The following is a 54848-nucleotide window of genomic DNA, read 5'->3' as shown; positions in this document are numbered from 1 at the left end:
AGCATGAGCGGCATCCGGTAGCGGGCCGCGCGCACCACGGATTCCGGGCTGCCGCCGACGGCGATCCACGCGTTCAGCCCGTGCTCGGTCTTGGGGTAGACGTGCTGGTCGACCAGCGGCGGACGCAGCCCACCGGACCACGTCACCGGCCCCTCGGGCAGCAGCGCGGCGAACAGGTCGAGCTTCTCGCTGAACAGCTGCTCGTACCGGGCGAGATCGAGGCCGAACAGCGGGAACGACTCGGTGAACGACCCACGGCCCAGCACGACCTCGGCCCGCCCGTTCGACAGGGCGTCGATGGTGGCGAAGCGCTGGAAGACGCGGATGGGGTCATCACTCGAGAGGACCGTGACCGCCGAGCCCAGCGTGATGCGCTCGGTGCGGGTGGCGATGCCGGCCAGCAGGACGTCCGGGGCGGAGACGGCGAAGTCGGGGCGGTGGTGCTCGCCGATGCCGAACGCGTCGACCCCCACCTGGTCGGCCAGGACGGCCTGCTCCACGACGTCGCGCAGGACCTGCGCGTGGTGGACGGGCCGACCGCCGCGGTCGACGGTGACGTCGCCGAAGGTGTCGAGACCGAAGGCGACATCCTGGGTGGAGGGGTCACCGTGGGTGGCGTCGTGGGTGGAGGGCGACGACGACGAGGTGGGCGTCGCGGGGTCGTGTGCGGAGGCTGACGAGTTCATGCGGTCATCATAGTTGATCCGTCATCTACATGGCGGGGTGTGCCGCCCGGGCGCGGGAGGCGCGGACGTACCGGGCGATCATCCGGTCCATCACCCCGGGCGCGAGTCGCTGCAGCCGCCACGTGGCCCGGGCGCGGGCGGGCTCGATCACGAGAGCACGGTTGCGGGCGACGCCGTCGAGCACGCTCGCCGCCAGCCGGTCCGGGTCCAGCGGACGCCGCACCCCCTGGCCGTCGAGGTAGAAGTGCCGACCGTCGAAGCCGTCGAGTTCACCCTTGTCGAGGATCGCGGTGTCCACGGCCGCCGGGCACACCACGGTCACGCCGACCCCGTGACCGGCGGCCTCGGCGCGCAGGGACAGCCCGAGCCCGACGACCGCGTGCTTGGTCATCGCGTAGCTGGTGATGAGCCCCGCCGGGCACAACCCGCCCATCGACGCGGTGAGCACGATCGCCCCGGCCCCGCGGTCGATCATGTGCGGGTACGCGGCGTGCACGCAGTGGACCACCCCACGGACGTTGACGTCGATGATCGCGTTCCACTGCTTCAGGGTGAGCTTGTCGGTGTCGCCACCCCAGGTGATGCCGGCGTTGGCGAACATCAGGTCCAGCCCGCCCCGGGTGGAGACCACCTCCTCGACGAGGGCGGCCACCGCGGCGGCATCGGTGACGTCGAGGTGCGCCGGTTCGGCACTCCCCGCCCCTGCCGACCCGGCGCCGGGGCCGGACCTCGTCGTCGTCACCTCCTCGGCGACCCGACGCGCGGCGGCGAGGTCGATGTCCGCCACCACCACGTGCGCACCGGCCGCCACGAGGGCGCGGCAGAGGGCCGCGCCGATCCCGGACCCGCCGCCGGTGACGACGGCCGACGCCCCGGCCAGCCGCGGGCCGCGGAGGGCGGTCACCGACCTGGGCGCGGTCACGAGAAAGCCCTGGTCGCCAGCCCGAGCACGTCCGGGTAGCGGCGCAGCTGGGCGCCACCGTCGATCGCCAGGTCCTCCCCCGTCATCCAGTCCGCTGCGGCGAGGTGGAGCACGGCGCTTGCGACGTCCTCGGCTGTCCCCCGGTGGGCGATCGCGGAGTTCTCGGCGTACTCCTCGGCCAGGCCGGGGATCTGCAGGACGGGCTCGGTGAGCGGGGTGACGAGGAAGCCCGGCGAGACGGTGTTGACCCGCACCCCGCGCTCGCCCAGCTCGAGGGCCGCGACCTGGGCGAGCATCACCAGGCCCGCCTTGGCGGCACAGTAGGCCGCCATCCCCCGGCCGGGCTGCCGCGCGTTGAGGGAGGCGATCGCGACCATGGACCCGCCGTCCCGGACCGCCCGGCCGCCGTGCTTGAACACCAGGAACGCGCCGGTCAGACACACATCGACGACCCGGCGGAACTCCGCGGCGTCGTGGTCCGTCACCAGGCCCAGCGTGCTGACGCCGGCGGTCGTGACCACCAGATCCGGGGCGGTCCCGGCGAACAGCGCCTCGACCGCCGCCTCGTCGGTCACGTCGACGGCGCACGCCCGGTGCGCCGGGCCGAGTTCGGCGGCGCGGGCGGCGGCCGCCTCGGCGTCGAGGTCCCCGATCGTGACCTGCCACCCCCCGGCGGCGAGAGCGCGGGCGGTGGCCCACCCGATCCCCGACGCCCCGCCCACCACGACGGCGGAGCGGCCGCGGGCGGCCACTTCGGAACCGTCCGAGGAACTGTCGCGGTCAGGGGTGGGGACGTGTGTGCGATCCGGGTCCACGGGGCCTCCAGTAGGGTTGACGGCCGGCCTCGACGGGGTGGTCCGCCGGGCCGGAGGAAGCTGTTGACGACCGTCAACACGGGCCATAGTGTGATCCGCGCCATAGCTTTCTTGTCGGCGAGTCTGCCTCGCCGAGGGATCCGCCGAAGGGGTTCGCATGACATCGACCTGCACAATCGCCGTGATCGGCGCGGGCATCAGCGGCCTGACGACGCTGAAGATGCTCCGCGACTACGGGATTGACGCGGTGTGCTTCGAGGCGTCGGACCGGATCGGCGGGAACTGGGCGTTCGACAACCCCAACGGCAACTCGAGTGCCTACCGCTCGCTGCACATCGACACGTCCAAGCACCAGCTGAGCTTCCGGGACTTCCCGATGCCGGAGGAGTTCCCGGACTTCCCCCACCACAGCCAGATCAAGCAGTACCTGGACGACTACGCCGAGGCGTTCGGCCTGCTGCCGGCGATCGAGTTCGAGACGCGGGTCGAGCATGCCGAGCGCCTGCCGGACGGCGGGTGGGAACTGACCACGTCGCGCACCGGGTCGGCCGCACAGGCCGGGGCCGGCGGCACGGGCGGGTCCGGCGAGACCGAGACGCTCCACTTCGACGGGCTCGTGGTGGGCAACGGGCACCACTGGGACCCGCGCTTCGCCGATTTCCCCGGCGAGTTCACCGGGGAGATGATCCACTCCCACGCCTACGTCGACCCGTGGGATCCGCTGCACCTCATGGACAAGAAGATCCTCGTGGTGGGCCTCGGCAACAGCGCCGCGGACATCGTGGTGGAACTGTCGTCCAAGGTCATGCGCAACGAGGTGACGCTGTCCACCCGGTCGGGTGCGTGGATCGTGCCCAAGTACATCGCCGGCAAGCCGGCCGACAAGTACTTCGCGACCTTCCCCTACATCCCGTACTCCTGGCAGCGCAAGGCCATCCAGGCGATGCAGCCGATGTCGGCCGGCCGGCCGGAGGAGTACGGCCTGCCGACCCCCAACCACAAGTTCTTCGAGGCCCACCCCACGCAGTCCGTCGAACTGCCGCTGCGGCTGGGGTCCGGGGACGTCGTCGCCAAGGGGGACATCGCCCGACTGGACGGCCGGATCGTGCACTTCGAGGACGGGACCAGCGGCGAGTTCGACGTGATCATCCAGGCCACCGGGTACAACACCACGTTCCCGTTCTTCGACCGGGAGTTCCTCAGCGCCGACGCCCACAACCACGTCCCGCTCTACAAGCGGATGTTCACCCCGGGCATCGAGGACCTCGCCTTTGTCGGCTTCGCCCAGTCCACCCCGACCCTGTTCCCGTTCGTCGAGGCGCAGGCCCGCCTGGTGGCGGCGTGGGCGGCCGGGCTGTACCGCACCCCGCCGGTGGCGGAGATGGAGCGGGTGATCGTGGAGGACGAGAAGAAGTACATCGGCCACATGCTCGACACACCCCGCCACCAGCAGCAGGTCGACTACTTCCTCTACGAACGCGACCTGCGCACCCGGGAGATCCCCCACGGCCTCGAGCGCGCCCGCGAGCGCGGCGCCGCCCTCCGTGCCCGGGTGACGGCATGACGCCGGCCGCCCCCTCGGCGACCACCTCCCCGCGCGGCGACCGGCGCCGCGAGGCCCTGCTCGCCGCGCTCGACGACCGGCTGCGCACCACGGCACTGGACGACATCTCGGTGGCCGACCTCACCGTCTCCGCGGGGATCACCAGGTCCGCGTTCTACTTCTACTTCGACTCCAAGGCTGCCGCCGTGGGCGTCCTGCTCGCCGCCGTGCAGGACGAGGCCCTGGCCGCGGTCGAGACGATCGTGGGCGGCGAGGGAGACTTCCGCACGCGCGTGGCCGGGGCCCTCGAGAAGCTCACCGATCGCGTGTTGGAGAACGCCCACATCTACCGGGCCCTGCTCACCGCCCGCAGCAAGCACGAACAGACCCGCGCGCTGTGGAACGAGGGTCGCCGGACGCTGGCCGCCCCGATCGCCGAGTTCCTGCGCACCGAGCGGCTGGCCGGTCGGGCGCCGGACGGCGTGGATCCCGAGGCACTCGCGGTGGGGCTGATCCACATCAACGAGACCGTGCTCGAGCAGCTGGCCTACGACACCGACGGCCCCCGCGAGCCGCTGCTCACCGTCGCCACCGACATGTGGGTCCGCTCGGTGTACGGCCGACCCGACCCCGCGGTGGACGCCGCGGCAGACCCAGGGAGAACCGCATGACCAGCCCCGTCGACATCGTCTTCCGGTCCGGATCGGGGCCGGACGCCGCCGAGTGTCGCGGCTGGTTCCTGCCCGCCGCCGGCGGGGCGGAGAGCGCCGGTGACGCCGCCCGGGCCAGCGAGGCGGGCAGCCCCTGCGTGGTGCTGGCCCACGGGCTGGGCGGTACCGCGGACTCCGGCCTCATGCCGTTCGCGGAGGCGTTCGCGGCCGCCGGGTACGCCGCGCTCGCCTTCGATTACCGAGGCTTCGGGCGCTCCGACGGCCAGCCCCGCCAGGTCGTCTCCCCCGCCCGCCAGCAGGACGACTACCGGGCCGCCATCGCCGCCGCGGCCGCCCAACCCGGCGTCGACCCGACGCGCATCGTGCTGTGGGGCTGCTCCCTCGCGGGCGGTCACGTCCTGGAGGTGGCCCGGGGCCGCGACGACATCGCGGCCGTCATCTCCATGATCCCCCTGGTCGACGGGCGGGCCGCCGCACTGGCCGCGGCCCGCCAGCACACGCCCGCCTCGCTCCTGCGGGCGACGGGGACCGCGATCGCCGCCAAGGCCGTGGCGGCGACGGGACGCCCCGAACCGCTGCTCCCCTTGGTCGGCCCGCCCGGGTCGGCCGCACTGTTGTCCCTGGACGGGTACGAGGAGGCCTACACCTCGGTCGCCGGGCCGACCTGGCGGAACGAGGTGGGCGCCTCCATCGGCACCGAGCTGGGCTCGTTCCGGCCCGGCCGGCACGCGGAAGACCTCGTCGTCGTCCCCGTGCTGGTCCAGATCGCCGACCTCGACCGCAGCGCCCCACCGCACGCCGCCGCGACGGCCGCCTTCGCCGCGCGCGCCGAGGTCCGGCACTACCCGGGCGACCACTTCGACCTCTTCGCCGGCCGGCCGTGCCACGACCGGGCCGTCGAGCACGCGCTGCACTTCCTCGAGAGGCACGTGGGCTGACCTGCGGCGACACGTGCGTCGGCGGTGTCGGCGCACGGTCCCACGGGCGACTTTCCCGGGGTTGTTGACATGTCATAGAGGTCGGCCTATATTGGGTGACACAACAGTTAACTGCTTGGCCCCGCCGGCCGGGCAACCCCACCCGAAGGAGTCACCATGACCGCCAACCTCACCGACCTCACGGGCACCTGGACCCTCGACGACACCCACACCCGCCTGGGCTTCGTCACCCGCCACGCGATGATCACCAAGGTCCGCGGCTCGTTCAACGACTTCACGGGCACCGTCACCGTGCCCGCCGAGGGCATCGAGGGCGCCACCGCCCAGGTCACCATCAACGCCTCCTCGATCGACACCCGCAACGCCGATCGCGACGGCCACCTCAAGTCCAACGACTTCTTCGACATGGAGACGTACCCGGAGATCACGTTCACCTCCACGAAGATCGCCGCCAACGGCTCGGGCGGCGTGGACGTGACCGGCGACCTCACCATTAAGGGCACCACCAAGTCCGTGACCATCCCGTTCGAGTACGAGGGCACCGCCACCGACCCGTTCGGCAACCAGCGCGCCGGCTTCGAGGGCACCACGGTGATCAACCGCAGCGACTTCGACCTCACCTGGAACGCGACGCTCGAGACCGGCGGCGTGCTGGTCTCCGAGAAGGTCACCCTGGAGATCGAGGTCTCGGCGATCAAGAGCGCCTGACCACTCGCTCGCCACGGCTGGCGGCCCCGCCACCGCCCGGCCCCGCCCCACATAGTGCACGCTCGCCCCGGCAATTGCCGGGGCGAGCGTTCCGTCTCTGGGGCGGGGCCGGGACCGGACCGGGCGGGGCAGGGCCGGGGCTGGGCGCGCCGGGCAGAGCCGGGGCCGGAGACCCTAGGAGACGACGGCGAGGACCGCGGTGTGAGAACCGTCCGCGTCCTGCCAGGTCGCGCTGAGCGTGCCCGGCGAGCCGATGAGCGGGCGGTCGGCCTCCGCGTCGTTCTCCTCGGACACGATCCGGATGACGTGCAGAACCGCGTCGGAGCCCTGGGTGATCCCGTCGCCACCGCCGCGGATGTTGACCGGCGACGGCGTGATCGTGCCGTCCTCGACCTGCAGATGGTCGGCCGCGGCGTCGCGGTGGCTGATCACCCGGCGGACCTCGGCGACGTAGACCGGATCAGCGGAGGCGTCGTAGACCCAGCGGCGGCCGAGTACCGAGTGCTCCATCTCGCCGACCAGCGCGTCACCGGAGTCGTCGAGCTCGGACCCGCGGTAGGTCACGGGCACGTGGAAGGTGCGGGCACCGTCGGTGAGGAGGAACGACTCCATCCCGACCTCGCCGGCGGGATCGACGAACCGGTAGGCGGTCACCTGCTCGAGGCCCTCCGGGTCGCCGTCGAACCACTCCTGGTGGCGGACCCAGGCCCGGAGCAGGTCCAACTTGCCCGGGTCGAGGACGGCGTCATAGATCTCGGCGGTTCCACTCATGCGCTAAGACTCCCCGAATTCGCCCGGTCCGGCAAACGCGAACCGGGGCTGATGGGTGTATGAAGAAGAATTCGCGGGAGCGTCGTTCCCGCTGCGTAAGTGGGCAGACCACCCGACCGCGCCGACCGTACCGTGATGCGGATCACAGCCAGTCCGCGGGGGTGGCCGTTACGGTTACCGCCGTATCGCCGGGGAGATCCCCCCGGATCCCGATGGAAAGGTGTGACCCCCATGAAGAAGACCATCGCCGTGATCGGTTCCGCTGCCGCCCTGTCGTTCGCCGGTGCCGGCCTCGCCGCCGCCCAGAGCGACCTGCCCGGACTCGACGGGTCCGAGGGCATTCCCGGTTCCAGCGAGGTCGAGGGCGTCGAGGGCGTCGAGAACGCGGAGGAGGTGTCCGCCGTGGCCCAGCAGCTCTGCGGCACCATCTCCGCCTACGACTTCCTCGGCTCCGTGGGCGGCTTCGCCCAGGGCCTGGCGGGCGAGGACTGTGAGGCCAACGCCGACGCGGCGATCGCCGCAGCGTCGTCCGGCGACATCTCCGGTGCGATCGACATCCTCCGCGGAATCGAAGCCGACGTCCCGGTCGAAGACGGCGAAAACGACGACGATGAAACCATCGTCGACCCGGTTGACGACTGATCCGACCCCGGCGCCCACCACAGCGCCCACCCGGCCCCGGCTCCCTTTCAAGGGGGTCGGGGCCGAGTCGTGTCCTACGGCTGGTCTACCGGCTCGTCCACTGCGGTGACCAGCGCGCTCAGCGTCTCGGGGTCGATGTGCCCCGGCTGCGTCTCGGTCATGAACTCCACGATGATCCGCTCGACGGCCGCCGGGTCCTCGACGTGCGGGTAGTGGCCGGTCCGCTCGACGATCGCCAGGCGACTACCGGGGATCGCCTCGTGGGTGGCGTGCCCGTGGGACATGGGGATGATCGGGTCGCGGTCGCCCCAGATCAACTGGAACGGCAACTGCCCGGCCAGGTGCAGTCGGTTGGCCGCCGACACCGCCTGACCGCGGTTGTCCACGACCGCGCGCAGCGTCTTGAAGAACGTCCTGCGGTGACCGGGTCTACTGAGCGAGTCGTACGACATCCAGGACTCGGTGATCGCGTCGGCCCGGATGCCCAGGCCGGAGAAGAAGCGCCCCACCGAGTTCCCGGCGTTCACGAAGACCGGGGCGGCGCCGATCGTCAGCAGGAGTTCAGCGCCGGGGACGGCCAGCATCCGGAGGATCCAGTTGACCTCCTTGCCCAGGCCGCCGCTGCCGATCAGGACGATCCGCTCGCAGTACTCGGGGTATTGGTAGACGAACTGCATGGCGACGCCGCCGCCGAGCGATTGCCCGATGACCGTGCATCGCTTGATGCCCTTGACCACCAGCAGGTCGCGCAGGGCGGAGGCCATCGCGCCGAGCGAGTAGTCGTCGAAGTCGAGTGAACTCTCCCCGTGACCGGGCAGGTCCGGGGCGATGACGTGGAAGTGGGCGTCCAGGCGCGGGATGAGTTCGCGCCAGGTGGTCGAGCTGCCGGCCATGCCGTGGATGAGCAGGATCGTCGGCTTGCCCTCGCCGGCACCCGCCTCGCGGTAGGCCAGCTCTCGTCCGTGAAGTGTCGCGGTCTGCATAGTGATTCCCCCTCGGGGACGGCCTCCCGCGCCGTATCTCGTCGCAGGGAGCACCTACCGTCATTGTGCGCCCCGCGGGGACGTTCACGCAGTTCCCCGTGTCACATCTGGGCCGAAAACTTCCGGATCAGCCGCCGGTGACGATGCCTGAACAGCGCACCGACCACCATCCGCACCACCGGTCCCGGCAGCACCGTCCGGGGTTCGGCCCGCAGGGTGTCGGTCACCCGGGTCGAGCCGTCGGGCAGGTCGTCGAGCTCCCGGCGGTGCTCCCACACGCGGCACGACCCCAGGCTCGAGCGCTCCTGGAAGTAGCGCGGCGCCTCCATCCCGGAGAGCACCAGGTCGTCGAACTCGACCGGGACGATCCCCGCCAGCAGGATCCACGCCCGCCCCGCCGGGCGACCGAGCGGGAGGTCCGCGATCGTCGCCCCCCGCAGCGACGCCGGGAACCGCATCGTCAGCAGCGGGCCGAACTCGTCCGCGACGCCCTCGGCCGTGACGACCCGCGCCCACACCCGTTCCCGGGCCGCGGGTACGACGCTCGAGCGCACGACCTCCACGGCACGCGCCCGACCAGCGGCCCGCCCGTCACCGCGGCGCATGGTCCGGGGTTCTCGTGGCCGGTTCGGCGGGATCGGTCTCGTCGTCGTCGCGGTGGAGGCGCCCCTCGTCGTCGTCACCGGTGGGGTGAGCCTCGCTGTCGGGCCCGGACACCTCGTCGCGCCCGGGCACCAGGCCCGGCCCGAGGTTCTCGCCGCCGCCAGCCAAACCACCGCCGTCCGGGCCGCCCCGGGCCGCGCTGCCGCCGTCCGCGCCGCCCCGGGCCGCGAGGTGGCGCACGACGGTGTTGGCCATCGCCGTGACCGGCACCGCGAACAGCGCGCCCACGACACCGAACAGGTACGTCCCGGCCGTGACCACGAGGATCACCGCCAGCGGGTGCAGCGCCACGGCGTGGCCCATCAGCAGTGGCTGGAGCACGTGCGACTCGACCTGGTGGACGACCACGACGATCGCCAGCATCGCGACCGCGATCGCCGGCCCCCGCTCGACCAGCGCCAGGACCGTGGGGATCACCCCGGCGACGAGGGTGCCGACGATGGGCACGAACGACGCGAGGAACACCACCACGACGATGGGGATCACGAACGGCACCCGCAGCAGCAGCGCGCCCAGGCCGACGCCCGCGGCGTTGATCGCGGCCACGGTGAGTTGCGTGCGCGTGTACGCACCGAGGCTGCCCCAGCCCCGGCGGAACGCGGTGTCGACGTGCTCGCGGCTCGCCCGCGGCAGCCACCGGACGAAGAACTCCCAAAGTTTCTCGCCGTGGTAGAGGAAGAAGAACAGCGACACCAGGCAGATGAGCACGCCCGCCACGGCGTCCACGGCCGTGTGTCCGAACTGGACCGCGCCGGCCGCGACCGCCTCGGAGTTCGACTCGATCCAGGTGCGGGCCTGGACGACGGCCTCCTGCAGTCGGTCCGCGGTGAGGTGCAGCGGACCGTCCTCGAGCCACCGCAGGGCGGCGTCGGTGCCGGAGGAGATCTGGTCACGCATGCGGGGCACGCCGGTCGCGAGCTGGGTGGTAACCGCCGCGAGCGCGGCGAGGATGACCGCGAGGACCCCGACGACGACGACGAGGGCCGCGGCCGCCCGCGGGACCCGCTCCGGGATGCGGTCCACCATCGGGCGGAGCATGGCCGCGAGCAGGACCGCGATCGCCAGGGGCGCGATGATCACCGACAGCCGACCGACCGCCTGCCCGACGAGCCACCCGCCGCCCGCGATGAGCAGCAGGCACGCCGACCAGCCCGCCGCCAGCACGACCGGGTACGGCAGGTGCGCACGGTCGAAGGGGGTGGCGGTCGGCGAGCCCTGGGTCATGACCTCGATGTTAAAGCCATTTCAAGACTTCTCAGGTCACATCACGGGGCGAGGTCGGTCCAGCCCACGAAGCCACTCGGATCGTGGCGGCCCAGCACGCCGTGTTCGAACATGCCCCAGCCCTCCGCGCCGTCACACGTGGCCCGGGCGATGTGATCGATGGTCTGGTACGGCATGAACGCCTGCACGTCGGGATCCGCGAGGTCGTAGGCCGTGGACAGGCTCCAGCCGCGCCCCTTCCACTGGCCGTGCTGCCAGTCCGGGTCGCCCACGTATCCGGATCCCATGCTCAGTGGGATGTAGCCGAGGGTCTCCACCCCCACCACCACCGGCTCGCCGGTGGGCGTGGTGAGGTGGATCCGCGCGGTCTCGGGGTGCCGGGTACCGCTGCGGTAGTCGATCTCCACGCGCGGCCAGCCCAGCTGCTCGACCCGGCCGTCCTTCCACGTGCGGGTGGCGTGGCTCAGGGTGCGGTGACCGTCCGGGCTCTCCTGCATGATGATCATCAGCGCGTAGTCGTCGAACCGCAGCGGGACGTACGTCCACCAGTGGCCCTCACGCGGCTCGTCGGCCGAGCGACCCTTGGGCTCCGGGTCGCCGCTGGGACGAATGCCCCAGGAGCGGTCGCGGCTGCCCATCCACACGTCGGGATCCACGGTGAAGTCGGTGCCCTCGGCGGTGAGCGTGCCGGACCAGCTGCCCACCTGGGCGAAGCGTGTCGCATCGAGGATCAGCCGGGGCCCGTCGAGCAGCATGTGCCGCTCCTCGAGGACCGCCTCGAACGAGCCGTGCCAGGTGAGGTCGAACGAGAGGTCCTCGTGCTCGCAGAGCAGGCGGACGGTCCGCAGCGGCTCGATCACCTCGACCCGGTACCCGCCCACGACCGAGTCGAGGGACCGCTCGTCGCTGGCGTCGGAGAAGCGGACCGAGCGTTGCCGGTCGCCCTGTCGGACGGTGGCGAAGGCGTCGATCACGCCGAGATTGGGGTACACCCCCAGTCCGGTGACGAGGTAGACGTCCCCGGTCCGGTCATGGGCGTTGAAGTAGTAGCGGTCGTAGAAGTTGCGGTCACTCGTGGCGACCTGCGCCATCGAGAGCGGGGACTGGTGGACCGGGTACTCGTCGAGGGGCGCGGGCTTGATCGTCATGGACTCTCCTGGGAGTGCTCTGGGCCGGTGGTACATGCCGGGGGGCGGCGGTGTGGGGCGGTGGGGTGGTGCGGTCGGTCCGCCCGGGTGTCAGTCGGCGATCATCCGCGCGAGCATGGCGTGGTGCAGGACGTACTCGTCCGGGTTCTCGTGCGCCTCGACCTCGCCGAAGTGGACGCGGCGGCGCTCGATCTGCGACATCACGATGCCGTGGCGCAGGGCGGCGTAGGTGCGGAAGAACTCCAGCTCGCGAACCGGTGACCCGGTGAGCTCCTCGTATCGGGCGACCACGGCGCCGTGGGGGAACAGGTCGGGCAGGCCGGGGAAGTCCCACTGCTCGGCGATCTCCTGGAACATGTCGTGGAAGAACAGGAACCAGCCCAGGTCGAGCTCCGGCGGGGCGAGGGTGGCCGACTCCCAGTCGAGCACGGCGGCGGGTTCGACCCCGTCGAACATGATGTTGCCGATCCTCGCGTCGCCCCAGCAGAGCACGTCCGGCGACAGCTCGGTGGGCCAGTTCTCCTCGATCCAGTCGAACGCCCGCTCCAGGACCGGGATCCGGAGACCGTCCTCCCGGCGGGTCCACTCGTAGTAGGCGCGCTCGTTCTCCACGTGGGCCCGGAGACTGTCGACGCCGGCGGCCGGCGCGGCGTCCCCGAGCGCGGTCCGTGGGTCCGGGATGCCGTGAACCCGGGCCAGCACCTCCACGCTCACGTCGCGCACCCGCGCCCGCCCGGTCTCTTCCAGCCCCTCCACCACCCAGCCGCCGAACACGGACGGCGGATTGTCGACGGGGACCCGGCCGGAGACACGGTCCATCACCAGGAAGGGCACGCCCAGGATCTCGGGCGAGTCCTCGACCCAGCGGACGTCGGGCACCGGCAGGTCGGCCCGCTCTCGGACGGCGCGCATCACGGCAGCCTGCCCGGCCAGGTCGTAGTCGGGGAACACCGGGAACGAGGAGGCCTCCGGCGCGAGTCGGGCCACCAACTCCGCGCGCTCGTCGCGCCCGTCCGCGGTCCACTCGGCGTCGAGCAGGACGGAGATGCTCGACATGCCCGAGCTCTCGGGGCGCCGGATCGACGTCACGCGGACCGGTCCCGTGCTGCCCACCCGCTCGGCCAGCCACGTCTCCAGTCGGGCCCGGACCTCGTCGAGGTCGGTGGTCGAGGTGATGATGTCGGTCTTGACGTCGTCCGCCGTCACGTCCTGGCTCATGTCCGTCGTTCCTTCTTCCGGTGACGCGCCCTTCATCCGGGCGGTGAGCTAGATCACACCACGAACGTAGACTTGAGTCTAGGTTTTCCGCCGACGGATATCGTGGACCCGGACGCACTGCGAGCCACCGAGCCGCCGAGCCGCTGAGCCGCTGACGAGGGGACGAGGGGACGAGACGACAGATGCAGACGTGGCCGCCGATCGACACCGAACCGCCGCCCGATTCCTCCCGGCGCGCGCACAACAAGCACGCGGTCCGCACGAGCCTGCTGCAGGCCGCCCGTCAGCTCTTCGCCGAACGCGGGGTCGCCGAGACCACAGCGGAGGAGATCGCCGAGGCGGCCGGCGTCTCCCGCGCGACGTTCTTCAACTACTTCCAGAACAAGCACGGCATCGTCATCGCCCTCCACGACGCCCACGTGTCCACTCTCGGACTGCTGGTCGACGACCTGCTGTCCGAGCCGCTGACCACCGCGGGTCGGCTCGATCGGTTGTTCGCGGACGTCGCCGCCACCGCCGCCACCGCGCCGGTCTACTTCGCGTCGCTGACCGGCGAGCTCGAGCGTGAACTCGCCGTCCCCGCCGTCAGCGCCGCCCGCACCGAGAAGCTGACGTCCACCCTGGTGCGACTGTTGACCCCTGGAGTGGCCGCCGGGGAGGTGCGCGAGGACCTGCCGCTGCGCTTCCTCGCCCAGATGGTCGGCTCCACCTACATCTCGGTGATCCGCTACTGGCGTGAGTCGCCGGACTACGACATCACGCTCAACAGTGCCCGGGCGTCGCACTTCCTGACCGGCGCCCTCGCCCCAGGGAAGGGCTGACCGGACGGTCACCGATTCACCACGGTCGGCGGCCCCGGAGGCGCGAAGTTTACGTCGGTCCGGGTGGTCGCGCGACAGGTTGCAGACCTTCGCCAGTGGAGCAGAATCGCCTGCACGGCTGGAAAAGCCAGTGCACCCAGAACGATTCTCATCCCGAAGGAGTGCCGATGCCCGACAAGAAGTCCGACTCCAAGTCCGCCGCCCGATCCGCGGCCGAGAAGCTCGTCGACAAGGCCGAACAGTTCGCCGACGACCTGGCCGGCAGCGCCGACGTCGTCCCCGGCACGCCGGGGTCGCGACCGCCGACCGTCGCCGAGCCCACGGAACCCACCAGCCCGCTGCCGCCGAAGGCCGACCAGAAGGGCGCGACCCCGTACGGCCCCACCGGCGCGGAGCCGCCCGGCTCGGTCACCGCCCGCGAGGAGGTCATGCGTCAGCAGGGCCAGTTCCTCACCACCGCCCAGGGCGGGCGCCTGTCCGACACCGATCACTCGCTCAAGGCCGGTCGTCGCGGCCCGGTCCTGCTCCAGGACCACCACCTGCGCGAGAAGATCATGCACTTCGACCACGAGCGCATCCCGGAGCGCGCGGTCCACGCCCGTGGGGCCGGTGCGCACGGGACGTTCGTGGCCAACGGCGCCGCAGCGAGCGTCTGCAAGGCCGGCGTCTTTGCCGAGGGTAAGGAGACCGAGGTCTTCGTCCGCTTCTCCACCGTGCTCGGCAACCGCGGATCCGCCGACACGGTCCGCGACACCCGCGGGTTCGCGACCAAGTTCTACACCGACGAGGGCACCTGGGACCTGGTCGGCAACAACATCCCGGTGTTCTTCATCCAGGACGCCATCAAGTTCCCCGACGTCGTCCACGCCGCCAAGCCGCACCCGGATCGCGAGATCCCGCAGGCCCAGAGCGCGCACGACACCTTCTGGGACTTCGTCTCCCTGCACACCGAGGCGCAGGCCCACACCATGTGGAACATGTCGGACCGCGGCATCCCGCGCTCGTTCCGGATGATGGAGGGCTTCGGTGTCCACACGTTCCGGATGATCAACGACGCCGGCGAGACCAGCCTGGTGAAGTTCCACTGGAAGCCCCACCTCGGCGTCCACTCGCAGGTGTGGGAGGAAGCCCAGATCACCGCCGGCATGGACCCGGACTTCCACCGCCGCGACCTGGCCGACGCGATCGAGTCCGGCGCGTTCCCGAAGTGGGACCTGGGCATCCAGGTCTTCCCGGACACGGTCGACGAGAACGGTGTCAGCGAGATGTTCCACGGCATCGACCTGCTCGACCCGACCAAGATCGTCCCCGAGGAGCTCGCGCCGGTCCAGGTGATCGGCACGATGACGCTCAACGCCAACGTCAAGAACTTCTTCGCGGAGACCGAGCAGGTCGCGTTCCACCCGGGCCACCTCGTGCCGGGCATCGACGTCACCAACGACCCGCTCCTGCAGGGCCGACTGTTCTCGTACCTGGACACCCAGCTCACGCGTCTGGGCGGGCCGAACTTCGGCCAGATCCCCATCAACCGCCCCCACGCCCCTGTCAACGACATGCTCCGCGACGGCTTCCACCAGTCCGCCGACCACGTGGGCGTGGCGCCGTACCAGCCCAACAGCCTCGACGGTGGGTGCCCGTTCATGGCGGGCACCACCGACGGTGCGCTGGTGGAGGTGGCGCAGCAGATCGCCGACGCGCAGGTCGTCCGCGACGCCCCGGCGACGTTCGACGATCACTACTCGCAGGCGACGCTGTTCTACACCAGCCTCACCGAGGTGGAGAAGGCGCACGTCGCCGAGGCGTACACCTTCGAGCTGGGCAAGTGCTACGAGGAGGCCATCAAGATCCGGCAGGTCGAGCAGCTCGCGCACATCGACCACGACCTGGCCGTCACCGTCGCGACCGGGTTGGGGCTGCCCGCGCCCGCGAAGGTGCCCGTGGCCGAGGTCGTCACCAGCCCGGCCCTGTCCCAGATCGGCAAGGAGTGGCCGTCCGACGGGCGCCAGATCGGCATCCTCGTCACGGAGAACTCCGACGTCGCCGCGGTCAAGGAACTCGAGCAGGCCGTGTTCGACGACGACATGGTCCCGCTCGTGATCGGCCCGGTCGGCGGCAGGCTCGGCGAGGGCGAGCCCGATGCGACGGTCGCGATCTCGCGGTCCTATCAGACGCAGCGGTCCATCGAGTTCGATGCCCTCGTCGTCGTCGACCTCCCCGCCCACCCGCGGACCGACGTGCTCATCAGCGAGATGTACCGGCACAAGAAGGCCATCGCCACCCTGGCGCCCATCGACCGGTACGTCGACTTCGGGCTGACCTCGGACACGCCGGGCGTGGTCGCGGTCGACGCGGCGGCCGGCGTGCTGCCCGCACTCAAGCCGCTGCTGGCCACCCACCGGGCGTGGGAGCGGCCCGACCCGGCCCGCATCTGACGCAGGGCACGGAGCAGTAGACGGACACCGTGGGTCGGGGATCGCGAGAGGTCCCCGACCCACGGCGTGCGCGGGTAGCGTCTCGGCCATGAGCGACCACCCCGCCACCCGTGAGGCCGCCGCCCGCGAGAGTCCTGCCGGTCTCCGCCTCGAGGCGCGGCGGGTGATCACGGCTCCGGCGGACCGCGTGTTCGCCGTACTGTGCGATCCGGACGGCCACGTGGCGATCGACTCCTCGGGGATGCTCCAGGCGGCCGAAGGATCGGTGGTCACCGCCGAGGGCGACCGGTTCGTCGTCCACATGGACCGCGAGTCCCTCGGCGACTACGACATGGGCGAGTACGACGTCACGGTGATCATCACCCGGTTCGAGCCGGACGCCGAGATCGCCTGGACCATCGACGGGGCCATCACGCCCCCGATCGGCCACACCTACGGCTACCGCCTCATCCCGCTGGGCAATGGCGATAACGGCGATGGCGACGGCGCCGAGGGGGCGCGTACCGAGGTCGTCAGCTACTACGACTGGTCCGACGCGCACCCGAAGTGGCGCGACTCGGGAGTACTGCCGGTGCTGGACGCATCGGCGCTCAAGGCGACGCTCGGAATCCTCGACCGGGCGGTCAGGAGGGGATATGTCCGCGGCTGATCCGAATGCCCACCGGCCGGACCTGTGGTTCTCCCGCGACGGCATGGAGCTGCGCGCGGTGGACTCCGGGCCCGCCGACGGCGAGGCGATCGTCCTGCTCCACGGGTTCCCGCAGCGCACCTCCAGCTGGGACCTCGTGGCGCCGCTGCTGCACGCGGCCGGGTACCGCACCCTGGCGCTGGACCAGCGCGGGTACTGCGAGTCCGCCCGCCCCCGTGGTCGGCGCGCGTACCGGCTGTCGGAACTGGTGGGGGACGTCCTCGCGCTGCTCGACGCCGCCGGCCTGCCCGACGCCCACGTGGTGGGTCACGACTGGGGCGCCGCCGTCGCGTGGGGTGTCGCCGGGGCGCACCCCGACCGCTTCCGCAGTCTCACCGCCGTGTCGGTCCCCCACCCCGCCGCCTTCCTCAAGGCCATGGTCGTCTCCGACCAGCTACTGCGATCCTGGTACATCGGGCTCTTCCAGCTGCCGTTCCTGCCGGAGCGACTGCTCACCTCGGCCGGCCCGCGGCCCGAGAAGGCCCTGGCCGGGATGGGGATGACGCCCGAGATGATCGAGCGCTACCGGCGTGAGATGGTCGCCGCCGGCGCGATCCCCGGGGGACTCGGCTGGTACCGGGCCCTGCCCTTCGCCTCACCGTCCCGCTCGACCGCGGCGGTCCGTGTGCCCACCACGTTCGTGTGGAGTGACCGCGACCCGGCCCTGGGCCGCGGGGGCGCCGAGCGGACCCGCCACCACGTGGACGCCGACTACCGGTTCGTCGAGATGGGCGGGGTCAGTCACTGGATCCCCGACGAGCGGCCGGCAGAGCTGGCCGATGCGATCGTGGCCCGTGCCCGGTCGACCGCGGACGGCTCGGGTCCCGGGGCCTGAACTCCACCGCACCGGGTGCGCGCGGCCCGGTGCGGTGTCACGCTGGGCCGATGTTCTTCATCTTCGGTTTCAAGAACTCGTCCCGGAACCTCGGGCTGGCCCGGGCCACGTGCCCGAACTGCGGCAACGTCGCCGCACAGCGGGTCGACCGTCGGAAGCGAGCGTTCTCCCTGTTCTTCATCCCCATCATCCCGCTGGGGTCGTCATACACGGCCACGTGCACGGCGTGCGGCATCACCACCAAGATCGACCGGTCGCGGGTCGACGGGATCCTGTCCGGCGCGTACTGATCCGGCCGCTCAGCTCTCCCGCGCCGGCACCGCTGGGGCCGTGGCCTTGTCCTCCCACGGTGGCGGGATCGTGGCGGCGACCGCCGCGGCAAGGAGGGTCGCGCCGCAGCCGAACATCAGACCGACCCGGAATCCGGTCTCGGTGGGGACAAACAGCCCCTCGAAGTCCATGGACATCTGGGTGAGCAGCACGCCGAGCACCGCGGCAGAGGTCGTGGTGCCGATGGAGCGCATGAGCGTGTTGACGCTGTTGGCCGAGCCCATCTCGGAGGTGGGGACCGAGGCCATGATCAGCGCGGGCATCGCACCGTAGGCCAGCCCCACACCGCCGCTCACCACGATGCCGACGGTCATCACACCCCAGGTCGATCCCATGAGGAACAACCCGGACGCATAGCCGACCGCGACCACCAGCGCTCCCAGGATGAGCGTGGTCTTGGGGCCGCGGGTGCCGATGAGCCTCCCGCTGAGTGGGGAGACCGCCATCATCGCCAGCCCGCCGGGCGCGCTCCACAACCCCATGGCCACCATCGACTGGCCCAACCCGTGTCCGGTCTCGACCGGGAGCTGGAGAATCTGGGGCATGATCAGCAGCTGCGCATAGAGGCCCATGCCGATGGTCACCGAGGCGATGTTGGTCATCAGGACGGGGCGACGGGCGGCAACCCGCAGGTCCACGATGGGTGACGGATGCCGAAGTACCCACAGCGCCCATCCCGGCAGTGACACCGCGGTGAGCGCCAGCAAGCCGAGGGTCAACGGGGAGCTCCAGCCCCAGTCGGCGCCCTTGGACACCGCGAGCAGCAGCGAGATGAGGGCGATCGCGAGCCCCACTGCGCCGATGACGTCGAGCGTGCCGTCCGGTTTGGCGGCCGGCAGCGTCCGGAGACGCACCATCATCATCACGATGATCGCCACGCCCAGGGCCCCGGACCCCCAGAACATCCACTGCCACGAACCGTATTGCGCCAGGGCGGCCGCCGCCGGGAGCCCGAGCGCCCCTCCCACTCCGAGCGACGAACTCATCAGACTGATCGCCGGTGCGAGTCGACGCGCCGGGAGGATCTCGCGCATCGTGGCGATGCCGATGGGGATCACACCGATTCCCACGCCCTGCAGGGCGCGCCCGATGAGCATCGGCCACAGCGAGGTGGCCAGTGCGCACAGCACCGAGCCGACGACCATGACCGCCGTGCAACCGATGAGCACGTACTTCTTCGGATAGAGGTCTCCCAGTCGTCCCATGAGCGGACCGGCCACCGCTCCGGCGAGCAGCGTGATGGTGACGACCCAGGAGGCGTTGACCGCGGAGGTGTTGAGAATCGCCGGCAGCATGCCCAGCAGCGGGATGACCAGCGTCTGACTGAGAGACATGACGATGCCGCCGAAGGCGAGGACCGCGATGAGACCGTTCTCGTCCGACCGGACGGTGTCGGCGTCCCCACCGCGCGTTCGTGCCATCATCCCGTGTCCTTCCGACCGAGGCTCGCTTCCGGAGCCTCTCGTCGGACATTACAGACAGGTGTCGAACGGGTTCTCGTTCCGGGCACCGCCACCGTGTTCGACATGGCGGTCCGACGTGGCGGAATCCTCGCCCACTATTGTCTGCCGCTGTCCGCAGTGCGACGATGAGCGGGTGGACACCACCGGCTCGACCCGGCGGATCACCCGCCGGCCCACCGTCTCCGTGGGGGCGTTCCTCGCCGCCACGGCCGTCGCACTGACCGCCGCCGTCACGGCCCCGGCCACCGCGAACGCCCAGGACTCCTCCGAGGCCATCCCGCGACTGTTCCCCGCTCCCGACCGCGTGATCGCCGTGGGCGGCTCACCCACGGGGCTGTGCGCGGGCGCGATCTCCACCACCCTCAACGGCGACGGGTACCCGGACACGGCATCCGTCTCCTGGGCCTTCGCCGTCGTCGGGGTGGGCCCGTGCAACCTCACGGCCACCCTCTCGTGGCGCAACCTCGACACCGGCGCCACCGGGGAGAAGGTTGCACAGGTCCCGTTCCCGCGGATCTCGACGGGCATCCCCGATCCGATCTCCCACCCCTACGAGGCGCAGATCTCCACCGGCCCGGGCCGGGTCGAGTACCGACTCACCACCACCGGCGGGGCCGTCGCCGGGCCGATCGTCGTGGAAACGGTCCCCTACGACGGCTGACAGCGGCCGGGGCGGACGTGTAGGCGGCATGGCCGCGGCCGAGACGGGACGCGGGCGTGGCGAGGCTCGGCGTCAGCCGAGCAGCCCCTCGGCCGCGATCCGCCAGTCCTCCACCGGCGGCGTCAGCACGTTCTCGCCCAGCACCTGCACCAGCACGGTCGAGGCCCCTGCGTCCAGGTGCTCCTGCACCCGCGCCCGCGTCGCCTCGACCCCGCGGGTGACCATCGCGTGCTTGAGCCGATCGCTGCCCCCGCGCACGTAGTCCGACTCGTCGAACCCCTGCCGGGTCCACGAGTTCCGATAGTTCGGCAGGCCTGTATAGACGTTGAGGTGATCGTGGGCCCGCGACCGCCACACCTCGTCGTCGTCGTCGACTCCCTCGGCCACCACCGCGGCGTGCTCCACGACCAGGGCCGGCCCGTCGTCGGCGGTCCCGCCGAGGATCTCCCGCGCCCGCGCGGTGTGCTCCGGCAGCGTCAGGTACGGGTGGGCGCCGGCGGTGCGATCGCGCGACAACTCGAGCATCTTGGGGCCGAGCGCGGCGAGCGCGACCGGCGGCATCGTGTCCTCGCCCGCCGCCATGGGCTGAGTCCGGTCGAGCGCGTCGAGGTACTCACGCATCGCCGACAGCGGCCGCCCGTAGTTGTGACCACGGTGGCGCTCGACCAGCGGCGCGTGCGAGACGCCGAGACCCAGGACGAACCGGCCCGGGTGCATGGCCTCGATCGTCCGGGCGGCCGCCCCCGCCGCCGAGGCGTCGCGGCCGTAGATGTTGGCGATGCCGGTGCCGATCGCCATCCGGCGCGTGACACCCAGGTACAGCTGCGCGGCGGTGAACGCCTCCCGGCCCACGGCCTCGCCGAACCACAGCGAGCCCCAGCCCTGGTCGTCGAGCTCCCCGAGCACGTCGGGGATCGCCGCCGGCGTCAGTCCCTCCAGCGAGCCGGTCCACAGGCCGATCCGGCCGAGCTGCTCGCGACCTGCTCCGCGCCCGCGGTCTCGGTTCGATGCGCTGTCCTGGAGGGCACTCATATCCCCGAGTGTGCCCGACCCCGTCGTCGCCGGGCCGGCCATTCGCCGCAAACGGCCGCGCCCGTCGACCCGGTCGCGACACACTGAGCTGACACGTGTTGCAGTGACACGCGGCACACCCCGGGCACCGAGGAGACGAGACGCCGATGTACGAGTGGTCCGAGACCGACCTGATGATCCGCGACGCCGTGCGCGGCTTCATCGCCAAGGAGATCCGCCCCCAGCTCGACGCCCTGGAGAGCGGTGAGATCCCGCCGTACCCGATCATCCGGAAGCTGTTCGCCGAGTTCGGCATCGACGCCATGGCCCGCGACGGGGTCGAGAAGATGCTGGCGAAGGAGCGGGCGCGCGAGACCGTCGGCGCGGCCGCCGGGGGTGGGACCGCGGGCGGCGGGTCAGCCGGCGGCGGGGCTGCATCCGGTGACGCGCCGCGCGGCGACGGTGGGAGGGGGGACGACGACGAGGGCGGCGATTCCGGCGGCGCCCTCGAGAACCGGGATTCCATGATGGCCGTGGTGACCAGCGAGCTGGCCGGCGCGTGCATGGGGCTGGTCTCCGCGCTCGGCGTGAGCCTCGGACTGGGCGCCACCACGATCATGTCCCGCGGGACGCTGGCGCAGAAGGAACGCTGGTTGCCCGGGATCGTGACCATGGAGAAGGTCGCGTCATGGGCGATCACCGAGCCGGACTCCGGTTCCGACGCCTTCGGCGGCATGCGGACCTACGTGCGGCGCGACGGCGAGGACTACATCCTCAACGGCCAGAAGACCTTCATCACCAACGGGCCGTACGCGGACGTGATGATCGTCTACGCCAAGCTCGACGAGGGGTCGGGTGGAGCGGGCGGCACCGGACCGGCCACGGACGCCGACAAGCGCGACCGCAAGGTCCTGACGTTCGTGCTGGACAAGGGCATGGAGGGCCTCACGCAGGGTGCTCCCTTCAAGAAGATGGGCCTGCACAGTTCCCCGACCGGGGAGCTGTTCTTCGACAACGTCCGCCTCGGCAGGGACCGGCTGCTCGGCGAGTCCGAGGAGGGTCGCGGGGGCGACGGCCGCGAGTCGGCGCGGTCGAGCTTCACCGCCGAGCGGATCGGGGTGGCCACCATGTCGCTGGGCATCATCGAAGAGTGCCACCGGCTGTGCGTCGACTACTCCCGCGAGCGCACCCTGTGGGGCCAGGAGATCGGGCGCTTCCAGCTGATCCAGCTCAAGCTGGCGAAGATGGAGGTCGCGCGGATGAACGTGCGCAACATGGTCTTCAACTCCATCGAGCGCGCGCGTGTCGGCAAGCCGCTCTCGCTCGCCGAGGCGTCGGCGATGAAGCTGTACTCGTCCGAGGCGGCCACCGAGGTGGCGATGGAGGCCGTGCAGTTGTTCGGCGGCAACGGATACATGGCCGACTACCGCGTCGAGCAGCTCGCCCGCGACGCCAAGTCGCTCATGATCTACGCGGGCAGCAACGAGATCCAGGTGACCCACATCGCGAAGGGACTCCTCGCGCGCTGAGGTTCTGGTCCGTCCGATCGGTTGCCTCCCGCGCCCGCTCTCGTACCGTCAGTGCATGGCCACCGAGATGTTGCACACGTACATGCAGGACCACCACGCCGGTGCCGCCGCCGGGATCGACCTGCTCCGCCGCGTGGCCGAGGACCACGACGATCCGGAGACCAGGAAGGTCGTCTCCCGCATCGGCGACGAGACCGTGGACGACCTCAGGAGCCTCGAGGAGCTCATGACGCTGGCGGGGACGTCACCCTCGATGCTCAAGGACCTGCCCGCCAAGGCCGCCGAGAAGTTCGGCCAGCTCAAGCCCAATCGCCGTGCCGCCGAACGTTCCCCGCTGAGCGATCTGGTCGAGCTCGAGGCACTGACCCTCGCCGTGACGGGCAAGACGCTCGGCTTCAAGGCGTTGCTCGACATCGACGACCCCCGGCTCCCCCGGCCCACGCTGGAGAAGCTGGTCGAGCGTGCGGAGCAGCACGGACGCGAACTGGAGAAGCTCCGTCTGCGTTGCACGGACGCGCTGAAGAAGCAGTGACCAGGCGGGGCGGCCCGGGGGTCTGCCGCCGGTTCTATCCGACTCCGCTGCAGGCCCCGGCGTTGGTCGTCCCCGACCTCGGTCAGACGTTCCGAATCGCGATCGACCGGGTGTTGAGATAGCACTCCATGGCCTGGGGACCGGCCTCGGAGCCGTAACCCGAGTCCCTCACCCCGCCGCCCGACGGCCGCCACGCGGACGACAGACGACCACATCCGCTACTCCCCCTCGGGATCCGCTACTCCAATCGGAATAGCGGATCCGTAGGGCGGGTAGCGGATGTGGTCGAACGGTCGAACGGTTGAACGGGCGGGTCAGCGCGTCAGGCCCTGGCGCCCTGCTGATCCTTGACCGCGGCCAGGATGTCGTCGACGCGGTCCTTGGCGTCGCCGAACAGCATCTGGGTGTTGTCGCGGAAGAACAGCGGGTTCTGGACGCCGGCGTAACCGGCGGCCATCGACCGCTTGAACACGATGACGTTCTCGGCCTCCCAGACGTGGAGCACGGGCATACCCGCGATCGGGCTACCCGGGTCCTCGGCGGCATCCGGGTTCACGGTGTCGTTGGCACCGATGACCAGCACCACGTCGGTGTCCGCGAAGTCGTCGTTGATCTCGTCGAGCTCGAGCACGATGTCGTAGGGCACCTTGGCCTCGGCCAACAGGACGTTCATGTGGCCGGGCAGGCGACCGGCGACCGGGTGGACGGCGAAGCGCACGTCGACGCCGCGCTCACGCAGGGTGCGCGTGAGGTCGGCGACCGGGTACTGCGCCTGTGCCACGGCCATGCCGTAACCGGGGGCGATGATCACCCTCGAGGCGTCCGCCAGCATCTCGGCCGCACCGGCGACATCGATCTCGGTGTGCTCGCCGTGGTCCTTGCCCTCGCCCGACGAGGCCTCGATACCGAAGCCGCCCATGATGACGGAGAAGAACGAGCGGTTCATCGCCTTGCACATGATGTAGGACAGGTACGCGCCCGAGGAGCCGACCAGCGCGCCGGTCACGATGAGCAGATCGTTGCCCAACAGGAAGCCGGTGGCCGCGGCGGCCCAGCCGGAGTACGAGTTGAGCATCGACACCACGACCGGCATGTCGCCGCCACCGATGCTGGCGACCAGGTGCCAGCCCAGGGTCAGCGCCAGGGCGGTGACCACGATGAGCATCCACAGCGCGGGGGAGATGACGAACCACACGGTCAGCGCGACGAACGCCACGAGGATGCCGAGGTTGATGAGGTTCTTGCCCGGCAGCACCAGCGGTGCGGACTTCATCTTCCCCGACAGCTTGAGGTAGGCGACGATCGAACCGGTGAAGGTGACGGCGCCGATGAACACGCCGATGAACACCTCGGCGTGGTGGATGCCGAGCAGCGAACCGGTGAGCTCACCGTGCAGCTCGGGCTCCAGGTAGCCGTTCCACCCGACCAGCACGGCGGCCAGGCCGACGAACGAGTGCAGCAGGGCGATGAGTTCGGGCATCTCGGTCATCTGCACGCTGCGCGCGCGCATCAGGCCGATGACGGCGCCGATGGCGACGGCCACGACCATCAACACGATGCCGATGGTGGCGGGCTGGTGGTCGATGACCAGCGCGACGGTGGCGACCAGGGCCAGCGCCATGCCGGCGATGCCGAAGGTCAGGCCCCGGCGGGCGGTCTCGTGCTTGGACAGCCCGGCGAGCGACAGGATGAACAGCAGTGCGGCGACCAGGTAGGCCGCATTGGCGGCGGTCTCAACAGACATCTGCTCAGGCTCCCTTCGAGAACATGCCGAGCATGCGACGCGTCACGGCGAAACCGCCGAAGACGTTGATGGACGCGACGAGGATCGCGATGGCGGCGAGCGCCAGGCCGAGGGTGTTGTCGATCCCGACCTGCAGCAACGCACCCACGACGATCACTCCGGAGATCGCGTTGGTCACCGACATCAACGGGGTGTGCAGCGCGTGGTGCACGTTGCCGATGACGTAGTAGCCGATCACGATCGCCAGCACGAACACCGTGATGTGACGCGGGATGTCGCCCGGCGCGACCGCGGTGAGCAGCAGCAGCAACGCCATGCCGGCGGCGATCAGGCCGAGCTTCGCGCCGGCCGACATCTTCTTCTTCTCAGGTTTGGGCTCGACCGGTTCGGGGGCAGCGGCCGCCGCGGGGGCGGCACTGACCTGCACCGGCGGGGGCGGCCACATGATCTCGCCGCCCCGTGTCACCGTCACACCGCGCTGGACCACGTCGTCCATGTCCAGCGCCCACGCCCCGTCCTTGTCCGGGGTGACCAGCTTGGTCAGGTTGACCAGGTTGGTGCCGTACAGCTGCGAGGCCTGGGCGGGTAGCCGCCCGGCCAGGTCGGTGTAACCGATGATCGTGACACCGCCCTCGGTGACGACGACCTGGTCGGGGACGCTGCCCTCGACGTTGCCGCCCTGCGCGGCGGCCATGTCGACGATGACCGAGCCACGCTTCATCGTCGCGATGTCGGCGGCCGTGATCAGGCGCGGTGCCTGCCGACCCGGGATCAGCGCCGTGGTGATGATGATGTCCACGTCGGCTGCCTGCTCCGAGTAGAGATTCGCCGCGGCCCGGTCGTAGGCCTCACTGGTGGCCTTGGCGTAACCGTCGGTGGAGACGACCTTCTCCTCCTCCGGCACCTCGACCGGCAGATACTCGCCACCGATCGACTTGACCTGGTCGGCCACCTCGGGCCGCGGATCGGTCGCGCGGACGATGGCGCCCAGACTCGAGGCGGCCCCGATCGCGGCGAGACCCGCCACGCCGGCACCCGCGACGAGGACCTTGGCCGGCGGGACCTTGCCCGCCGCGGTGACCTGGCCGGTGAAGAACCGCCCGAAGTGGTGCGCGGCCTCGATCACGGCGCGGTAGCCGGCGATGTTGGCCATCGACGACAGCACGTCCATCGACTGCGCCCGCGAGATACGCGGGACCGCATCCATCGCCAGCGCGGTCACGCCGCGCTCGGCGAGCACACCGAGAAGGTGCTCGTTCTGCGCCGGGGCCAACAGGCCCACCAGCGTCGCGCCCGACCGGACCCGCGCCACCTCTGCCTCGGTGGGCACGGCGACCTTCATCACCACGTCCGCCGACCACGCGGCGTCACCATCGGCCAGCTCGGCACCGGCCTCGGCGTATGCGGCATCCGCGAACTCCGCGCGGGTACCGGCGCCGTGCTCCACCACGACCCGGTATCCCAGGCCGATCAGCTTCGCCACCGTCTCGGGCGTCGCCGCCACGCGGTTCTCCGCCGGGTTGGACTCGGCGACCACACCGATCACCGACGGCGCGACACCGGCATCCCGGACATCGGAATCCGGCTTCATATCAGGGATCTCTTCAAGGCTCGAAGCCATAGGGCATCCTTTTACTGCGTTGTGAGCGAGCCGACGCGTGTGCGCCGGCTCTGACGTCTCGAGTTTTGGCGTGTTCTACGTATTCTCCACAGGCCCGGCACGTGTGTGCCCGGGGTGCGCTCCAGTCACCGATCCGAGATCAGAGCTCACGAAGCGGCTCGGGGTGGGATGGTTACCCCTGCTTCGTCCACCGTTACGGCGTCGTCCTCCGGCGCGGGCAGGGTGGCGCCACGTCCACCGGAAGAACTTCCGGCAGAGCCTACGGGACACTGTGGACCGCGAACGAGCCGGTGGGACCGTTTTCGAGAGCCTTGTGACGTAAACCATACGGCTTGGTGCTTAGTGGCATGAAACAAAAAGCACCCCGGACCGTCAGAGACGATCCGGGGTGCTCCCGATCTGTGGGCGAAGGGGGACTTGAACCCCCACGTCCCGAAGGACACTGGCACCTGAAGCCAGCGCGTCTGCCATTCCGCCACTCGCCCGAGTAACGCCCGAATACGTTAACACGCGGCGTTCCGACCGCACTAATCGGCTGGTGAGGGCTTCCCGGCGGCTGGAAGCGTGCTTCCCACCGCCACCGCCTCTATGATCGACCGGATGCCGCCGCGGGCGGCGCGAGGACAGCCGAGCCGGCCGATGGCCGCGGCCCACCACGAGGAAGGAGGCGAGGTATGGGGATCGTCGGGAAGTTCGAGCGCACCCTTCAGGGCGCGGTCGGCGACGCGTTCGCCCGTCTCTTCGGCGGGAAAGTCGTGGCGGCCGAGGTGGAGTCACAGCTCCGCAAGCAGGCGGAGGCCTCCCTCAAGGTGGTCGACGGGCACCTGTTGGTGTCCAACAGCTACACCATCACCCTGGCCCGGTCGGACTACGCCTCCTTCACCGAGGACGAGGCCCTGGCCGTCAAGACCTTCTCCCGCCACCTGTCGGATCACATCTCCGAACAGGGCTGGGAGACGTACGGCCCGGTCACCGTGACCTTCGTGGAGCGCGATGACCTCCACACCGGACAGATGCGTATCGACGGGGTCGTGGACCCCGACGCCGTCCCGTTCCACATCTCGGCCGCCGCGCCGGCGCCGGCGCCGGATCATCCGGCGCCGTCGTCGCCGGGTGGGGACCGACGGGGCGTGGACGGGCCGAGTGCGAGCAAGGAGAACAGCGACATGCAGGCACCCGCTTCCAACTATCCGGTCTCGACCGGCCCCGGAGCCCGGAGCGCGGGCTGGGGTGGCCCGTCGGACGCCCCCACCCAGATCACCCAGGGCCGGGCCTCGCTGACGGTCACGCTGCACCTCGAGGACGGCTCGGGGCGGACGTTCCGCCTCCAGCGGGGCTCCAACCTGCTGGGACGCGGGCAGGACGCAGCGTTCCGCCTGCCCGACACCGGGGTGTCACGCCAGCACGCGGACATCCATTTCGATGGTCGGGAAGCGGTTCTCACCGACCTCGGCTCGACCAACGGCACCACGGTGAACGACGGGCCGATCCAGGACTGGCAACTCGCCGACGGCGACGTCATCAGGGTCGGACACTCGGAGATCACCGTCCGGTTCGACTAGCCTCGACACGGATGACCCCCGGAACCACCGGGGGCGGCCACACGTTGTCCGAGGTGAATCGGCGGGCGAGGGGAGGACGGCACCAGTGCAGGGACTCGTTCTGCAGCTCTCGCGCGGCCTGTTGTTGGCGCTGTTGTGGCTGTTCATCTACCTCACCCTGCGGGCGCTGAAGACCGACGTCTTCGGCAACGTGGGGATGCGCTCGTCCGGCCGCGGCGAGCGCCGGGGCGGCGTGTTCGGCCGCGGCTCCCGGGCGATCCGGCATCTCGTGGTCACCCAGGGCGCCCTCGCAGGTACCCGGATCACCCTGTCCGAGCAGCCGGTCCTGGTGGGCCGGGCCGACTCGTGCACCCTGGTGATCGACGACGACTACGCCTCCAACCAGCACGCCCGCCTGTCCCCGCACGGCCCCGACTGGTTCCTCGAGGACCTCGGCTCGACCAACGGCACCTATCTGGACAGATCGCGGGTGACGACCCCGGTCAAGGTGGACGCCGGCACGCCGATCCGGATCGGCAAGACCGTGATCGAGCTGCGCACGTGACCCCGGCGCTCGTCTACACCGCGCGCTCACATCTGGGCATGGTGCGGGAGAACAACGAGGACTCGGCCTACGCCGGACCCCGGCTGTTGGCCCTCGCCGACGGCATGGGCGGCCACGCCGCGGGTGAGATCGCCAGCCAGTTCGTCGTGGCGGCGCTGGCGCGGCTCGACGAGGACGAACCGGGGCAGGATCTCACCGGGGCCCTGACCCGCGCGCTGACGGTCGGCAACGAGGCGATCGCCTCCCACGTCGAGGCGTACCCGGAGACCGACGGCATGGGGTGCACGGCCACCGCGCTGCTGTTCGACGGACGCCGCATGGGCCTGCTCCACGTGGGTGATTCCCGGGCCTACCTGCTGCGCGACGGGACGCTGACCCAGATCACCAAAGACGACACCTTCGTCCAGTCCCTCGTCGACCGCGGGGAGCTCTCCGCCGACGAGGCCCACACCCATCCGCGACGCTCGCTCATCCTCAAGGCGCTGACCGGGGAGCCGGTGGAGCCGACCGCCGTCATCCGCGAGGCGCGGGTCGGCGACCGCTACCTGCTCTGCTCCGACGGCCTGTCCGACCCGGTGAGCACCGAGACGATCGCCGAGACGCTGGCCACCGGCACCGTCGAGGAGGCCGCGGACCGGCTGGTCCAGCTGGCGTTGCGCTCGGGCGGGCCGGACAACATCACGGTCGTCCTGGCCGACGTCCTGGACTCCCCGCGCGACGCGCCGGTCATCCCCGTGGTGGTAGGCGCGGCGTCGGGCGACGAGCCGGGCCAGATCGACCCCGCCGCCGACCCCTACTCCGACACCGCGGCCGGTAAGGCCGCCGCGTTCTCACGCGCCCAGGTCGCCTCACGCGGGGGAGCCGCCGGCACGTCCGGGGCCGCCGGCGCCTCGGGTGACGGGCGTGGGAACGGATCCGACGACGACGACGAGGTCGACGCCGCCCCACCGCGCGGCAGCAGATGGCGTTTCGCCCTGAGCGTCGTCGGGGTGCTCGTACTGCTGGCCGGGATCGTGGGCGTGTCCGCGCTGCTCGTCCGCAGCAACTACTTCGTCACCGAATCGGACAGCCAGGTCGTGGTGAAGAGGGGCATCTCCGGGGAGGTCTTCGGCATCTCGTTGGCCTCGGTCATCCAGGTGGGGTGCCTGACCCGCGAGGGCGACCTGACCATGCACTCCCCCGATGCCATCCCCGCCGGGTGCGACGTGTTCACCCTCGGGGATCTCCGCGAACCCGCCCGGGAGACGGTCCGCGCCGGACTGCCGTCGGGCAGCCTCGCCGAGGCGGGCGCCCAGGTCTCCCGGCTCACGGAGGACAACCTCCTGCCGCCGTGCGAACCTCGTGAGCAGCAGGAGCGCCCGCGCGAGCAGACCTCGTCGTCGTCCTCTCCCACCGCGTCGCCCTCTAACACGGGTTCCCCCGCACCCACCGGGTCGCCGTCGCCCGGCGAGCCCGCCCCCACGGACGAACCGGCGACTCCCCCCTCCCCCACGACCCCCGCACCCGTGCCCGGGGAGACCTGCCGGGCGGTGAGCTGACCCATGCCCTCACCCGCATCAGCCTCACCATCGTCGGCCTCACCCGCATCCGACCCCCGCGGCCGGGCGGTGCCCGACAGCCCGCGCCGGGGCAAGGAACTCGTCCTGCTCATCGCCGCCGCGGTGATCGTCGGTTTCTCACTCCTGCTGGTCCAACTCGCCCAGGAGCAGGAACTGTCCCTGGCGCTGCTGTGGATCACCCTGGCGTTCCTCGGTCTCGCCGGCGGCGCCCACCTGCTCATCCGCTGGCTCGCCCCCTACGCCGACCCGGTGTTGCTGCCGGGCGTCGCCCTGCTCAACGGGCTGGGACTGGTGCTCATCTACCGGCTCGACCTGTCGTACGCGGCCAACGCCGCGGCGAGCGGCAACGACCCGCCCGGCATGGACGTCACCCGGCAGCTGCTGTGGACGTTCCTCGGCCTGACCGTGATGGCGGCCGTGCTGTACTTCCTGCGCGACCACCGCGTCCTGGCCCGGTACGGCTACACGATGGGATTCGCCGGCCTCGCACTGCTGGCGATCCCGGCGCTGCTCCCCTCCCGGTTCTCCGAGATCAACGGCGCCAAGAACTGGATCATCCTGCCCGGGTTCACCATCCAGCCCGGCGAGTTCGCCAAGATCCTGCTCATCATCTTCTTCGCCTCGATCCTGGTGGAGAAGCGCGAGCTGTTCACCACCGCCGGCAAGCGCGTGCTGGGCGTGGACCTGCCGCGCGCCCGCGACCTCGGGCCGATCATCGTGGCCTGGTTCCTGTCCCTGGGCGTGCTGGTGTTCAACACCGACCTCGGCATGGCCCTCCTGCTCTTTGCCACCGTGCTCACGCTGCTGTACGTGGCCACCGAGCGGGTGAGCTGGCTGCTCATCGGCGTGGTCCTGGTCGCCGTGGGCGGCGTGCTGGCCTACGCACTGTTCGGGCACGTTCGCGTGCGGTTCCAGATCTGGCAGGACCCCTTCGCGTTCTTCGACACCGGCGGCTACCAGAGTTCGCAGGCCCTGTTCGGCCTCGCCTCCGGCGGCATGGGCGGCACCGGTCTCGGCAACGGGCGACCCGACCAGGTGCCGTTCGCGAACACCGACTTCATCACCTCCACCATCGGCGAGGAACTGGGCCTGATCGGCCTCGCCGCGGTGCTGATGGTCTACGCGATCCTCATCCTCCGCGGCATCCGGGTGGGGCTGACCATCCGCGACAGCTTCGGCAAGCTCGTCGCCGTGGGCCTGGCGTCCACCATGGCCATCCAGATGTTCGTCGTGGTCGGCGGCGTCTCCACCCTCATCCCCCTCACCGGCCTGACCCTGCCGTTCATGGCCTACGGGGGCTCCAGCCTGTTGGCGAACTACGCACTGGTCGCCATCCTGCTGCGCCTGTCCCACGACGCGCGCCGGCCGCTGCCCACCCCACGTCAGGCACCGGCGCTGGCAGAGGCCGCCACCGGCATGATGCGGGCGCCCAAGCTGCGCGCGCCGGGCCGGAGGAACGGGTGAGCGCCGCGTGAACACCGCCATCCGACGGGTCGCGATCGCCGCCATGGTCATGGTGGTGGCGCTGCTGTTGCAACTGACCTGGGTCCAGGTCTTCCGCGCCGACGAGCTCCGTGCCGACCCCCGCAACACGCGGATGCTCCTCGACGAGTACTCCCGCCAGCGCGGCCAGATCACCGCCGGCGGACGGGTGCTGGCCATGTCCCTGCCGTCGGAAGGACGCTTCGAGTTCCAGCGCACCTACCCCACCGACCCTGTCGTCTTCGGCCCCACCGTCGGCTACTACTCGCTGCAGTTCGCCACCGCCGGGGTCGAGCAGACCCAGGACGCCTTCCTCAACGGCTCCGACCCGAGACTGCTGTCCCAACGGATCACCGGTCTGATCTCGGGCCGCACCCCGCAGGGCGGCTCGGTGGAGCTCACCCTGGACCCCACGGGCCAGGAGGTCGCCTACGAGGCCCTGCGGCGCGGCGCGGGCCAGGGGCCGTTCGTGGGCTCCGTCGCCGCCGTCCGCCCCTCCACCGGTGAGGTGCTCGCACTGGCCTCCAGCCCGTCCTTCGACCCGGGCGCCCTGTCCAGCCTGGACCCGGAGGTCCGCGCGCAGGAGATGGCGCGCATCGAGCAGAGCTCGGACCGGCCGCTGCTCAACCACGCCACCCAGCAGTCCCTCCCGCCCGGCTCCACGATGAAGGTCATCACCACCGCGGCCGCGCTCGAGCAGGGCATGGGGCCCGAGACCCCCGTCTCCGGCGCCGACCGCACCCTGCTACCGGGCACGTCCACCTACCTGGAGAACTACGCCGGCCAGACCTGTGGCGGCAGCACCGTCACCCTGCGCACGGCCCTCGAGAGGTCCTGCAACGTGCCCTTCGTCGAGCTGAGCCAGGAGATCGGCGCGGAGGCCTTCACCGAGATGGCGGAGAAGTTCGGCGTCGACGGCACCGCCCCGGATGACTTCGGCATCCCGGTCGCACCGTCGGGCCTGGGGCAGATGGAGGACGACGCCCAGCTGGCGATGAGTTCCATCGGGCAGAGCGACGTCCGGATGACGACCCTGCAGAACGCCATGGTGGCCGCGACCGTCTCCAACGGCGGGGTCCGCATGGAACCGCAACTCATCAAGACCCTGACGGCGCCCGATCTCTCCGTCGTCCAGGGCTTCACGCCCCGCGACGCCGCCCGCGCCCTCACCGACGAGCAGGCCGGCACACTCACCGAGATGATGGTCGCCGCCGAACAGGGCGCCGGGGGCGGCTTGCCCGGGGTCACCGTGGCCTCCAAGACCGGCACCGCCGAGCACGGCGTGGACTCCTCCGAGTCCATCCCCTACACCTGGTACATCGCGTTCGTCCCCGGCCGTGACGTGGCGGTGGCCGTGGCGATCGAGTCCGGGCCCGGGGTCGATCGCAGCACCGTCGGGTCCACCTACGCCGCACCCATCGGTCGCGAGGTCCTGGGCGCGCTGCTGGGAGGGACGCCGTGAGTCTGAACTCCGGCGCGGTCCTGTCCGGCCGCTATCGCCTCCTGCGCCTCATCGCCACCGGCGGTATGGGGCAGGTGTGGGAGGCCGACGACGGCGTCCTCGACCGCCACGTCGCCGTGAAGGTGCTCAAGGCCGAGTACTCCTCCGACCCCGAGTTCGTCGAGCGCTTCCGGTCCGAGGCCAAGGTCACCGCGAGGATCTCCCACCCCGGGATCGCCACCGTCTACGACTACGGGCAGATCGACGACCCCGCCTCCGGGAACCCGCTGTCCTACCTGGTCATGGAACTCGTGGTGGGCGAGCCGCTCTCGGACGTCCTGGCCCGCGAGGGCACGCTGCCGATGCGGCACACCCTCGACATGCTCGAGCAGACCGGCCGCGCCCTCAACGCCGCCCACGCCATCGGCCTGGTCCACCGCGACGTCAAGCCGGGCAACATCCTCATCACGCCCGCCGGGCAGGTGAAGCTCACCGACTTCGGGATCGCCAAGTCGATGGGCGCGTCCGCCGTCACGCAGACCGGGATGGTCGTGGGCACCGCCCAGTACATCGCGCCCGAGCAGGCCATGGGCAACGAGACGTCCCCGGCCGGGGACGTCTACTCGCTCGGCGTGGTGGGTTACGAGTGCCTGGCCGGTCGACGGCCGTTCGTCGCCGACTCGCCGGTCTCGGTGGCGATGATGCACGTCCGCGACACCCCGCCGCCGCTCCCGGACTCGGTGCCCGGACCGGTCCGACGCGTCCTCGCCGAGGCCATGGCCAAGGACCCCGGTCGGCGCTACCCGGACGGCGAGGCCTTCGCCGAGGCGATCGCCGACCTCCGGGCCGGACGCGACCCGCGTCTCCCGGGCGCGTTCATGGCCGCCGGCGCCGCCGCGGGGGCTGCCGCAGCGGCCACCGGTGCCACCGCCGCGACCACGGTCCTGCCCGATGACGACCCGGGCGGCGTGTACCGGACCGGGGGTTCGCCCGACCCGACGCGCGCCTACACCCGCACCCACCCCGGCACCGCCGGACAGCCGCGCACCGAGGGATCGCGGCCGGCACGCCCGGCGCCGGCGGCACGACCGCAGCCCGCGCCCGCCGCGACCCGGCGTCAGCCCGCCCCACCGGTCACCTCGCGGCCCCCCCGCCGCGGCCGCGGCGGCTCCGGCTGCGTGGGCTGGTTCCTCGTGGTGTTCGTCCTTGTGGCGGCGCTGGCGGTCGCGGCCGTCATCGCCCTGTCCAACGTCGGGGTCTTCGGCCCGGGCGGGATCTTCGGCCGGACCACCCCCACGACGCCGCCGTCCACCGCCCCCGTGACGACCACCACCACGCAGGCGCCCGCCCCGGCGCCCGAACCGCCGCCGACCCCGACGCCGACCCCCGAACCCGCGCCGTCACCGACCGCGGTTCCGCCGGCACCCGACCTGCAGGACATGCTGGACTCCCTCACCTCGGAGTTCAGCTCGCTGATCCCGCCCGAGGGGCAGCCCGGTGGGGGCCAGGGGCAAGGTCAGGACGAGGCGCAGGGCCAGGACGAGGGGCAGGGACAGGGCCGAGGCCAGGACCAGGCGCAGGGCCAGGCCCGGGGCGCGGCCGGTGACGCCGTGCCCGTTCCCGCCCGGTGGGCAGGTGTCGACGGATGACCACACCATCCGTCCTGGCCGGGCGCTACGAGATCGGTGAGCCCCTCGGATACGGCGGCATGTCCGAGGTCCGTCGCGGGCGCGACACGGTCCTCGGCCGGGACGTGGCCGTCAAGATCATGCGCCCGGAACTGGCCCGCGACGAGACCTTCTACCAGCGCTTCCGTCGGGAGGCCCAGAACTCGGCGTCGCTGAACCATCCGTCGATCGTGGCGATCTACGACCAGGGGGAGGAGCACACCGCCGACGGTTCGCTGCCCTACATCGTGATGGAGGTGGTCGAGGGCGACACCCTCCGCGACATCGTCAGAATGGACGGCCCCATGGAGGTCGAGCGTGCCCTCGGCGTGATGGCCGATGTCTGCGGTGCGCTGGACTTCTCCCACAAGAAGGGCATCGTCCACCGCGACGTCAAGCCGGCGAACATCATGATCTCGCGCGACGGCGCGGTCAAGGTCATGGACTTCGGCATCGCGCGCGCCCTCAGTGACTCCAGCTCGACCCTCACCAACACCTCGTCCGTCCTCGGCACCGCCCAGTACCTCAGCCCCGAGCAGGCGCGCGGCGAGACCGTGGACGCCCGCTCCGATCTGTACTCCGCGGGCTGCGTGCTTTACGAGATGGTCGCCGGCGTACCGCCGTTCACCGGCGAGTCCCCCGTGGCGGTGGCCTATCAGCACGTCCGCGAATCCCCCGCGCCGCCGTCCGCGGTCAACCCGGAGGTGAGCCGCTACGTCGACGCGGTGGTCATGCAGGCGATGGCCAAGAACCCCGAGAACAGGTACACCTCCGCGGGGGAGATGCGCACCGACCTGCTCACGGTGCTCACCGGCGGCCGCCCGGCGGCGCCCCTGGTGCTGACCGACGACGAGCTCGACGACGACCAGCGCCCCGACGCCCCCCACGGGTTCACCGGCGCGGGATACGGAACCGGCGCGTCCCGCTGGTCACCCGGTGATGCGCCCACCGAGGCACACGACCTGCCGGAGCTGGCCGGTCGTGCCGCCGGCGCGGGTGCTCCTGCTGGCGCAGCCGGTGCCGGTGCCGGTGCCGGTGCCACAGTCGCGCGTCCCGCCTCCCATCGCGGCGACACCCGACGCGACGACGCTCGTCGCAGGCCACGCGCGGTGGCCATCGCGCTCGCCGCCCTGCTGGTGCTGGGAGGGATCGCGACGGTGTCGATCCTGGCGACCTCTGGCGACCGCGGCGGTGTCGCGCAGCAGCAGGAGGTCACCGTCCCCGAGGTCGCCCAGCGGCCGGTCGCCGAGGTCGTCGAGGAACTCACCTCGATCGGGCTCGAACCCGTGCAGACAGCGGCGCCGCACCCCCAGATCCCCGAGGGTCACGTGATCTCGTCCGACCCCATCGCCGGCAAGCGTCTCGCGGTGGGCTCGGAGATCAGCCTGGTGGTCTCGACCGGCAAACCCATCCTCTCGGTGCCCAACGTGATGGGGATGTCTCCTACCGATGCCCGGCTGGCCCTCGAGGAGGCCGGGTTCCAGGTGGTCCCGGAGAACGAGGCCCGGCCGTCGACACCCGAGGACCAGGACAAGGTCGTCGCCACCGAGCCCGGACCGGGTGCACAGGTGCCCTCCGACCGGCCGGTCCGGCTGACGGTGGGCTCCGGCCCCGAACAGCTCGCCGTGCCCGATGTCGTGGGTCAGTCCGCCGACCCGGCCCGCGCGACCCTCGAGGCGGCCGGCTTCCGGGTGGACACCCAGCGGGTCGACGGCACCGCGCCCGAGGGCCAGGTCGTGGGCCAGTCCACGGCCGCGGGCCAGACCCAGCTCAAGGGCGCGACCATCACGCTTCAGGTCTCCGCCGGGAACCGGTTCGTTATGCCCAACATCGTCGGCGACACCGTGGAGGAGGCCCTCGGCAAGCTCGAGCGGGCCGGCTGGCGTGGCGACCGCGGGCAGCTGGTGGAGCTCCCGCAGAACGACCCCGACCTCAGCCGGGTGGGCCAGATCTGGTCGCAGCAGCCGCCCGTGGGCGAGGCCGGCGTCAACGACCAGGTCGTCGTCCGGGTGATCCGGTTCGGGCTGGTGCCCGGCCCGGGCTGACCGGGCGAGCTGACCAGCCGGTCAGGCCAGGGCGGCGCCGCGGGTCCGGTCGAGCTCGGATTCCAACCGCACGACCAGTGTCTCCGACGGCCGCTCGCCGCACAGCCCCAGCCAGTTGGCGAGCATCCGGTGCCCTCCGTCGCTCATCACCGATTCGGGGTGGAACTGCACCCCGTGGACGGGCATCTCGCGGTGACGCATCGCCATGACCAGGCCCGAACCGGTCCACGCGGTGGGAACCAGTTCGTGCGGGATCGTCTCCGGCAGGACCGTCAACGAGTGGTAGCGCGTGGCCGTGAACGGGCTGGGGATACCGGCGAGGACTCCCGAGTCGTCGTGCGTGACCTGACTGGTCTTGCCGTGCATGAGCTCGGCGGCCCGGTCGACCGTCGCGCCGAAGGCCTCCCCGATCGCCTGGTGGCCCAGGCACACTCCCAGCACCGGGACGCCCGCGTGTCCACAGACCCCGATCAGCGGGATCGTGGCCCCCGCCCTGTCCGGCGTTCCGGGACCCGGGCTGAGCAGGACTCCGTCGTACCCGCTGACCACGCTCTCCAGCCCGGCCACGTCATAGCGACCGTCCGGGCCGGCGAGCCTGGGGTCGTCGTTCCGCCACACGTCGCACTCCGCGCCCAACTGGCCCAGGTACTGGACGAGGTTGTAGACGAAGCTGTCGTAGTTGTCGACGACGAGGATGCGCATAGACGCAGCGTACTGCCGTCGCACGGGTGAGCGTCGGGGGCGGGCTTGGTAGAGTGGCCCCGACATCCCCCACCAGTTCGAGGACTCCATGCCCAAGTCAAAGGTCCGGTCCAAGACCGAGTACACCGACGCGGCCGTCAGCCGCACCCCCGTCAAGGTCAAGGGGACCCCGACCGCGCGGTGGTACCTGGTGCTCATGCTCGCGCTGATGATCCTGGGGCTGCTCTGGCTGGTGACGTATTACATCGCCGGTGAGCGGATCCCGTTCATGGCCTCTCTCGAGACGTGGCAGAACTTCGCGATCGGTTTCGGCCTCGCGGTCGTGGGACTCCTCATGACCATGAACTGGCGCTAGCCGGCCCGCCCGGCCGCACTCCCCGGGCACGTTCCGCCTGTTCCACAGGTTTATCCACAGGTCACCCCCCGCCCGACGCGGGGGGTGACCTGCATTTTCTCTGAGAACGCTGCATCCATGCAGGTCACGGGGCTCTGGTGAGGTAAAGAGGGGTCTCGACCCGCCTTTTCCACACCCCTCACACGCTGTGGAGAACTTCCTCCACACTGGGGATAACGCCTATGTGTTGACGATGCCGACGACGCCGCAGGTCGGGACCGCGTCGACTCGAACGGCAGTCGAACTCCACCCGTGTTATTCATCCACAGTGTGGATAGCGCCTGTGGATAGGGGAGGATGTCCGGCATGAGTGGTGACGCCGTGTCGGGAGCCGGTCCGCGGGCGGCGTCGTGGTCACCCGGGGCCCTGTGGCCGGGCGTGCAGATCCTGCTCGGGGTGGCCCTGGTGGTGATCGGCCTGCAGCGGCAGGATCCGCTCGCACTGCTGCTCACCGGCCCGGCGGCGCTGTTCCTCACCCTGTCGGGTGTGTCCCACCTGGTCCGGCGGCCCCGACTCGAGGTGGTGGACGGGCAGTTGGCGATCAAGAGGCTCCGCCGCGTGGACTTCGTCCCGCGGTCCGAGGTGGTGGAGGTCCGCCCGCTGGGGGTCTCCCGATGGGGGGCGCGGCAGCACCTGCTGCGACTCGAGTACACGGACGAGCGGGGTCGCGAACGACTGGACGTGTTCACCCGGCTCGATCTGGGGGCGGATCCACGGGACGTGGTCGACGCGCTGCACCGTCTGGGATTCGGGGCGGTCGGCGACGGCCGGTGAGGGTCAGACCGCTCCCGGCGGACGACGCGGGGGTCGGACGATGTGGGGGTCGACCGACGCGGGTCAGACGCCGGTGGGAATCAGCGGGTGACGAGGAACCCGAACGTCATGGTGTCGGCCGCGAACCACCCGGCGGCGCCGACCGACCCGACCACGACGAGGAAGCCGGCCCACGAGACGACCTGGCGGCCCGTGCGGCCCACGCGCCGCGGCATCCGGCGTGGCACCACCACCAGGGCGAACGCGGCGACGGCGCCGGCCGCGAGCCCGCCCAGATGGGCCGCGAGCGAGATGCCGGGCACGAGGAAGCTCACGCCGACGTTGAGGACGAGCAACACCCCGATCCCCCTGACGTCGAGGCGCATCGACATCGCCACGATCGCGTACGCGCCCATCAGGCCGAAGATCGCCCCGGAAGCGCCGGCCGTGAGGGCGCCCTGGCCGTAGAACATCACGGCCACCGACCCGCCCAGCGCCGAGCCCAGGTAGAGGGCGAGGAAGCGGACGTGCCCGATGCTGCGCTCGATCCCCAGTCCGAGGATCCACAACATGTACATGTTGAGCAGCAGGTGCATCGGGCCGAAGTGCTGGAACGCCGAGGTGAGCAGACGCCACCACTCGTCCCGGGCCGCCACCAGCGGCGGGAAGAGCGCCGTGGCCTCGAACAACGGCGACGCGTTGTTGGTCAGGAAGCTGCGCGCCTGCACGACGGTGGCGGCGTAGACGGCCAGGTTGGCGGTGATGATCCACGCCGTGACCGGCTGGAGGCGGAAGAATCTCGCGACCGCGCCACCGCGTCGGGTCTGGGTGCTCATGTCTCCCGGTTATCCGTGCTGCGTCTCGTTCGTGCGGTGTCCCGTCCCCGCCCTGTCCCTGCCGCGTGCCGGCCCTGCCGCGCTGCGGATAGACCGGCGGCGCGGGTCCGGGAGTCCGGAACCCGCGCCGCCGGTCGACCGGGACCGCTCGGTCAGGAGATCTCGATCGACTCGATGACGACGTCGTCGGTCGGCCGGTCCATCGCACCGGTCTTGGTGGTCGCGATGGCGTCCACGACCTTGCGCGACTCCTCGTCGGCGACCTTGCCGAAGATCGTGTGGCGGTTGTTCAGGTGCGGCGTGGCGCCGACGGTGATGAAGAACTGCGAACCGTTGGTGCCCGGGCCGGCGTTGGCCATGGCCAGCAGGTAGGGCTCGGAGAACTGCAGCTCCGGGTGGAACTCGTCCTTGAACTGGTAGCCCGGTCCGCCCCGGCCGGTGCCGGTGGGGTCGCCGCCCTGGATCATGAACCCGGAGATGACGCGGTGGAAGATCGAGCCGTCGTAGAACGGTCCGCTCTTCTCACCCTTGGCGTTGGCCTGGGAGTAGTCCTTGGAGCCGTCGGCGAGACCGACGAAGTTCGAGACCGTCTCCGGGGCGTGGTTGCCGTACAGCTCGATGACGATGTCACCACGGTTGGTGTGGATGGTTGCCTTCTGCGTTGCGATGCTCACGCCACCCATCCTGCCACGCCGCAGGGACCGATGTCGGCGAGGTGGTGGTCGGTGTCGGGCCGCTGTGCCACCATCTACCCATGAGCAAACGAAGCGATCGCGCCGACGAGCGTAAGGCCGTCAAGCAGGCGCAAAAGGACCTGGACAAGGCCGGCACCGCCGCCCGGAAGGCGTTCGACCTCAAGGACCCCCGCTTCCTGGGCGAGGCAGCAGTCGCCGCCACCCGTGGACCGGTCGGCCTGGCCCTCTTCGGTGCCAGCCGCGGCATCCAGGTGATCCGGGATCGTCGCGCCGAGCAGGCCGAGCTCCTGGGCGATCTCGCCGCGGACGCGAGGCAGCACGCCTCCGCGCTGCGCGAGCAGACGTCGGCTCTGGCCACGCCGCCCCAGAAGCGCAACCCGCTGCGCCGCTTCGCGCCGCTGTGGATCGTGGGCCTCGCCGGCGGCGCCGCCGTCGCGGGTGCCACGGCCTATTTCCTTCGTGGCCAGGGCTCGCCCACCTCGCCGTCCGCGCCCACCCCGACCCCCGCCCCGCCGCGGACCCCCACCCCGGCCGAGGCGGCCGCCGAGGGGCGCGACCAGGCGACCGGCTCGGCGCCCGCGGCCACGACCGGCCCCGGCGTGACGGGTGACCCCGTGGGTTCGGAGACCGGTGAGGACCTGACGATCGAGTCCGCCGATCCCGAGGGGCCCTCGGACCAGTCCGCCGACACCTCCCCCGCCGCGGGCAGCGCGGTACCCGGTCCGGCGGCCGGGTCCGCACCGCAGCCCTCGGACGACCAGCCGGTCGGCGAGGCGTCCACGGACGGGACCGCGACCGACAAGTGATCGACCGGGACCCGATCCCCGACGGCTCCACAGCCGACGACACCGCCCTCGACGACACCGCACTCGAGGTCATCGCGTCGAGCCTGCCCGAACTGGGTCCCCTGGACGTCCACGCGCTGTACAAACTGCGTGTGGACGTCTTCGTCGCGGAACAGGACTGCCCGTACGCCGAGATCGACGACGTCGACGCCGATCCCGGCACGATTCACCTGCTGGCCCGTGCACCGGACGGCGCGGTCGTCGCGACACTGCGGGTGTTCGGATCGGACGCGGGCGACGGGGTCATGCACATCGGACGTGTCTGCACGACGCCCGCCTGGCGGGGTCGGGGCATCGCGGCGCGGCTGATCCGCCGGGGGCTCGGGCTGTGCCGGGACCGGCCCGTGGAGATCGGGGCCCAGGCCTACCTGGAGAGGTGGTACGAGCAGTTCGGATTCGCGCGGTGCGGGCCGGACTATCTCGATGGGCGGATCCCCCATCTCCCCATGCGGCGCGACCTCCTAGAATGAGACCCGGCTCACCCCCTTCGATCCCTCCCGAGGACACACATGACGTCTGACGCTCCCTCCGGCTCGCTGGTCAAGGCTCTCCTCCCGGAGAGCGAGATGCCGACGCACTGGTACAACATCCAGGCCGATCTCCCCGAGCCCATGGCACCGCACCTGCACCCGGGGACCAAGGAGCCGCTCGGTCCCGAGGACCTCGCCCCGCTGTTCCCGATGTCGCTCATCGAGCAGGAGGTCACGCCGGAGCGCTACATCGAGATCCCCGAGGCGGTGCAGGAGATCTACCGGCTGTGGCGGCCGTCGCCCCTGATCCGTGCCCGCCGCCTGGAGAAGTCGCTCGGCACGTCGGCGCGGATCTACTACAAATACGAGGGCACCAGCCCGGTCGGCTCGCACAAGCCCAACACCGCGGTCGCCCAGGCCTACTACAACGCCGCCGAGGGCATCACCAAGCTCACCACCGAGACCGGCGCCGGCCAGTGGGGCGCCTCTCTGGCGTTCGCCGGTCAGGCCTTCGGCATCGAGGTGGAGGTGTGGCAGGTCAAGGCCTCGTTCGAGTCCAAGCCGTACCGCCGGATGCTCATGGAGACCTTCGGCGCCTCGGTCCACCCGAGCCCGTCGGACCTGACCGAGGCGGGACGCTCGTTCCTGGCCAAGGACCCCGACACCCCCGGTTCGCTCGGCATGGCGGTCTCCGAGGCCGTCGAGGTGGCCGCCGGCGACCCCGAGGCCCGCTACTCACTGGGGTCGGTGCTCAACCACGTGTGTCTGCACCAGACCGTGATCGGTGAGGAGGCCCTCAAGCAGCTGGGCATGTTCGGCGAGGACGCGCCCGACTACGTGTACGGCTGCGCCGGTGGCGGCTCCAACCTCGCCGGGTTGGCCTTCCCGTTCATCCGCGAGAACCTCGCCGGTGCCCGGACGCAGATCATCGCCGTCGAGCCCACGGCGTGTCCGTCGCTGACCGAGGGCGAGTTCCGGTACGACCATGGTGACGTCGCCGGCCTGACCCCTCTGATGAAGATGTACACCCTCGGTCAGGACTTCGTCCCGGACCCCATCCATTCCGGTGGCCTGCGCTACCACGGCATGGCGCCGCTGGTCAGCCACGTCAAGCACCTGGGCCTGCTCGATTCCATGGCGGTGGAGCAGAACGTCGCGTTCGCCGCGGGCGTGGAGTTCGCCAAGGCGGAGGGCATCGTCCCCGCACCCGAGTCGACGCACGCCCTCGCAGGTGCGATGGCCAAGGCCCGCGAGCACACCGGTGAGGCAGGCACCGGACCGTCGATCGTGATCGGCCTCTCCGGTCACGGCTTCCTCGACCTCCCCGCGTACGAGTCCTTCATCCGCGGTGAGATGGGCTGACGCCTCCGCAGACCCCCCGACCGTTCCACACCCTCGATCACAGGAGCCCCCTATGACCAAGACCATCGACTTCACCGACCGCGTCGCGATCATCACCGGCGCCGGCGGCGGCCTCGGCCGCGCCTACGCGCTCGCGCTGGCCGAGCGTGGCGCCAAGGTCGTCGTCAATGACCTGGGCGGCGACGTCCACGGCGAAGGTGGCACCCCCTCCCTGGCGCAGCAGGTCGTCGACGAGATCACGGCCGCCGGTGGCGAGGCCATCGTCGACGGCAACGACATCACCGACGAGGCCGCCGTCGCGTCCCTCGTGTCGACGGTGATCGACAAGTGGGGCCGCATCGACGTGCTCATCAACAACGCCGGCATCCTGCGTGACAAGTCGTTCGCCAAGATGGAGATGGACGACTTCCGCAAGGTCGTCGAGGTGCATCTCATGGGCTCGGTCAACTGCACCAAGGCCGTGTGGCCGCACATGGCCGAGGCGGGCTACGGGCGCATCCTCATGACCGCCTCCACCTCCGGGATCTACGGCAACTTCGGCCAGGCCAACTACGGGGCCGCCAAGTCCGGGCTCGTCGGCCTGATGAACGTCCTGGCGATCGAGGGCGCCAAGAAGAACATCAAGGTCAACGCGATCGCCCCCACCGCGGCCACGCGGATGACCGAGGATCTGCTGCCGCAGCGGGTGCTCGACATCATGGGCCCGGAGACCATCGCCCCCGGCGCCCTGTTCATGGTTAGCGAGGACGCCCCCACCAAGACCATCCTCGGTGCCGGCGCCGGCGTGTTCGCCGTGTCCCAGATGGTCGAGTCGCGGGGCGTCTACCTCCCCGACGACGCGCGCACCCCCGAGGTCGTCGCGGAGCGCTGGAACGAGATCGCGGACGTCACCGACGCCAACCCCCTGGAGTCGGCTTTCGAGCAGACCTCCAAGTACGCCGCGCTCGCCGCCCGCGAGCTGGGCCTGCACCTGGAGAGCTGAGGAAGGGCCGCCGCCGCGACACCCCGCCACCCCGGCACCCGCCGGAGCCCCCGCCGTCGAGAAGAGCGCTGGGCGGCGCGGCCAGCGCGGGCGGGGCGAGCGGGGGTCACTCCTGGTCGGCGAACTGGGTTTCGTAGAGCTCCGCGTAGCGACCGCCGGCGGCGAGGAGCTCGGCGTGCGTGCCCGACTCGACCACCCGGCCGGCCTCGAGGACGAGGATCGTGTCGGCGGCGCGCACCGTCGACAGCCGGTGGGCGATCACCAACGACGTGCGATCGGCCATCGCCTCGCTCAGCGCCTCCTGGACGGCGGACTCGTTGGTGGAGTCCAACGCACTGGTGGCCTCGTCCAGCACCACCACCGACGGGGCGGCGATGAGCAGCCGCGCGATCGTCAGTCGCTGACGCTCACCTCCCGACAGCCGGTAGCCGCGATCACCGATGACGGTGTCGAGACCGTCCGGCAGCGACCGCACGAGATCCTCGAGCCGGGCCCGGCGCAGCGCGTCCCAGACGAGGTCATCGGAGACCTCCGGCCGCGCGAAGGTGAGGTTGGAGCGGATCGTGTCGTGGAAGAGGTGGCCGTCCTGCGTGACCATACCCACCGTGCGCCGCAGCGACGACGAGGTGACCCGACGCACGTCGAGTCCCGACACCCGCACCGCACCCGAGTCGACGTCGTACAGCCGCGGCAGCAGGGAGGCGATCGTGGACTTGCCCGCGCCGGACGACCCGACCAAGGCGATCATCTGTCCCGGTTCGGCGCGGAAGGAGATCCCGTGCAGGACCTCCTGGCCGCCGCGGGTGTCGAGGACCGCGACCTCCTCGAGCGAGGCGAGGGAGACCTTGTCCGCCGAGGGATAGGAGAACGTGACGTCGTCGAACTCGATGGTCGCCGGGCCCTCCGGGATGGCGACGGCGTCAGGGGCGTCGGAGATGAGCGGTTCCAGGTCGAGGACCTCGAAGACCCGCTCGAAGCTGACGATGGCCGTGACGATGTCCATCGGCGCGTTGGCCAGGGAGGTCAACGGGCCGTACAGGCGGGTGAGGAGCAGCGCGAGGGCCACGACGGACCCGGCGTCGAGGGCGCCGTTGAGTGCGAACCACCCGCCGAGCCCGTAGACGAGCGCCAGCGCCAGCGTGGACACCAGGGTCAGCGAGTTCATGAACACACTCATGAGCAGCGCGGTTCGCACGCCGATGCCGCGGACCCGGCCCGCGCGGGCGGAGAACTCCGCCGACTCCGTCTCAGGACGTCCGAAGAGCTTGACCAGGGTCGCGCCGCCGGCGTTGAACCGCTCGGTCATCTGGTCGTTCATCGACGCGTTGAGATCCGAGGCCTCGCGGCGGAGCCGCGCGAGCCGCTTGCCCACGTAGCGGGCCGGGAACAGGAAGATCGGCAGCAGCAGGACGGACAGGACGGTGAGCTGCCAGTTGATACCGGCCATCACGGCCAACGTGAGTACGAGCTGCACCAGGTTCGACACGACCCCGGACAGCGTGTCCGAGAACGCGCGCTGGGCGCCCATCACGTCGTTGTTGAGGCGACTGACCAGCGCGCCGGTGCGGGTGCGCATGAAGAAGGCGACCGGCATCGTCTGGACGTGGTCGAACACCGCGCGGCGCAGGTCGAGGATGAGGCCCTCCCCGATCCGAGCGGACCACAACCGGGTGACGACGGCGACGATCGCCTCGATGATCCCGATCGCGGCGATGGCGAGCGCGAGGCCGAAGACCACCCTGACGGGCGAGGCCTCGACGATCGCGGTGACCACGCGGCCGGCGAGTAACGGCGTCGCCACGGCGAGGGTGGCCCCGAAGACGGAGAGCACCAGGAAGAAGACGATCCGCCGGGTGTGCGGGCGGGCGAACTGCCCGATCCTGTGGAAGTTCTCGCGGGTGAAGACACTGCGGTCCAGCGCGATGTTGTTGTTCTCGGCCCGCATGAGCGTCCGCATGGCGGCCTGCTGCATCGTCACGTAGCGGTACTCCTCCCGCGTCGGAGGGGGGCCCCGACGACCGTTCGGTACAACCCGGCACGGGGCCCACGTATTCCGGCCCGGGTCTGCGGCGGCGGACCTCGTCGTCGTCGTCCCGATCCCGTCTTTGGACAAAATCTGGGGTGATGTCTAGACACGGCGGGGGATTTTGTCTAACGTCAGGGGCAACACAGTGGCATACGCCACATCCTGTTGACCCGGAGGTCGTCTGCGATGTCCAGCACCGAGCACATCAGCCCCACCGACGGGGCGCCGCACACCCACCACGAGGCGGACGCCGCCGTCGAGCCCTACGCGTGGACCGACGCCAAGCGGTACCTGTGGCTGCTCGGACTCATCCCCGCGATGGGTCTGTTCGTGTCGATGCCGATCGTCGCCGGCCTCAACGCCCTCGGCTGGGGCGTGGCGGCCACCGTCGCCTGGTTCCTCCTGCCCTTCCTCGTCTACGTCGCGATCCCCCTCGGGGACCTGGCGATCGGCGCCGACGGTGAGAACCCGCCCGACGAGGTCATGGACAAGCTCGAGGCCGACCCGTTCTACCGGTGGTGCACATACCTGTACATCCCCTTCCAGTACGCGTCCCTCATCGCGGCCGCCTACCTCTGGTCCGCCGACGACCTGTCGTGGCTGGGCTACGACGGGGGTCTCGGGATCGCCGCCTCGATCGGCGTCGCCTGGACCGTCGCGATCACCGGCGGGATCGGGATCAACACAGCCCACGAGCTCGGGCACAAGATCGCCGGCAGCGAGAAGTGGTTGTCCAAGGTCGCCCTGGCCACCACCGGTTACGGACACTTCTTCATCGAGCACAACCGCGGGCACCACGCCCGTGTCGCCACCCCCGAGGATCCGGCCAGCTCGCGCTTCGGCGAATCGTTCTGGGCCTTCCTCCCGCGCAGTGTGTTCGGGTCGCTGAAGTCGGCCTGGCACCTGGAGTCCGAGCGTCTCGGGCGGCTGGGCAAGAGCCCGTGGACCCTGCGCAACGACAACCTCAACGCCTGGCTCATGACGGTCGTGCTCTTCGGCGGACTCATCGCCGTGTTCGGCTGGGAGATCGCGCCGTGGCTCATCGTGCAGGCCGTCTTCGGCTTCTCGCTGCTGGAGGTCGTCAACTACCTCGAGCACTACGGCCTGCTCCGCCAGAAGACCTCCGCGGGGCGCTACCAGCGCTGCCGCCCGGAGCACTCGTGGAACTCCGACCACCTGGTGACCAACATCTTCCTGTACCACCTGCAGCGTCACTCCGACCACCACGCCAACCCCATGCGTCGCTACCAGGTACTGCGAAGCTTCGAGCAGGCCCCGCAGCTGCCCTCGGGCTACGCCACGATGATGGTCCTGGCCTACGTGCCGCCGCTGTGGCGCAAGGTCATGGACAAGCGCGTCCTGGCCCACTACGACGGCGACATCACCCGCGCCAACATCCAGCCGTCCAAGCGCGAGAAGATCCTCGCCCGGCACGGCGCCGGGTCGACGGCGGTCGCCGAGCAAATCGTGGCGGACACCGACATCGCGACCGATCAGACCTCACCGACCGGTGAGTACGTGTGCCCCAACTGCGGGAACCACTACTCGGAGGCCGCCGGGCTGCCGCGCGAGGGTTTCCCCGCCGGGACCCCGTGGTCGGCCATCCCCGACAGCTGGCGGTGCTCGGACTGCGGCGTCCGCGACAAGGTGGACTTCCTGCCCGTGAAGTGACCCCCGCGTGCGGGGCTCCGATCGGCCCTCCGCCGCCCGGCCCATGGGATCAGGAACAATGGACACCATGCCCCGTCACCGCCCCACAAGTGACCGACGCTCCCCCGGCGATCCCCGCGGGGAGCGTCGGTCCCTGCGCTCCACCGTGTTCGAGGCCATGCACGAGCTGCTGGGCTCGCACGACTGGTCCTCGGTGACCATGTCCGACGTGGCCAAGGCCGCCGGTCTCAGCCGGCAGACCCTGTACAGCACCTTCGGCAACCGTCAGGGACTGGCGCAGGCGTACGCACTCCAACTGTCGGAGACCTTTGCCGGGGAGATCCGCGACTCGATCATCCGCCACCCGGGGCAGATCGAGACCGCGCTCAACGAGGGGATCAACGGGTTCCTCCTGTCGAGCCGGAACGACCCGCTGGTCCGCGCCCTGCTCACCGGCGACATCAAGCCGGACCTGCTGCGCCTCATCACGACCGAGGCCGGGCCGCTCATCGAACGGGCCACCGAGGTGCTCACCCCCGCCCTGTCCGACAGCTGGATGCGCATCGAGGAAGCCCAGGCGCGGCTCGCGGCGTCGATCATCGCCCGGATCGGCATCAGCTTCATCTCGCTGCCGCCCAACGACCCCGACCAGCTGGCGTCGGGCCTCACCGAGGTCATCGCCCCGTACCTCCAGAAGGTCATCCAGGTCGACGTCCAGGGCTGAGCCCCCGGCCCCGCGGGGCCGGGCGCTCTACGCGCCGTCGGCGATGGTCGACCGCGCACCCGGCTGTCCCGGCACCGGGACGCTCGCCTCGAGGAACAGTCCCCGCGCCTCCACGCACAGCCGGTCGCCGGCGTGGATGGTGGCGTGCGTCCACGTCTTGCGGCCGTCGACCTCGTGCACCCAGGCCCGGAACGTCAGCGGCTGGAGCAGCGGCGTGGGCGAGCGATAGTCGATCTCGTAGTGCGCCGTCATCCCGAAGCGGCCACCCCAGTGGTTGGCGAAGCCCATCATGTGGTCGATGACGAGCGCGCTGATCCCCCCGTGGACACATCCCGGCGGGCCCTGGTAGACGGGACCGAGGGTCACCTCCGCCATCACCGACCCGTCATCACAGCCGTGGAACTGCACCGGCGGGGCGATCGGGTTCTCCTGCCCGCCCACCGGGTTCGAGCGACGGGTCCCGGCACCGGTCCACATGTTCTCCAGCCGACGAGAGGGCGTCGGGACTCGCGGTTCCAGCAGATCAGCGACCTCCGCCAGGCGGTCGGCGATGTCCCCGAGCTCGACCTCGGAGTGCGCCAACGCCGCCGTCGCCTCCCGCAACCTGCGCAGTTCGGCCACCGCGCGGTCCAACTCCGGGTCCGCCGGCGGCAGCTCGGGGACGGGGATCGGGTCGAAGGAGTCCCCGAACCGGCTCCGCGCGGCGTCGAGGGAGAACTGGTCCGGATCCAACCCCGGGAGGGGTACTCCCCCGAATCCGGGACTATCGCTCTGTTTGGTCATACTCTTAGAGTATGTCGACACCTGTCAATCCGAAGCCGTTCGATCCCGTTACCTATGGCCCGTGGGCCCTCGTCGTGGGCGGAAGTGAGGGCGTGGGCGCCGAGATCGCGTTCCGCCTCGCCGATCAGGGCGTGTCCTCCGTGCTCGTCGCCCGCAAGGCCGGGCCCCTCGAGGAGACCGCCGAGGCCGTCCGCGCCAAGGGCGTCGAGTGCCGGGTCGTGTCCGTCGACCTCACCGAGCCCGGCGCCACCGAGGGCATCGCCGCGGCCTGCGAGGGCCTCGACCTGGGACTGCTCGTCCTCAACGCCGGCGCCAACACGTACGGCTCCGAGTTCGTCGAGTCCGACATGACCCAGGTTCAGAAGGTCATCGACCTCAACATCACCTCGCCGATGCAGATCATCCGGCAGTTCGGCCCCGCCCTCAAGGCCCGGGGTCGCGGCGGCATCGTGGTGATGGGCTCGATGGCCGGCTACCTCGGTCACGCCGACATGAGCGTGTACTCCGCGGCCAAGGCGTTCAGCCGGGTCTTCGTCGAGGGCCTGTGGCTGGAGATGCGCGAGCACGGGGTGGACGTCGTCGAGGTCATCCTCGGCGTCGTCCGCACCCCCGCGATGATCCGCGCCGGCCTGGACATGGACCTGCCCGGCTTCACGGTGAGCGAGCCCACCGAGGTCGCCGAGGAGGTCCTGGCGTCCATCGGCAACGGCCCGATCCACGTCTGCGGCGGCGAGAACAACCGCAAGGGCGTCGAGTTCTCCTCCGGCGTCGACCGGGGCCGGATCGTGGCCGGATCCCACAAGCGGATGAAGGCGCTGCGCGGGAACTGAAGTCCGACGCGACGCACGTGTCGGTGCCCGGCCGTGGTCAGCCCTCGATGGGCCGGCCGCGGTCGGCGTCCCGGATACCCCTCGGCTCGATGAACAACGCCTCCGCCGTCGCGCAGAGGGTCTCGCCGGTGTGGAGGGTCGCGGTCGCCCAGATCTTCCGGCCCTCCACCCGTTCCTGCCGCGCCTCGAACCGCAGCGGGGCGAACAGCGGCGTCGGCGACCTGTACGAGATGCGCAGGTCCGCGGTCATGCCGACACTCTCGGACGCGGCGTTCGCCAGCCCCAGCATCTCGTCGAAGATCAGCGCGACGATCCCGCCGTGGACGCAGCCGGGAGGCCCCTGGTACTCGATACCCAGGGTGAGGTCGGCCCGCACGGTCGCATCGGGGAACACCACCGGCTCCAGCGGCGGGGACACCGGGTTCCGGCTGCCGATCGCCGGGTTGGCCGCCAGGTGCTCCGGCACACCCCAGGTGGCGTACTCCGACGGCCGCACCACGGTGCCCACGGTCTCGAGGTGCTCGACCAACCCGCGCACGGTGGCCACGGCGTCGTGGACGTCCTCGTAGACGGACCCGGCAACCAGGCCGCGGAGTCGGCGCAGCTCGCGGGCCAGCTCGGTCGCGCCGGACGCATCGGGGTCCTGGCGGAGGAAGGGAGTGCCCTCATCGCTCGCACCGGCGGGGTCCGCGGTGCCGAGAGGGCGATCGCCCGGGGCGGTGGGGTCGGAAGGGCCGGAGTCGGTCGTCACGGCACCCGAATCTACTCTGCGCCCCGGGATCAGCCCTCGACCGCGCCCTCATCCCGGTGCTGCCGGTACGCCGCCACCCACTCCGCGGGCATGACGAACAGCCCCTCGGCGGTGGCGCAGAGGCGACCTCCCGCGTGGACCGCGCCCTGCGACCACACCTTCCGGCCGTCCACCCGGACCTGACGGGCGGTCACCACGATCGGCTCGAGGATGGGCGTGGGGCTGCGGTAGTCCAGGTCCAGGTACATCGTCATCCCGGTGGTCCCCGCGTGGTGGTTGACCCGGCCCAGCGCCGCGTCGAACAGCAGGGCCACGACACCGCCGTGAACACACCCCGGGGGGCCCTGGTACTCCAGCCCGAGCGTCATCTCGGCCCTGAGCGTCCCGTCGTCCAGCAACTCGAACTCCGCCGGCGGGGCGAGGACGTTGGACCGGCCGATGATCGGGCAGTTCGAGGCGTACCGACGCTCCCGCCAGTTGACCTCCTGCCGCTGCTCGGGGCTCGCCGACGCGGCCTCCAGCTCATCGGCCACCCTGCGGATCCGATCGGTCAGCGGGCCCAGGTCGGTGTCGAACATGCCGCCGGTGGTGAGCGCGCGGATCCGGCGCACCTGGTCCACCAGGGCGTAGAGGCCGGCCTCGTCGTCGTCGTCCCTGTCGACCGGACGGCCAGCACCGCGCGCCGGGTCCAACGGCCCCAGATCCACCGTCGGCCGGTCGCGCCGCACGACGGCCCCCGGCTCGACAGTCCCCGGCTCGACGGTCACCGGGTCGTTCATGCCGGCGCCGACCCGGTCACGTCGCCGGCCGCCACCGTGTCGGTGACCCCGGCCGCACCGCGGCCCGCGCGCCGCCCGAAGAACGACCCGTCGCCCAGGGACGTACCGGAGATGTACCCGTCGCCGTGCAGACCGTGCGTGCACCGCCCGGCCGCGAACAGGCCCGGGATCGCCTCACCCGCGCGGTCGAGCACCCGCGACTGCAGATCCGTGTGGAGTCCCCCGAGCGTGAACCCCTGCGCCTTGAGCGGCAGGCCGTTGAAGGTGTCCGGCCCCCCGGCACCCGTCGGGTAGGCACCGAACGGCGGCTCGAGCGGGCGCACCCACCGGGCGTTCTTTCCGAACTGTGGGTCCTCGCCACGCTCGGCGCCGGCGTTGTAGCGGCGCAACTGGTCGGCCAGCGCATCGGCGGGCAGCCCACAGTCGGCGGCGAGCTCCTCGATGGTCTCGGCGGCGTGCATGGGCTGCATACCCCACAGCTCGGACTCCGGGACGTCCTCGATGCCCTTCTCGTCGATGATCACCCACACCGGCGGGCGGCGGTGATACACGGCCGCGTGGCAGTACAGGCCCGGGTAGACCTCCTCGTTGATGAAGCGCTGCCCGTCGCCGTCGACGAGCATCGCGCCCACCACCAGGCGGGGGATGACGAGCATCGCGGTCTCGGTCTGGTGCATGCGGCGCACGGCCGCGCCGGCCTCGATGCCCATCTCGATGCCGGAGCCGTCGTCGCGACCGTCGGAGACCTTGTCCTTGCCCAGCTGCTGCGGCGCCCACTGTTCGAGCATCCGGTCGTTGTCCACGAACCCGCCCGTCGCCAGCACGACGCCGCCGGTGGCGCGGTACTCGCGTTCCTCGGAGAACTGCGTGGCCCGGACGCCCACCACGCGTCCGTCCTCGACGATGAGCGAGCGCGCCTTGACGTCGCACTGTAGGTCGACGCCGGCCTTCTGCGCCGTGGCCACGAGGGAGTCCATGAGCACGTTCCCGGCGAAGTTCGGGGCGGGCGGCCGGTGACCGCGCGCGGCCGGGGTGGCCAGGGACGCGTAGGGCTCCGCCCGCTCCCCCATCCACATCAGGCCCGAGTCGTCGCCCGGCATCCAGGTGGGTGTGTCCCACAACTTCCGGTTGAACACCGCTCCGTGCGAGACCAGCCAGTCGTGGTGCTCGACGGCCCCCGCGCAGTAGTCGGCGATCTTCGCCTCGTCGGCGTTGGGCCCGAGCGCGGCCAGGAGGAACGCGCGCATGTCCTCCTCGGTGTCGGCGATGCCCAGGGCCTGCTGGGTGGCCGTGCCGCCCCCCAGGTAGACCTCGCCGCCCGACTGCGCCGAGGAGCCGCCCGGTCCGGAGGCGCCCTCCAGCGCGATGACCGTCGACCCGGCCTCGGCGGCCTCGATCGCCGCGCAGGCGCCGGCGATTCCCATCCCCACCACGATGACGTCCGCCGTCATCACGGCGGGACGGTTGTCTGCACTCTTGTCCGTCATGGTCTGCACACTACTTGTAACGTGTTTCAGTTAGTGCATTAATGTCGGGTTCATGATTGATGGTTCCGACACCGCCCGTCTGGACGCGCTCGAGGCGAGGCTCACCTCGACCGAGACCGGTCTCGCCACCGCACGGGCCGAGCTGGCCCGCGCGGCCGATGAGCTGGCCGTACTGCGGTTGCTCGCCTCCTACTCCCCCCGCGTCGACTCCGGCGACGCCGAGGGCGTGGCCGAACTGTGGACCGACGACGGCGTCTACGACGTGGACACCGGCGTGCTCGAGGGACACGACGGACTACGGGAGATGGTGCACGGGGACGCGCACCAGGGACTCATCGCGCACGGCTGCGGGCACGTCCCCAGCCTGCCGGTGGTGCTCCTGGACGGGGACCGCGCGGTGGCGACCGGCTACACGCAGCTCGTGGTGCGCTCGTCGCGTCCCGGGCGCTACACGGTGATGCGGGTGACGGCGAGTCGGTGGGAGCTGGAGCGGCGCGGTCGGGTGGACGCGCCGGACCGCGGGTGGCGGGTCGTGCTGCGCACCGCGCGCGCCGTGACCGACGACGGCGAGGGTCGGGCCCTCCTGGGACGGTCCCGCGAGAGGTAGCGTGGCAGCCATGTACCGCCGACGCCCCGCGGCCCCGGGCCCGACACCGGACCCCACCCTGCGCGCGGGCCGCCTCGCGTTGCTCACCACGTCCGCGGTCCACCTGGGGTTCCAGTCGATGGTCACCTCGGTGGTCTACCCCCAGCTGTTCGACGGTTCCACCCACGGCATCGCCGAGCGGCAGGCCGATCACGCCCGCCGCATCGCCCCCGTCGCCCTCACGCTGTACGCGACGGGCCTCGGGGCGGCGGCCTGGGCGACCTACGGGTCGGTCCGCTCGGCCGAGCGCAGCGGTCTGGGCGCCACCATCCTCGCGTGCGCCACGGGCGTCGCCGTCCCGGCCATCACCGCCGGAGTGGTCCCGCTGCACATGGGGATCGCCCGGGAGCAGGTCACCGGGCCACGCATCAGGGCGCTGATGGCCACGGACAGGCTCCGCACCGGACTGGCGGCGCTGGGGCTGGCGGCGGCCGCGCAGGCGCTGAGCAGTCGCGACTAGTCGCGACGCCCCTACTGCCGGGCCCGTCCGCCCGCTCCCGGCCGCGCCACTGCGACCAGGGCTCCCACCGCGATCACGCCGACCGCGAGGGCCAGCACGTGGTACGCCGGGATCAGTCCGATGCCCTCGGCGATGACCGCCGCGATCACCGCCGGCACCCCGAGCGAGATGTACGCCACCACGAACAGGGCCGAGAACACCTGTCCCCGCACCGCCGGCGGTGCGCTCTGCGCGACCAGGGTGTTGCCCATGAGGAACAGCAGGCCCATGCCGAGGCCGGTGAGCCCCGCGGCGGCGATGAAGCCGACGACCGTGCGGGCCTCCAGGGAGACCGAGGCGACGACGAGCCCCACGACGAGGGCGAGCACTCCCAGAACCACCCCGTGCCGCCACCGCGACGGCGAGGACCGCAGGTTCCACACCAACTGCGCGACCCCGGCCGCCGCCTGCAGGGCCGCGACGACCAGGCCGGTCACGAGGTAGTCGGAGGCGCCCATGAGGTCACGGGCGATCGCGCCGCCGAGACCGAGGAACACCCCGCCGACGGACCACGAGACGATCACGCACACCGCGGCCAGCGCGAAGACGGACCGGACCTGCGGCGGCACCGACGGCGGACGTACCCGCAGCGCGTCGCGCAGGGTCCCCGATCCACCGGCGGTCTCGGGGACGATCGTGGCCACACCGATGAGCAGCGCGACCGTGGCGGCCCCGATGAAGAGGTAGGGGTGGACGAGGGGCGACGACGACGAGGTGGCCACCAGCCCGGCGAGG

Annotated in this window: 53 protein-coding genes and 1 tRNA gene (2 of these 54 only partly in view); 31 read left to right on the top strand and 23 right to left on the bottom strand. The window is 71.0% G+C overall.

Annotated features, from left to right (window positions below; genetic code table 11):
* The 3 genes in view from AC3DEV_RS12035 to AC3DEV_RS12025 are tightly spaced (at most 25 nt apart) and all read right to left on the bottom strand, a layout consistent with a single transcriptional unit that may run on beyond the window.
* Window positions 1-686 carry the 5' portion of an LLM class flavin-dependent oxidoreductase gene (locus tag AC3DEV_RS12035; protein WP_488372258.1) on the bottom strand. Its footprint begins 520 nt before the window's first position, so the window shows 686 of its 1206 coding nt (coding positions 1-686); the start codon lies at window positions 684-686; the stop codon falls past the left edge of the window.
* A 25-nt stretch (window positions 687-711) separates the two neighbouring features.
* Window positions 712-1608 carry an SDR family NAD(P)-dependent oxidoreductase gene (locus AC3DEV_RS12030; protein ID WP_268092948.1) on the bottom strand — a complete coding sequence of 299 codons (897 nt, stop codon included), beginning with the start codon at window positions 1606-1608 and terminating at the stop codon, window positions 712-714.
* Entirely contained in the window at window positions 1605-2360 is a 756-nt protein-coding gene (locus tag AC3DEV_RS12025; RefSeq protein WP_488372313.1) for an SDR family NAD(P)-dependent oxidoreductase, read from the bottom strand. The genes AC3DEV_RS12030 and AC3DEV_RS12025 overlap by 4 nt, the downstream gene beginning before the upstream one ends.
* Before the next feature lie 220 nt (window positions 2361-2580).
* On the opposite strand from AC3DEV_RS12025, the gene AC3DEV_RS12020 reads away from it, so the two are divergent.
* The 4 genes from AC3DEV_RS12020 to AC3DEV_RS12005 all read left to right on the top strand — a co-directional run bounded on the left by AC3DEV_RS12020 (window position 2581) and on the right by AC3DEV_RS12005 (window position 6283).
* Window positions 2581-3987, top strand: a complete 1407-nt coding sequence (locus tag AC3DEV_RS12020; protein ID WP_488372257.1) for a flavin-containing monooxygenase — start codon at window positions 2581-2583, stop codon at window positions 3985-3987.
* Entirely contained in the window at window positions 3984-4637 is a 654-nt protein-coding gene (locus tag AC3DEV_RS12015; protein ID WP_488372256.1) for a TetR/AcrR family transcriptional regulator, read from the top strand. The genes AC3DEV_RS12020 and AC3DEV_RS12015 overlap by 4 nt, the downstream gene beginning before the upstream one ends.
* Complete coding sequence (locus AC3DEV_RS12010; RefSeq protein ID WP_488372255.1) at window positions 4634-5575, top strand: alpha/beta hydrolase; 942 nt, start codon at window positions 4634-4636, stop codon at window positions 5573-5575. Before AC3DEV_RS12015 ends, AC3DEV_RS12010 begins: the two co-directional genes overlap by 4 nt.
* Before the next feature lie 156 nt (window positions 5576-5731).
* Window positions 5732-6283, top strand: a complete 552-nt coding sequence (locus AC3DEV_RS12005; protein ID WP_488372254.1) for a YceI family protein — start codon at window positions 5732-5734, stop codon at window positions 6281-6283.
* A gap of 174 nt (window positions 6284-6457) precedes the next feature.
* Here the strand turns inward: AC3DEV_RS12005 and AC3DEV_RS12000 are convergent, their stop codons facing one another.
* On the bottom strand, window positions 6458-7054 hold the full coding sequence (locus AC3DEV_RS12000) for a maltokinase N-terminal cap-like domain-containing protein (RefSeq protein WP_488372253.1): 597 nt from the start codon (window positions 7052-7054) through the stop codon (window positions 6458-6460).
* Window positions 7055-7285: 231 nt separating this feature from the next.
* Between AC3DEV_RS12000 and AC3DEV_RS11995 the strand changes: the two genes are divergently transcribed.
* Window positions 7286-7696 (top strand): hypothetical protein, encoded by a 411-nt coding sequence (locus tag AC3DEV_RS11995; protein WP_472985558.1) that lies wholly within the window; start codon window positions 7286-7288, stop codon window positions 7694-7696.
* 74 nt (window positions 7697-7770) lie between these two features.
* Here the strand turns inward: AC3DEV_RS11995 and AC3DEV_RS11990 are convergent, their stop codons facing one another.
* The 5 genes from AC3DEV_RS11990 to AC3DEV_RS11970 all read right to left on the bottom strand — a co-directional run bounded on the left by AC3DEV_RS11990 (window position 7771) and on the right by AC3DEV_RS11970 (window position 12932).
* Window positions 7771-8679, bottom strand: coding sequence for an alpha/beta fold hydrolase (locus AC3DEV_RS11990; protein ID WP_488372252.1), 909 nt, complete (start codon window positions 8677-8679; stop codon window positions 7771-7773).
* 101 nt (window positions 8680-8780) lie between these two features.
* Window positions 8781-9284 carry a hypothetical protein gene (locus AC3DEV_RS11985; RefSeq protein WP_488372251.1) on the bottom strand — a complete coding sequence of 168 codons (504 nt, stop codon included), beginning with the start codon at window positions 9282-9284 and terminating at the stop codon, window positions 8781-8783.
* Entirely contained in the window at window positions 9271-10566 is a 1296-nt protein-coding gene (locus AC3DEV_RS11980) for an AI-2E family transporter (RefSeq protein ID WP_488372250.1), read from the bottom strand. Before AC3DEV_RS11980 ends, AC3DEV_RS11985 begins: the two co-directional genes overlap by 14 nt.
* Before the next feature lie 41 nt (window positions 10567-10607).
* Window positions 10608-11714: an Rv3169 family protein gene (locus AC3DEV_RS11975; protein ID WP_488372249.1), complete on the bottom strand. Its 1107-nt coding sequence runs from the start codon at window positions 11712-11714 to the stop codon at window positions 10608-10610.
* A 90-nt stretch (window positions 11715-11804) separates the two neighbouring features.
* Window positions 11805-12932: a phosphotransferase family protein gene (locus AC3DEV_RS11970; RefSeq protein WP_488372248.1), complete on the bottom strand. Its 1128-nt coding sequence runs from the start codon at window positions 12930-12932 to the stop codon at window positions 11805-11807.
* 182 nt (window positions 12933-13114) lie between these two features.
* Here AC3DEV_RS11970 and AC3DEV_RS11965 point away from each other — a divergent pair, with 182 nt between their 5' ends.
* From AC3DEV_RS11965 to AC3DEV_RS11945, 5 genes are all read left to right on the top strand, one after another.
* A complete protein-coding gene (locus AC3DEV_RS11965; protein WP_163375194.1) occupies window positions 13115-13753 on the top strand; it encodes a TetR/AcrR family transcriptional regulator in 639 nt (212 codons plus the stop codon).
* A gap of 167 nt (window positions 13754-13920) precedes the next feature.
* The gene (locus AC3DEV_RS11960) at window positions 13921-16185 is read left to right on the top strand and encodes a catalase (RefSeq protein WP_488372247.1); all 2265 of its coding nucleotides are present in this window, start codon (window positions 13921-13923) and stop codon (window positions 16183-16185) included.
* Between the two features lie 88 nt (window positions 16186-16273).
* Entirely contained in the window at window positions 16274-16834 is a 561-nt protein-coding gene (locus tag AC3DEV_RS11955; protein ID WP_413956935.1) for an SRPBCC family protein, read from the top strand.
* A complete protein-coding gene (locus tag AC3DEV_RS11950; protein WP_488372246.1) occupies window positions 16821-17708 on the top strand; it encodes an alpha/beta fold hydrolase in 888 nt (295 codons plus the stop codon). Before AC3DEV_RS11955 ends, AC3DEV_RS11950 begins: the two co-directional genes overlap by 14 nt.
* A gap of 50 nt (window positions 17709-17758) precedes the next feature.
* Window positions 17759-17998, top strand: coding sequence for a zinc-ribbon domain-containing protein (locus tag AC3DEV_RS11945; RefSeq protein ID WP_067715487.1), 240 nt, complete (start codon window positions 17759-17761; stop codon window positions 17996-17998).
* A 9-nt stretch (window positions 17999-18007) separates the two neighbouring features.
* Here AC3DEV_RS11945 and AC3DEV_RS11940 read toward each other — a convergent pair whose 3' ends face one another.
* A complete protein-coding gene (locus AC3DEV_RS11940) occupies window positions 18008-19462 on the bottom strand; it encodes an MFS transporter (RefSeq protein WP_163375190.1) in 1455 nt (484 codons plus the stop codon).
* A 172-nt stretch (window positions 19463-19634) separates the two neighbouring features.
* On the opposite strand from AC3DEV_RS11940, the gene AC3DEV_RS11935 reads away from it, so the two are divergent.
* Complete coding sequence (locus AC3DEV_RS11935) at window positions 19635-20162, top strand: hypothetical protein (protein WP_488372245.1); 528 nt, start codon at window positions 19635-19637, stop codon at window positions 20160-20162.
* Window positions 20163-20234: 72 nt separating this feature from the next.
* Here AC3DEV_RS11935 and AC3DEV_RS11930 read toward each other — a convergent pair whose 3' ends face one another.
* The gene (locus tag AC3DEV_RS11930; protein WP_488372244.1) at window positions 20235-21194 is read right to left on the bottom strand and encodes a TIGR03620 family F420-dependent LLM class oxidoreductase; all 960 of its coding nucleotides are present in this window, start codon (window positions 21192-21194) and stop codon (window positions 20235-20237) included.
* A gap of 146 nt (window positions 21195-21340) precedes the next feature.
* On the opposite strand from AC3DEV_RS11930, the gene AC3DEV_RS11925 reads away from it, so the two are divergent.
* Together AC3DEV_RS11925 and AC3DEV_RS11920 are read left to right on the top strand one after the other, a co-directional pair.
* Window positions 21341-22702: an acyl-CoA dehydrogenase family protein gene (locus tag AC3DEV_RS11925; RefSeq protein WP_488372243.1), complete on the top strand. Its 1362-nt coding sequence runs from the start codon at window positions 21341-21343 to the stop codon at window positions 22700-22702.
* A gap of 55 nt (window positions 22703-22757) precedes the next feature.
* Complete coding sequence (locus AC3DEV_RS11920; protein WP_488372242.1) at window positions 22758-23234, top strand: hypothetical protein; 477 nt, start codon at window positions 22758-22760, stop codon at window positions 23232-23234.
* Between the two features lie 322 nt (window positions 23235-23556).
* Here the strand turns inward: AC3DEV_RS11920 and pntB are convergent, their stop codons facing one another.
* The 3 genes from pntB to AC3DEV_RS11905 form a co-directional block, all read right to left on the bottom strand.
* Complete coding sequence (gene pntB / locus AC3DEV_RS11915; protein ID WP_488372241.1) at window positions 23557-24978, bottom strand: Re/Si-specific NAD(P)(+) transhydrogenase subunit beta; 1422 nt, start codon at window positions 24976-24978, stop codon at window positions 23557-23559.
* A gap of 4 nt (window positions 24979-24982) precedes the next feature.
* Window positions 24983-26569 carry a Re/Si-specific NAD(P)(+) transhydrogenase subunit alpha gene (locus tag AC3DEV_RS11910; protein ID WP_488372312.1) on the bottom strand — a complete coding sequence of 529 codons (1587 nt, stop codon included), beginning with the start codon at window positions 26567-26569 and terminating at the stop codon, window positions 24983-24985.
* A gap of 432 nt (window positions 26570-27001) precedes the next feature.
* Window positions 27002-27084 (bottom strand) — tRNA-Leu (locus AC3DEV_RS11905).
* A 189-nt stretch (window positions 27085-27273) separates the two neighbouring features.
* Here AC3DEV_RS11905 and AC3DEV_RS11900 point away from each other — a divergent pair.
* The 7 genes from AC3DEV_RS11900 (at window position 27274) to pknB (ending at window position 36899) form a co-directional block, all read left to right on the top strand.
* Entirely contained in the window at window positions 27274-28161 is an 888-nt protein-coding gene (locus AC3DEV_RS11900) for an FHA domain-containing protein (RefSeq protein ID WP_120285685.1), read from the top strand.
* A gap of 85 nt (window positions 28162-28246) precedes the next feature.
* Window positions 28247-28705: an FHA domain-containing protein FhaB/FipA gene (locus AC3DEV_RS11895; protein ID WP_067716492.1), complete on the top strand. Its 459-nt coding sequence runs from the start codon at window positions 28247-28249 to the stop codon at window positions 28703-28705.
* Complete coding sequence (locus tag AC3DEV_RS11890) at window positions 28702-30243, top strand: PP2C family protein-serine/threonine phosphatase (RefSeq protein WP_488372240.1); 1542 nt, start codon at window positions 28702-28704, stop codon at window positions 30241-30243. Before AC3DEV_RS11895 ends, AC3DEV_RS11890 begins: the two co-directional genes overlap by 4 nt.
* Before the next feature lie 3 nt (window positions 30244-30246).
* Window positions 30247-31728: an FtsW/RodA/SpoVE family cell cycle protein gene (locus tag AC3DEV_RS11885; RefSeq protein WP_488372239.1), complete on the top strand. Its 1482-nt coding sequence runs from the start codon at window positions 30247-30249 to the stop codon at window positions 31726-31728.
* A 7-nt stretch (window positions 31729-31735) separates the two neighbouring features.
* The gene (locus tag AC3DEV_RS11880; protein WP_163376747.1) at window positions 31736-33208 is read left to right on the top strand and encodes a penicillin-binding transpeptidase domain-containing protein; all 1473 of its coding nucleotides are present in this window, start codon (window positions 31736-31738) and stop codon (window positions 33206-33208) included.
* Window positions 33205-34836 carry a serine/threonine-protein kinase gene (locus AC3DEV_RS11875; RefSeq protein ID WP_488372238.1) on the top strand — a complete coding sequence of 544 codons (1632 nt, stop codon included), beginning with the start codon at window positions 33205-33207 and terminating at the stop codon, window positions 34834-34836. The genes AC3DEV_RS11880 and AC3DEV_RS11875 overlap by 4 nt, the downstream gene beginning before the upstream one ends.
* Complete coding sequence (pknB, locus tag AC3DEV_RS11870; RefSeq protein WP_488372237.1) at window positions 34833-36899, top strand: Stk1 family PASTA domain-containing Ser/Thr kinase; 2067 nt, start codon at window positions 34833-34835, stop codon at window positions 36897-36899. Before AC3DEV_RS11875 ends, pknB begins: the two co-directional genes overlap by 4 nt.
* 21 nt (window positions 36900-36920) lie before the next feature.
* Here the strand turns inward: pknB and AC3DEV_RS11865 are convergent, their stop codons facing one another.
* On the bottom strand, window positions 36921-37601 hold the full coding sequence (locus AC3DEV_RS11865) for an aminodeoxychorismate/anthranilate synthase component II (protein WP_488372236.1): 681 nt from the start codon (window positions 37599-37601) through the stop codon (window positions 36921-36923).
* 88 nt (window positions 37602-37689) lie between these two features.
* On the opposite strand from AC3DEV_RS11865, the gene crgA reads away from it, so the two are divergent.
* Window positions 37690-37956, top strand: coding sequence for a cell division protein CrgA (crgA, locus tag AC3DEV_RS11860; RefSeq protein WP_067716511.1), 267 nt, complete (start codon window positions 37690-37692; stop codon window positions 37954-37956).
* Window positions 37957-38301: 345 nt separating this feature from the next.
* Entirely contained in the window at window positions 38302-38769 is a 468-nt protein-coding gene (locus tag AC3DEV_RS11855; RefSeq protein ID WP_067716538.1) for a PH domain-containing protein, read from the top strand.
* A gap of 80 nt (window positions 38770-38849) precedes the next feature.
* Here AC3DEV_RS11855 and AC3DEV_RS11850 read toward each other — a convergent pair whose 3' ends face one another.
* Entirely contained in the window at window positions 38850-39584 is a 735-nt protein-coding gene (locus tag AC3DEV_RS11850) for a rhomboid family intramembrane serine protease (RefSeq protein ID WP_067716514.1), read from the bottom strand.
* A gap of 152 nt (window positions 39585-39736) precedes the next feature.
* The gene (locus AC3DEV_RS11845) at window positions 39737-40267 is read right to left on the bottom strand and encodes a peptidylprolyl isomerase (RefSeq protein WP_167457879.1); all 531 of its coding nucleotides are present in this window, start codon (window positions 40265-40267) and stop codon (window positions 39737-39739) included.
* Between the two features lie 71 nt (window positions 40268-40338).
* Here AC3DEV_RS11845 and AC3DEV_RS11840 point away from each other — a divergent pair, with 71 nt between their 5' ends.
* The 4 genes from AC3DEV_RS11840 to AC3DEV_RS11825 are packed head-to-tail and all read left to right on the top strand — an operon-like array spanning window position 40339 to window position 43938.
* A complete protein-coding gene (locus AC3DEV_RS11840; RefSeq protein ID WP_259839706.1) occupies window positions 40339-41085 on the top strand; it encodes a hypothetical protein in 747 nt (248 codons plus the stop codon).
* Entirely contained in the window at window positions 41082-41594 is a 513-nt protein-coding gene (locus AC3DEV_RS11835) for a GNAT family N-acetyltransferase (RefSeq protein ID WP_488372235.1), read from the top strand. The genes AC3DEV_RS11840 and AC3DEV_RS11835 overlap by 4 nt, the downstream gene beginning before the upstream one ends.
* Before the next feature lie 39 nt (window positions 41595-41633).
* Window positions 41634-42956 (top strand): TrpB-like pyridoxal phosphate-dependent enzyme, encoded by a 1323-nt coding sequence (locus AC3DEV_RS11830; RefSeq protein ID WP_488372234.1) that lies wholly within the window; start codon window positions 41634-41636, stop codon window positions 42954-42956.
* A gap of 52 nt (window positions 42957-43008) precedes the next feature.
* Entirely contained in the window at window positions 43009-43938 is a 930-nt protein-coding gene (locus AC3DEV_RS11825; RefSeq protein ID WP_067716521.1) for an SDR family oxidoreductase, read from the top strand.
* A gap of 106 nt (window positions 43939-44044) precedes the next feature.
* Here the strand turns inward: AC3DEV_RS11825 and AC3DEV_RS11820 are convergent, their stop codons facing one another.
* A complete protein-coding gene (locus AC3DEV_RS11820) occupies window positions 44045-45910 on the bottom strand; it encodes an ABC transporter ATP-binding protein (protein ID WP_488372311.1) in 1866 nt (621 codons plus the stop codon).
* A 240-nt stretch (window positions 45911-46150) separates the two neighbouring features.
* On the opposite strand from AC3DEV_RS11820, the gene AC3DEV_RS11815 reads away from it, so the two are divergent.
* Both AC3DEV_RS11815 and AC3DEV_RS11810 read left to right on the top strand, forming a co-directional pair.
* Window positions 46151-47635 carry a fatty acid desaturase gene (locus AC3DEV_RS11815; RefSeq protein WP_488372233.1) on the top strand — a complete coding sequence of 495 codons (1485 nt, stop codon included), beginning with the start codon at window positions 46151-46153 and terminating at the stop codon, window positions 47633-47635.
* Window positions 47636-47702: 67 nt separating this feature from the next.
* Complete coding sequence (locus AC3DEV_RS11810) at window positions 47703-48338, top strand: TetR/AcrR family transcriptional regulator (RefSeq protein WP_240341480.1); 636 nt, start codon at window positions 47703-47705, stop codon at window positions 48336-48338.
* A 27-nt stretch (window positions 48339-48365) separates the two neighbouring features.
* Here the strand turns inward: AC3DEV_RS11810 and AC3DEV_RS11805 are convergent, their stop codons facing one another.
* Window positions 48366-49121 carry a PaaI family thioesterase gene (locus AC3DEV_RS11805; protein WP_472982735.1) on the bottom strand — a complete coding sequence of 252 codons (756 nt, stop codon included), beginning with the start codon at window positions 49119-49121 and terminating at the stop codon, window positions 48366-48368.
* Window positions 49122-49132: 11 nt separating this feature from the next.
* On the opposite strand from AC3DEV_RS11805, the gene AC3DEV_RS11800 reads away from it, so the two are divergent.
* Window positions 49133-49951, top strand: a complete 819-nt coding sequence (locus tag AC3DEV_RS11800; RefSeq protein WP_240341479.1) for an SDR family NAD(P)-dependent oxidoreductase — start codon at window positions 49133-49135, stop codon at window positions 49949-49951.
* Between the two features lie 37 nt (window positions 49952-49988).
* On the opposite strand, the gene AC3DEV_RS11795 is transcribed toward AC3DEV_RS11800, so the two are convergent.
* From AC3DEV_RS11795 to AC3DEV_RS11785, 3 genes are read right to left on the bottom strand one after another with little or no spacing between them, the layout of a single operon-like run.
* Window positions 49989-50702, bottom strand: a complete 714-nt coding sequence (locus AC3DEV_RS11795) for a PaaI family thioesterase (RefSeq protein WP_488372232.1) — start codon at window positions 50700-50702, stop codon at window positions 49989-49991.
* Between the two features lie 29 nt (window positions 50703-50731).
* The gene (locus AC3DEV_RS11790) at window positions 50732-51481 is read right to left on the bottom strand and encodes a PaaI family thioesterase (RefSeq protein WP_488372231.1); all 750 of its coding nucleotides are present in this window, start codon (window positions 51479-51481) and stop codon (window positions 50732-50734) included.
* Entirely contained in the window at window positions 51478-52968 is a 1491-nt protein-coding gene (locus tag AC3DEV_RS11785) for an FAD-dependent oxidoreductase (RefSeq protein ID WP_159149152.1), read from the bottom strand. Before AC3DEV_RS11785 ends, AC3DEV_RS11790 begins: the two co-directional genes overlap by 4 nt.
* A 52-nt stretch (window positions 52969-53020) precedes the next feature.
* Here AC3DEV_RS11785 and AC3DEV_RS11780 point away from each other — a divergent pair, with 52 nt between their 5' ends.
* Both AC3DEV_RS11780 and AC3DEV_RS11775 read left to right on the top strand, forming a co-directional pair.
* Complete coding sequence (locus AC3DEV_RS11780) at window positions 53021-53575, top strand: nuclear transport factor 2 family protein (protein WP_335672692.1); 555 nt, start codon at window positions 53021-53023, stop codon at window positions 53573-53575.
* 10 nt (window positions 53576-53585) lie between these two features.
* Window positions 53586-54074 carry a hypothetical protein gene (locus AC3DEV_RS11775; protein ID WP_335672691.1) on the top strand — a complete coding sequence of 163 codons (489 nt, stop codon included), beginning with the start codon at window positions 53586-53588 and terminating at the stop codon, window positions 54072-54074.
* Window positions 54075-54085: 11 nt separating this feature from the next.
* Here the strand turns inward: AC3DEV_RS11775 and AC3DEV_RS11770 are convergent, their stop codons facing one another.
* A protein-coding gene (locus AC3DEV_RS11770; RefSeq protein ID WP_488372230.1) for an MFS transporter crosses the window boundary here: on the bottom strand, window positions 54086-54848 show its 3' portion. Its footprint extends 455 nt past the window's final position; 763 of the gene's 1218 nt are visible here — the last part of the coding sequence; the start codon falls outside the window, past its right edge; its stop codon occupies window positions 54086-54088.

The organism is Dietzia sp. IBK-p2-15D (genome assembly GCF_057773105.1).
The sequence above is the reverse complement of the archived record's forward strand: the minus strand, read 5'-3'. Positions and strand labels throughout refer to the sequence as shown.

What these genes read in the sequence shown, in the direction of transcription:
- AC3DEV_RS11925 (WP_488372243.1), top strand. Translation starts at nt 21,341, where the DNA reads ATGTACGAGTGGTCCGAGACCGACCTGATGATCCGCGACGCCGTGCGC.
- AC3DEV_RS11820 (WP_488372311.1), bottom strand. Translation starts at nt 45,910, where the DNA reads ATGCAGCAGGCCGCCATGCGGACGCTCATGCGGGCCGAGAACAACAAC.
- AC3DEV_RS11950 (WP_488372246.1), top strand. Translation starts at nt 16,821, where the DNA reads ATGTCCGCGGCTGATCCGAATGCCCACCGGCCGGACCTGTGGTTCTCC.
- AC3DEV_RS11970 (WP_488372248.1), bottom strand. Translation starts at nt 12,932, where the DNA reads ATGAGCCAGGACGTGACGGCGGACGACGTCAAGACCGACATCATCACC.
- AC3DEV_RS11775 (WP_335672691.1), top strand. Translation starts at nt 53,586, where the DNA reads ATGTACCGCCGACGCCCCGCGGCCCCGGGCCCGACACCGGACCCCACC.
- pntB (WP_488372241.1), bottom strand. Translation starts at nt 24,978, where the DNA reads ATGTCTGTTGAGACCGCCGCCAATGCGGCCTACCTGGTCGCCGCACTG.
- AC3DEV_RS11785 (WP_159149152.1), bottom strand. Translation starts at nt 52,968, where the DNA reads ATGACGGACAAGAGTGCAGACAACCGTCCCGCCGTGATGACGGCGGAC.
- AC3DEV_RS11800 (WP_240341479.1), top strand. Translation starts at nt 49,133, where the DNA reads ATGTCGACACCTGTCAATCCGAAGCCGTTCGATCCCGTTACCTATGGC.
- AC3DEV_RS11975 (WP_488372249.1), bottom strand. Translation starts at nt 11,714, where the DNA reads ATGACGATCAAGCCCGCGCCCCTCGACGAGTACCCGGTCCACCAGTCC.
- AC3DEV_RS11815 (WP_488372233.1), top strand. Translation starts at nt 46,151, where the DNA reads ATGTCCAGCACCGAGCACATCAGCCCCACCGACGGGGCGCCGCACACC.
- AC3DEV_RS11865 (WP_488372236.1), bottom strand. Translation starts at nt 37,601, where the DNA reads ATGCGCATCCTCGTCGTCGACAACTACGACAGCTTCGTCTACAACCTC.
- AC3DEV_RS11965 (WP_163375194.1), top strand. Translation starts at nt 13,115, where the DNA reads ATGCAGACGTGGCCGCCGATCGACACCGAACCGCCGCCCGATTCCTCC.
- AC3DEV_RS11990 (WP_488372252.1), bottom strand. Translation starts at nt 8,679, where the DNA reads ATGCAGACCGCGACACTTCACGGACGAGAGCTGGCCTACCGCGAGGCG.
- AC3DEV_RS11910 (WP_488372312.1), bottom strand. Translation starts at nt 26,569, where the DNA reads ATGAAGCCGGATTCCGATGTCCGGGATGCCGGTGTCGCGCCGTCGGTG.
- AC3DEV_RS11995 (WP_472985558.1), top strand. Translation starts at nt 7,286, where the DNA reads ATGAAGAAGACCATCGCCGTGATCGGTTCCGCTGCCGCCCTGTCGTTC.
- AC3DEV_RS12020 (WP_488372257.1), top strand. Translation starts at nt 2,581, where the DNA reads ATGACATCGACCTGCACAATCGCCGTGATCGGCGCGGGCATCAGCGGC.
- AC3DEV_RS11930 (WP_488372244.1), bottom strand. Translation starts at nt 21,194, where the DNA reads ATGAGTGCCCTCCAGGACAGCGCATCGAACCGAGACCGCGGGCGCGGA.
- pknB (WP_488372237.1), top strand. Translation starts at nt 34,833, where the DNA reads ATGACCACACCATCCGTCCTGGCCGGGCGCTACGAGATCGGTGAGCCC.
- AC3DEV_RS12000 (WP_488372253.1), bottom strand. Translation starts at nt 7,054, where the DNA reads ATGAGTGGAACCGCCGAGATCTATGACGCCGTCCTCGACCCGGGCAAG.
- AC3DEV_RS11790 (WP_488372231.1), bottom strand. Translation starts at nt 51,481, where the DNA reads ATGAACGACCCGGTGACCGTCGAGCCGGGGACTGTCGAGCCGGGGGCC.
- AC3DEV_RS11855 (WP_067716538.1), top strand. Translation starts at nt 38,302, where the DNA reads ATGAGTGGTGACGCCGTGTCGGGAGCCGGTCCGCGGGCGGCGTCGTGG.
- AC3DEV_RS11955 (WP_413956935.1), top strand. Translation starts at nt 16,274, where the DNA reads ATGAGCGACCACCCCGCCACCCGTGAGGCCGCCGCCCGCGAGAGTCCT.
- AC3DEV_RS11945 (WP_067715487.1), top strand. Translation starts at nt 17,759, where the DNA reads ATGTTCTTCATCTTCGGTTTCAAGAACTCGTCCCGGAACCTCGGGCTG.
- AC3DEV_RS11810 (WP_240341480.1), top strand. Translation starts at nt 47,703, where the DNA reads ATGCCCCGTCACCGCCCCACAAGTGACCGACGCTCCCCCGGCGATCCC.
- AC3DEV_RS11805 (WP_472982735.1), bottom strand. Translation starts at nt 49,121, where the DNA reads ATGACCAAACAGAGCGATAGTCCCGGATTCGGGGGAGTACCCCTCCCG.
- AC3DEV_RS11780 (WP_335672692.1), top strand. Translation starts at nt 53,021, where the DNA reads ATGATTGATGGTTCCGACACCGCCCGTCTGGACGCGCTCGAGGCGAGG.
- AC3DEV_RS12010 (WP_488372255.1), top strand. Translation starts at nt 4,634, where the DNA reads ATGACCAGCCCCGTCGACATCGTCTTCCGGTCCGGATCGGGGCCGGAC.
- AC3DEV_RS11830 (WP_488372234.1), top strand. Translation starts at nt 41,634, where the DNA reads ATGACGTCTGACGCTCCCTCCGGCTCGCTGGTCAAGGCTCTCCTCCCG.
- AC3DEV_RS11900 (WP_120285685.1), top strand. Translation starts at nt 27,274, where the DNA reads ATGGGGATCGTCGGGAAGTTCGAGCGCACCCTTCAGGGCGCGGTCGGC.
- AC3DEV_RS11920 (WP_488372242.1), top strand. Translation starts at nt 22,758, where the DNA reads ATGGCCACCGAGATGTTGCACACGTACATGCAGGACCACCACGCCGGT.
- AC3DEV_RS11840 (WP_259839706.1), top strand. Translation starts at nt 40,339, where the DNA reads ATGAGCAAACGAAGCGATCGCGCCGACGAGCGTAAGGCCGTCAAGCAG.
- AC3DEV_RS11980 (WP_488372250.1), bottom strand. Translation starts at nt 10,566, where the DNA reads ATGACCCAGGGCTCGCCGACCGCCACCCCCTTCGACCGTGCGCACCTG.
- AC3DEV_RS11825 (WP_067716521.1), top strand. Translation starts at nt 43,009, where the DNA reads ATGACCAAGACCATCGACTTCACCGACCGCGTCGCGATCATCACCGGC.
- AC3DEV_RS11960 (WP_488372247.1), top strand. Translation starts at nt 13,921, where the DNA reads ATGCCCGACAAGAAGTCCGACTCCAAGTCCGCCGCCCGATCCGCGGCC.
- AC3DEV_RS11885 (WP_488372239.1), top strand. Translation starts at nt 30,247, where the DNA reads ATGCCCTCACCCGCATCAGCCTCACCATCGTCGGCCTCACCCGCATCC.
- crgA (WP_067716511.1), top strand. Translation starts at nt 37,690, where the DNA reads ATGCCCAAGTCAAAGGTCCGGTCCAAGACCGAGTACACCGACGCGGCC.
- AC3DEV_RS11940 (WP_163375190.1), bottom strand. Translation starts at nt 19,462, where the DNA reads ATGATGGCACGAACGCGCGGTGGGGACGCCGACACCGTCCGGTCGGAC.
- AC3DEV_RS11845 (WP_167457879.1), bottom strand. Translation starts at nt 40,267, where the DNA reads ATGGGTGGCGTGAGCATCGCAACGCAGAAGGCAACCATCCACACCAAC.
- AC3DEV_RS11850 (WP_067716514.1), bottom strand. Translation starts at nt 39,584, where the DNA reads ATGAGCACCCAGACCCGACGCGGTGGCGCGGTCGCGAGATTCTTCCGC.
- AC3DEV_RS11985 (WP_488372251.1), bottom strand. Translation starts at nt 9,284, where the DNA reads ATGCGCCGCGGTGACGGGCGGGCCGCTGGTCGGGCGCGTGCCGTGGAG.
- AC3DEV_RS12015 (WP_488372256.1), top strand. Translation starts at nt 3,984, where the DNA reads ATGACGCCGGCCGCCCCCTCGGCGACCACCTCCCCGCGCGGCGACCGG.
- AC3DEV_RS12005 (WP_488372254.1), top strand. Translation starts at nt 5,732, where the DNA reads ATGACCGCCAACCTCACCGACCTCACGGGCACCTGGACCCTCGACGAC.